52 protein-coding genes and 2 tRNA genes (2 of these 54 cut by a window edge) are annotated in these 57,671 nt (G+C 55.5%); 21 read left to right on the forward strand and 33 right to left on the reverse strand.

Annotation, left to right across the window (positions count from 1 at the left end; translation table 11 throughout):
- The 8 genes from J4D97_RS13795 to J4D97_RS13830 all read right to left on the reverse strand — a co-directional run.
- A protein-coding gene (locus J4D97_RS13795; RefSeq protein WP_208308057.1) for a S8 family peptidase crosses the window boundary here: on the reverse strand, positions 1–158 show its 5' end (the start). The gene continues 2,665 nt to the left of window position 1, outside the view; only the first 158 of its 2,823 coding nucleotides appear in the window; its start codon is at positions 156–158; its stop codon lies off the left edge, out of view.
- Between the two features lie 141 nt (positions 159–299).
- Positions 300–608, reverse strand: coding sequence for an outer membrane protein assembly factor BamE (gene bamE, locus J4D97_RS13800; RefSeq protein ID WP_185282864.1), 309 nt, complete (start codon positions 606–608; stop codon positions 300–302).
- A 12-nt stretch (positions 609–620) separates the two neighbouring features.
- Positions 621–944: a hypothetical protein gene (locus tag J4D97_RS13805; RefSeq protein ID WP_185282865.1), complete on the reverse strand. Its 324-nt coding sequence runs from the start codon at positions 942–944 to the stop codon at positions 621–623.
- Between the two features lie 264 nt (positions 945–1,208).
- Complete coding sequence (locus J4D97_RS13810) at positions 1,209–1,757, reverse strand: hypothetical protein (protein ID WP_185282866.1); 549 nt, start codon at positions 1,755–1,757, stop codon at positions 1,209–1,211.
- 70 nt (positions 1,758–1,827) lie between these two features.
- Positions 1,828–3,114, reverse strand: coding sequence for a dicarboxylate/amino acid:cation symporter (locus J4D97_RS13815; protein WP_208308058.1), 1,287 nt, complete (start codon positions 3,112–3,114; stop codon positions 1,828–1,830).
- 202 nt (positions 3,115–3,316) lie between these two features.
- The gene (locus J4D97_RS13820; protein WP_208308059.1) at positions 3,317–4,513 is read right to left on the reverse strand and encodes a PQQ-dependent sugar dehydrogenase; all 1,197 of its coding nucleotides are present in this window, start codon (positions 4,511–4,513) and stop codon (positions 3,317–3,319) included.
- 69 nt (positions 4,514–4,582) lie between these two features.
- Positions 4,583–5,125, reverse strand: a complete 543-nt coding sequence (locus J4D97_RS13825; protein WP_208308060.1) for a hypothetical protein — start codon at positions 5,123–5,125, stop codon at positions 4,583–4,585.
- Between the two features lie 60 nt (positions 5,126–5,185).
- Positions 5,186–5,467, reverse strand: coding sequence for a hypothetical protein (locus J4D97_RS13830; RefSeq protein WP_185282870.1), 282 nt, complete (start codon positions 5,465–5,467; stop codon positions 5,186–5,188).
- Positions 5,468–5,577: 110 nt separating this feature from the next.
- Between J4D97_RS13830 and J4D97_RS13835 the strand changes: the two genes are divergently transcribed.
- Complete coding sequence (locus J4D97_RS13835; RefSeq protein WP_208308061.1) at positions 5,578–6,444, forward strand: alpha/beta fold hydrolase; 867 nt, start codon at positions 5,578–5,580, stop codon at positions 6,442–6,444.
- A 118-nt stretch (positions 6,445–6,562) separates the two neighbouring features.
- On the opposite strand, the gene J4D97_RS13840 is transcribed toward J4D97_RS13835, so the two are convergent.
- The gene (locus J4D97_RS13840) at positions 6,563–7,651 is read right to left on the reverse strand and encodes an acyltransferase family protein (protein WP_208308062.1); all 1,089 of its coding nucleotides are present in this window, start codon (positions 7,649–7,651) and stop codon (positions 6,563–6,565) included.
- 167 nt (positions 7,652–7,818) lie between these two features.
- On the opposite strand from J4D97_RS13840, the gene J4D97_RS13845 reads away from it, so the two are divergent.
- Positions 7,819–9,915, forward strand: coding sequence for a TonB-dependent receptor family protein (locus J4D97_RS13845; RefSeq protein ID WP_208308063.1), 2,097 nt, complete (start codon positions 7,819–7,821; stop codon positions 9,913–9,915).
- Positions 9,916–9,939: 24 nt separating this feature from the next.
- Here J4D97_RS13845 and J4D97_RS13850 read toward each other — a convergent pair whose 3' ends face one another.
- From J4D97_RS13850 to J4D97_RS13860, 3 genes are all read right to left on the reverse strand, one after another.
- Entirely contained in the window at positions 9,940–10,755 is an 816-nt protein-coding gene (locus J4D97_RS13850; RefSeq protein WP_208308064.1) for a universal stress protein, read from the reverse strand.
- 125 nt (positions 10,756–10,880) lie between these two features.
- Positions 10,881–11,129, reverse strand: coding sequence for a hypothetical protein (locus J4D97_RS13855; protein WP_185282874.1), 249 nt, complete (start codon positions 11,127–11,129; stop codon positions 10,881–10,883).
- 10 nt (positions 11,130–11,139) lie between these two features.
- Positions 11,140–11,616 carry a hypothetical protein gene (locus tag J4D97_RS13860; protein WP_208308065.1) on the reverse strand — a complete coding sequence of 159 codons (477 nt, stop codon included), beginning with the start codon at positions 11,614–11,616 and terminating at the stop codon, positions 11,140–11,142.
- 163 nt (positions 11,617–11,779) lie between these two features.
- On the opposite strand from J4D97_RS13860, the gene J4D97_RS13865 reads away from it, so the two are divergent.
- The 3 genes from J4D97_RS13865 to J4D97_RS13875 all read left to right on the forward strand — a co-directional run bounded on the left by J4D97_RS13865 (position 11,780) and on the right by J4D97_RS13875 (position 15,391).
- Complete coding sequence (locus J4D97_RS13865) at positions 11,780–12,061, forward strand: GNAT family N-acetyltransferase (protein ID WP_208308066.1); 282 nt, start codon at positions 11,780–11,782, stop codon at positions 12,059–12,061.
- Positions 12,062–12,207: 146 nt separating this feature from the next.
- Positions 12,208–14,520, forward strand: coding sequence for a heavy metal translocating P-type ATPase (locus J4D97_RS13870; protein ID WP_208308067.1), 2,313 nt, complete (start codon positions 12,208–12,210; stop codon positions 14,518–14,520).
- Between the two features lie 547 nt (positions 14,521–15,067).
- Complete coding sequence (locus J4D97_RS13875; protein ID WP_185282878.1) at positions 15,068–15,391, forward strand: hypothetical protein; 324 nt, start codon at positions 15,068–15,070, stop codon at positions 15,389–15,391.
- A gap of 16 nt (positions 15,392–15,407) precedes the next feature.
- Here J4D97_RS13875 and J4D97_RS13880 read toward each other — a convergent pair whose 3' ends face one another.
- The 3 genes from J4D97_RS13880 to J4D97_RS13890 all read right to left on the reverse strand — a co-directional run bounded on the left by J4D97_RS13880 (position 15,408) and on the right by J4D97_RS13890 (position 17,611).
- Positions 15,408–15,833, reverse strand: a complete 426-nt coding sequence (locus J4D97_RS13880; RefSeq protein ID WP_185282879.1) for an STAS/SEC14 domain-containing protein — start codon at positions 15,831–15,833, stop codon at positions 15,408–15,410.
- Between the two features lie 1,139 nt (positions 15,834–16,972).
- A complete protein-coding gene (locus J4D97_RS13885) occupies positions 16,973–17,341 on the reverse strand; it encodes a hypothetical protein (RefSeq protein WP_208308068.1) in 369 nt (122 codons plus the stop codon).
- Between the two features lie 66 nt (positions 17,342–17,407).
- On the reverse strand, positions 17,408–17,611 hold the full coding sequence (locus J4D97_RS13890) for a hypothetical protein (RefSeq protein ID WP_208308069.1): 204 nt from the start codon (positions 17,609–17,611) through the stop codon (positions 17,408–17,410).
- On the opposite strand from J4D97_RS13890, the gene J4D97_RS13895 reads away from it, so the two are divergent.
- The gene (locus tag J4D97_RS13895; protein WP_208308070.1) at positions 17,591–17,782 is read left to right on the forward strand and encodes a hypothetical protein; all 192 of its coding nucleotides are present in this window, start codon (positions 17,591–17,593) and stop codon (positions 17,780–17,782) included. The genes J4D97_RS13890 and J4D97_RS13895 overlap by 21 nt on opposite strands.
- 176 nt (positions 17,783–17,958) lie before the next feature.
- Here the strand turns inward: J4D97_RS13895 and J4D97_RS13900 are convergent.
- Positions 17,959–18,030 (reverse strand) — tRNA-Arg (locus J4D97_RS13900).
- 149 nt (positions 18,031–18,179) lie between these two features.
- Here J4D97_RS13900 and J4D97_RS13905 point away from each other — a divergent pair.
- Positions 18,180–18,671: an Ohr family peroxiredoxin gene (locus tag J4D97_RS13905; protein ID WP_208308071.1), complete on the forward strand. Its 492-nt coding sequence runs from the start codon at positions 18,180–18,182 to the stop codon at positions 18,669–18,671.
- Between the two features lie 73 nt (positions 18,672–18,744).
- Here the strand turns inward: J4D97_RS13905 and sucC are convergent, their stop codons facing one another.
- The gene (gene sucC, locus J4D97_RS13910) at positions 18,745–19,947 is read right to left on the reverse strand and encodes an ADP-forming succinate--CoA ligase subunit beta (RefSeq protein ID WP_208308072.1); all 1,203 of its coding nucleotides are present in this window, start codon (positions 19,945–19,947) and stop codon (positions 18,745–18,747) included.
- 197 nt (positions 19,948–20,144) lie between these two features.
- Here sucC and J4D97_RS13915 point away from each other — a divergent pair, with 197 nt between their 5' ends.
- On the forward strand, positions 20,145–20,798 hold the full coding sequence (locus J4D97_RS13915) for an ABC transporter ATP-binding protein (protein WP_185282911.1): 654 nt from the start codon (positions 20,145–20,147) through the stop codon (positions 20,796–20,798).
- Positions 20,799–21,289: 491 nt separating this feature from the next.
- A complete protein-coding gene (locus J4D97_RS13920) occupies positions 21,290–22,096 on the forward strand; it encodes a hypothetical protein (RefSeq protein ID WP_208308073.1) in 807 nt (268 codons plus the stop codon).
- A gap of 206 nt (positions 22,097–22,302) precedes the next feature.
- Here the strand turns inward: J4D97_RS13920 and J4D97_RS13925 are convergent, their stop codons facing one another.
- Positions 22,303–22,794, reverse strand: a complete 492-nt coding sequence (locus J4D97_RS13925; protein ID WP_208308074.1) for a hypothetical protein — start codon at positions 22,792–22,794, stop codon at positions 22,303–22,305.
- 481 nt (positions 22,795–23,275) lie between these two features.
- Here J4D97_RS13925 and J4D97_RS13930 point away from each other — a divergent pair, with 481 nt between their 5' ends.
- Positions 23,276–25,213 (forward strand): RecQ family ATP-dependent DNA helicase, encoded by a 1,938-nt coding sequence (locus J4D97_RS13930; protein WP_208308075.1) that lies wholly within the window; start codon positions 23,276–23,278, stop codon positions 25,211–25,213.
- 163 nt (positions 25,214–25,376) lie between these two features.
- Here the strand turns inward: J4D97_RS13930 and J4D97_RS13935 are convergent, their stop codons facing one another.
- The 7 genes from J4D97_RS13935 to J4D97_RS13965 all read right to left on the reverse strand — a co-directional run bounded on the left by J4D97_RS13935 (position 25,377) and on the right by J4D97_RS13965 (position 33,585).
- Positions 25,377–26,390, reverse strand: a complete 1,014-nt coding sequence (locus J4D97_RS13935) for an NADP-dependent oxidoreductase (protein WP_208308076.1) — start codon at positions 26,388–26,390, stop codon at positions 25,377–25,379.
- Positions 26,391–26,476: 86 nt separating this feature from the next.
- The gene (locus J4D97_RS13940; protein WP_185282916.1) at positions 26,477–26,908 is read right to left on the reverse strand and encodes an organic hydroperoxide resistance protein; all 432 of its coding nucleotides are present in this window, start codon (positions 26,906–26,908) and stop codon (positions 26,477–26,479) included.
- A 51-nt stretch (positions 26,909–26,959) separates the two neighbouring features.
- Positions 26,960–27,427, reverse strand: a complete 468-nt coding sequence (locus J4D97_RS13945; RefSeq protein WP_208308077.1) for a MarR family winged helix-turn-helix transcriptional regulator — start codon at positions 27,425–27,427, stop codon at positions 26,960–26,962.
- A 165-nt stretch (positions 27,428–27,592) separates the two neighbouring features.
- Positions 27,593–27,892, reverse strand: a complete 300-nt coding sequence (locus tag J4D97_RS13950; RefSeq protein ID WP_185282918.1) for a rhodanese-like domain-containing protein — start codon at positions 27,890–27,892, stop codon at positions 27,593–27,595.
- A 25-nt stretch (positions 27,893–27,917) separates the two neighbouring features.
- Positions 27,918–29,789 (reverse strand): T9SS type A sorting domain-containing protein, encoded by a 1,872-nt coding sequence (locus J4D97_RS13955; RefSeq protein ID WP_208308078.1) that lies wholly within the window; start codon positions 29,787–29,789, stop codon positions 27,918–27,920.
- Positions 29,790–29,901: 112 nt separating this feature from the next.
- The gene (locus tag J4D97_RS13960; protein ID WP_208308079.1) at positions 29,902–30,693 is read right to left on the reverse strand and encodes a PASTA domain-containing protein; all 792 of its coding nucleotides are present in this window, start codon (positions 30,691–30,693) and stop codon (positions 29,902–29,904) included.
- A 165-nt stretch (positions 30,694–30,858) separates the two neighbouring features.
- On the reverse strand, positions 30,859–33,585 hold the full coding sequence (locus tag J4D97_RS13965; protein WP_208308080.1) for a D-alanine--D-alanine ligase family protein: 2,727 nt from the start codon (positions 33,583–33,585) through the stop codon (positions 30,859–30,861).
- 269 nt (positions 33,586–33,854) lie between these two features.
- On the opposite strand from J4D97_RS13965, the gene J4D97_RS13970 reads away from it, so the two are divergent.
- Entirely contained in the window at positions 33,855–35,045 is a 1,191-nt protein-coding gene (locus tag J4D97_RS13970; protein WP_208308081.1) for a phosphoglycerate kinase, read from the forward strand.
- 197 nt (positions 35,046–35,242) lie between these two features.
- Here J4D97_RS13970 and J4D97_RS13975 read toward each other — a convergent pair whose 3' ends face one another.
- From J4D97_RS13975 to J4D97_RS13985, 3 genes are all read right to left on the reverse strand, one after another.
- Positions 35,243–35,875, reverse strand: a complete 633-nt coding sequence (locus tag J4D97_RS13975; protein WP_208308082.1) for a hypothetical protein — start codon at positions 35,873–35,875, stop codon at positions 35,243–35,245.
- 210 nt (positions 35,876–36,085) lie between these two features.
- Positions 36,086–37,318, reverse strand: coding sequence for a site-2 protease family protein (locus tag J4D97_RS13980; RefSeq protein WP_347879346.1), 1,233 nt, complete (start codon positions 37,316–37,318; stop codon positions 36,086–36,088).
- On the reverse strand, positions 37,293–37,946 hold the full coding sequence (locus J4D97_RS13985; protein ID WP_208308083.1) for an HAD family hydrolase: 654 nt from the start codon (positions 37,944–37,946) through the stop codon (positions 37,293–37,295). Before J4D97_RS13985 ends, J4D97_RS13980 begins: the two co-directional genes overlap by 26 nt.
- A 150-nt stretch (positions 37,947–38,096) precedes the next feature.
- Between J4D97_RS13985 and J4D97_RS13990 the strand changes: the two genes are divergently transcribed.
- The 4 genes from J4D97_RS13990 to J4D97_RS14005 all read left to right on the forward strand — a co-directional run bounded on the left by J4D97_RS13990 (position 38,097) and on the right by J4D97_RS14005 (position 40,412).
- Positions 38,097–38,170: transfer RNA gene (locus J4D97_RS13990), tRNA-Ile, on the forward strand.
- 211 nt (positions 38,171–38,381) lie between these two features.
- Positions 38,382–38,738: a hypothetical protein gene (locus J4D97_RS13995; RefSeq protein WP_208308084.1), complete on the forward strand. Its 357-nt coding sequence runs from the start codon at positions 38,382–38,384 to the stop codon at positions 38,736–38,738.
- Positions 38,739–39,024: 286 nt separating this feature from the next.
- On the forward strand, positions 39,025–39,705 hold the full coding sequence (locus J4D97_RS14000) for a hypothetical protein (protein ID WP_208308085.1): 681 nt from the start codon (positions 39,025–39,027) through the stop codon (positions 39,703–39,705).
- 98 nt (positions 39,706–39,803) lie between these two features.
- A complete protein-coding gene (locus J4D97_RS14005; RefSeq protein WP_208308086.1) occupies positions 39,804–40,412 on the forward strand; it encodes a MarC family protein in 609 nt (202 codons plus the stop codon).
- A gap of 15 nt (positions 40,413–40,427) precedes the next feature.
- Here J4D97_RS14005 and J4D97_RS14010 read toward each other — a convergent pair whose 3' ends face one another.
- The 3 genes from J4D97_RS14010 to J4D97_RS14020 are packed head-to-tail and all read right to left on the reverse strand — an operon-like array spanning position 40,428 to position 44,131.
- Complete coding sequence (locus J4D97_RS14010) at positions 40,428–41,303, reverse strand: universal stress protein (RefSeq protein WP_208308087.1); 876 nt, start codon at positions 41,301–41,303, stop codon at positions 40,428–40,430.
- On the reverse strand, positions 41,300–42,964 hold the full coding sequence (locus J4D97_RS14015) for a BCCT family transporter (protein WP_208308088.1): 1,665 nt from the start codon (positions 42,962–42,964) through the stop codon (positions 41,300–41,302). Before J4D97_RS14015 ends, J4D97_RS14010 begins: the two co-directional genes overlap by 4 nt.
- Before the next feature lie 18 nt (positions 42,965–42,982).
- Positions 42,983–44,131 carry a hypothetical protein gene (locus tag J4D97_RS14020; RefSeq protein WP_243900312.1) on the reverse strand — a complete coding sequence of 383 codons (1,149 nt, stop codon included), beginning with the start codon at positions 44,129–44,131 and terminating at the stop codon, positions 42,983–42,985.
- 182 nt (positions 44,132–44,313) lie between these two features.
- On the opposite strand from J4D97_RS14020, the gene J4D97_RS14025 reads away from it, so the two are divergent.
- The gene (locus J4D97_RS14025; RefSeq protein ID WP_208308089.1) at positions 44,314–45,663 is read left to right on the forward strand and encodes a hypothetical protein; all 1,350 of its coding nucleotides are present in this window, start codon (positions 44,314–44,316) and stop codon (positions 45,661–45,663) included.
- 72 nt (positions 45,664–45,735) lie between these two features.
- Here the strand turns inward: J4D97_RS14025 and J4D97_RS14030 are convergent, their stop codons facing one another.
- The gene (locus J4D97_RS14030; protein WP_243900313.1) at positions 45,736–47,637 is read right to left on the reverse strand and encodes a DUF294 nucleotidyltransferase-like domain-containing protein; all 1,902 of its coding nucleotides are present in this window, start codon (positions 47,635–47,637) and stop codon (positions 45,736–45,738) included.
- Positions 47,630–48,328 (reverse strand): 3'-5' exonuclease, encoded by a 699-nt coding sequence (locus tag J4D97_RS14035; protein ID WP_208308090.1) that lies wholly within the window; start codon positions 48,326–48,328, stop codon positions 47,630–47,632. Before J4D97_RS14035 ends, J4D97_RS14030 begins: the two co-directional genes overlap by 8 nt.
- 418 nt (positions 48,329–48,746) lie before the next feature.
- On the opposite strand from J4D97_RS14035, the gene J4D97_RS14040 reads away from it, so the two are divergent.
- The 5 genes from J4D97_RS14040 to J4D97_RS14060 all read left to right on the forward strand — a co-directional run.
- Positions 48,747–51,902 (forward strand): SusC/RagA family TonB-linked outer membrane protein, encoded by a 3,156-nt coding sequence (locus J4D97_RS14040; protein WP_208308091.1) that lies wholly within the window; start codon positions 48,747–48,749, stop codon positions 51,900–51,902.
- Positions 51,903–51,970: 68 nt separating this feature from the next.
- Positions 51,971–53,485 carry a RagB/SusD family nutrient uptake outer membrane protein gene (locus J4D97_RS14045; protein WP_208308092.1) on the forward strand — a complete coding sequence of 505 codons (1,515 nt, stop codon included), beginning with the start codon at positions 51,971–51,973 and terminating at the stop codon, positions 53,483–53,485.
- Positions 53,486–53,593: 108 nt separating this feature from the next.
- Positions 53,594–55,081, forward strand: a complete 1,488-nt coding sequence (locus tag J4D97_RS14050) for an arabinan endo-1,5-alpha-L-arabinosidase (RefSeq protein ID WP_208308093.1) — start codon at positions 53,594–53,596, stop codon at positions 55,079–55,081.
- Positions 55,082–55,564: 483 nt separating this feature from the next.
- A complete protein-coding gene (locus tag J4D97_RS14055) occupies positions 55,565–56,764 on the forward strand; it encodes an aldose epimerase family protein (protein ID WP_243900314.1) in 1,200 nt (399 codons plus the stop codon).
- Between the two features lie 192 nt (positions 56,765–56,956).
- Positions 56,957–57,671, forward strand: the 5' end (the start) of a protein-coding gene (locus tag J4D97_RS14060; RefSeq protein WP_208308094.1) for a ribulokinase. It continues 992 nt past the right edge of the window; only the first 715 of its 1,707 coding nucleotides appear in the window; it begins with the start codon at positions 56,957–56,959; the stop codon falls past the right edge of the window.

Consider the following 57,671-nt stretch of genomic DNA (forward strand, 5'->3'; position numbering starts at 1 on the left):
TGACGCAATTCCGGCTTCAGACGGAAAACCAGCCGTCCCGGCTGTACGGTTGGGGCTGAAGGTGTAGCCGAATCAGACGGTTGAGCTGCTACCCCCAGAACAGGTAGTAGCCAGCAAATCAGCAAGAAATAACGAACAACACGTAACGGTAGCTGCATCGGGGGTAGGTAAGGAAATGGTAGAAATCCGCACGCATTGGCAAGTTCATACGAACTTGCCAATGCGTGCGGATTTCTACGTTTTGTTTACCTCCGATTACTGCAAGAACCCCGCCTTTTTACGCGTTTTTTGTTAGCCGCTTAGTTGCCCGTGGGCCGCTCTGCACCCGAAGCTTCGGGTGCGCATTCTTTGCCTGTTACCTGGCCATCGGCACCAAACATAATCTTGATCGGCTGTGTATCGGTGGCGCTGCCGAAGAGGTAGGACCAAGTGTGGCCATTGCCGGTAGCGTCGTCGCCGGTGGGTTCGCCCATTAGGTGGCGCACTTGCTCCTGTGTCATCCCTACCGTTACTTCAGCGCAGCTAACCGCGTTTTTATAACTTTCCTGGGCCGTACAGGCACTCAGTAGCAAGGCCGCAGCAGCGGCTAGCGTAGCGTATATTTTCATGGTTAGGTGCTTCTAAACGATGTCGCGCAGGTCCTTGCGCAGGTTTTCAATACCCCGCGCTATTTCTTCCCACAGGCTTTTATTTTGTTCCGATGGGGTAGCGCCAGCCGCGTGTTCGGTGGGAGTAGGGCCGAGTTGTGCAACCAGCTTTGCCCGCTTGGCTTCCAGTGCCGCCGCGTGCTCATGGTAGGTGGCGTGCGAGCCGGCGGTGGTAGCGTGGGCGCGGTTGTGCAGTGTTTTTATTTTGGCGTCCAATTCCTCCAACGCCTGCCGTAAGTCGGCATCGGAAAGGTGTTGGGGTACGCGCACATTTTCGGGAGTGGGAACAGACGACATAGTGTAGAGGTGATAGAGCCGACCGATTATCGGCGGCCGTTCTTGCTTCTACTGGTTTTAGGTCGGAAGAGTTAGGAAGTGGTGCGTTTGTGCGTTTGTGAAATGGTGAATGCGAGAGCGTCTGTCATCCTGAGCAGCGCGAAGGACCTTTTCACGGTAGAACAAGTCGTTAGTACAATAGTCGTTCAACTGGCATAAGGTCCTTCGCAAGCGCAGGATGACAGGTGCTACTCTACCATCTCGTAAATTCACAAGCTCACCATTTCACCACTGCAACGGCACACCCAATTCTCGCGCCAGTGGCGCAGCGGCCGATTGATACAGCCGTGTCAGTAGCTCATTAAGGCTATCGGCCAGCTCCACGTGGTAGTCTTCGTGAAGTTTCTGGGCTTGTTTGAGGGCTTCTTGGGTGCGGCGGGCTAAGTGTTGGAGAAGGGGCTGGGTAGGGCCGTGCAGGCGCGCCACGCTTTCGGGTTGGTGGGCAAACACGTTCAGCAGCAGGCGGATACTCAGCTCTACCTCGCCGTATGTATCGCCTGTGATTTTAGTGTGATAGGCCAGCCGCGCCTGGAGCTGCCGCAGAATCACGAGCAGGTCGTTGGGGGTTTGGTGGTAGCCGCGCACGGGGTCGTCTACTTGCTGGCGCAGGCGGTGGCGGCGTTCCTCCAGGGCATCTGGGCCTTCGAGTAAACGGTAGCTGAGCTGCTCCATGAGCACGCTATCCTGGGCTACAAGGCGGGCCAGCAACTGGTCTTTTTCTTTCTGGGGTAGGTTGAAAAGAGCTTTGCGTAGGTCGGGGGGTAGGGCAGGCATTGGGGTAGCCGATTATTTTATCGAATGTCATTTAACAACATCAGCAACGACGGTCGCGTGCAACGCGCCCCTACTCCTCTGCCACTTCCTGTGCCTCGGGCTTGATACGACCAGCCAAAGCCAGGCGGTTCTTTTCCTCATCAAACTCGTTCTCGCTCTTGGCTATAACCACCGTGGCCACAGCGTTACCGATGATATTGGTAATGGCCCTGGATTCCGACATAAACCGATCCACGCCCAATAGCAAGGCCATGCCCTCCACGGGTATCACCTTGGTGGCGGCCAAAGTAGAGGCCAGCACAATAAACCCCGAGCCGGTGACGCCCGCCGCGCCCTTGCTGGTCAGCATCAGAATGCCGATGATGGTGAGCTGTTGGGTCAGGGAAAGGTCGATGCCGAAAGCTTGAGCCAGGAAAATGGCCGAGATGGAAAGATAGATAGTGGTGCCATCGAGGTTGAACGAATAGCCCGTTGGAATTACCAAACCTGCCACTGATCGCGAGCAGCCGAAGGTTTCGAGCTTATCGATGAGTAAGGGTAGGGCCGACTCCGACGACGACGTGCCCAGCACAATCAGCAGTTCTTCTTTGATGAAAGCGAGCAGCGTCAGAATACTGAATTTGTAGCGCCACGCCACTAAACCCAACACCCCGAAGATGAACAGGGCCATGGTGCCGTACACGGTCAGCATCAACTTGGCCAAGGGTAGGAGGGTGCTAATGCCGTACTTGCCAATCGTAAAAGCCATGCCGCCGAAGGCACCCAGCGGCGCCAGTTTCATCACCAAGCCCAGCACCGCAAAAAAGATCTGACTCAGCTTCTCGAACATGCTGATAACAGGCGCGCTGATGTCCACTTTTACCTTGCTCAGGGCTAGCCCAAATAGCACTGCTATCAGCAGCACTTGCAGCACGTCGCTCTCGGCAAAAGCCCCCACAAAGCTGTCGGGCACGATGTGGGTGAAGAATTTCACCCAGTCCATGTTGGCGCCTTTTTCGGCGTACTCGGCCGTTTCGCTGGCCTGGGCAGCTACAGTGGTGGTATCAATACCGCGGCCAAGCTGGGTTAGGTTGGCTGCGCCTACCCCAATCACCAGCGCAAACGTGGTAATGATTTCAAAATATAGAATAGCCTTGCCGCCCACACGCCCTACCTTCTTCAGGTCGCCGATGTTGCCAATGCCCAGTACCACCGTCAGGAAGATGATGGGGGCAATCAGCATCTTGATCAGGTTAATGAACGTGTCGCCGATGGGCTTCATTGCCGCGCCTACCTCGGGAAAGAACGTGCCAACTAGAATGCCCAGCACAATGGCCGTAAGAACCTGAAACGTGAGGTTGCGGGAGAGTTTTTTCATGCCCCGCGAAGCTACGAAAGCAGACGGTAGGGTAGGGTATAAACCAAAACCACCTGTCATCCTGAGCGGAGCGAAGGACCTTCTCACGCTAGCACGACTTGCATTAGATAGTTGCTATCTGACGCAGGTCGTGCTAGCGTGAGAAGGTCCTTCGCTCCGCTCAGGATGACAGGTGAGAGTTGGAAGGGTAGGCAGGTGATACCTACTTCTTCGCGTAAGCCACGCGGTAAATCACTCCATTGGCATCATCCGACACTAAAATAGAGCCATCGGCGTGCTGGGCGATGCCGCATACACGGCCAAACTGCGCCTTATCTCCATCTACGAGCCAGCCGGTCACAAAATCCTCAAATTTCTCGGGCTGGCCCTGTTGGTTGAAGTGCACACGCACCAGCTTATAGCCCGAGGGCTCGGCGCGATTCCAGGAGCCGTGCATGGTCACGATGGCGTCGTTTTGGTATTCCTGCGGAAACTGCTTGCCGTTGTAGAACACCATACCCAGCGGAGCTGAGTGGGCCTTATACAGTAGCTTGGGTTTCACGGTTTTGGCCGCATACTGTTCGTAAGTCTGGCCGCCGGGTGGTTCATCGGCGGGGTTGGCTTTGCCATCTTCGAACACAAACGGCCAGCCGTAGTTGCCGCCTTTCTTGATTTCGTTCAGCTCCTCATGCTGCTGCTCGTCGCCCAACCAGTCGATGCCGTGGTCGAAGCCGAAGAGCTGCCCCGTGCGCGGGTGCCAGCCAAAGCCGATGGTGTTGCGCAAGCCTTCGGCGTACACCGTGCGGCCCGAGCCGTCGGTCTTCACTTGCAGTAGAGTCGCGTTTTCCTTGTTGTTCTCGTCGCAAGCGTTGCAGGTGCTGCCTACTGAGAGGTAGAGCGTACCGTCGGGGGCGAAGTTGAGGGTGCGGTTGGGGTGCTGGCCGGCGTCGGGAAGGTCGTTGTATAGGCGCTTCAACTGGCTCAGCGAGCCGTCTTTCTGAATATCGGCCACATACAAGTCCCGGATGGCCGCCACGTAGAGCTTACCGTCTTTAATGGCTAGGCCGTGCAGATTATCAGCCTGGGCTACCTGCTTGGTTTGGTCGGCCTTGCCGTCCTTGTTGGTGTCGCGCAGCAACGTAACGGTGCCTTTGTCGCGGTTCGATACGTACACGTCGCCGTTGGGGGCTACGGCCAACATCCGGGGCTTTTCTAGCTTATCCGCAAACTTGGTGATTTTGAAACCGGGCGGCGCTTTCAGCTGCGCTACGCGGGCATCGGTGGGGTCTACTTGCTCAGGCTTGAAGATGTGGCCGTCGTAAGACGCCTTCACCGACTTTTGGTAATCGTTCTGGGCAGCCGCCGTGAGCGTAGTAGCCAGCGCAGCAGCAGTTAAGGTATGACGAAGTAAGTGCATCATTGAATAAGAAAGGTTGTGTCCTATTCAACTGCGGATCATAGGGTAGGGTTACGAAACCCTATAAGGAGGCTACCCTTTCGTGAGACGGACCCCAACTGTAAAGCCGGCCCGTATCCAGAGAAAACTCTTTTTATCTGAGTAAGAGGACTGATTGAAGCTGCCTGAAGTGATCTGCCAGCGATAGGCTGGGCCCGCGTACACTTCCGCAGTCAACCGCGAAAACAACGCCTGATGGCCCAATAGCGCACCTGTTTCCACTTCGGTGCGCCGCCGCTGGGTAGCGCCGGGCGGCGGCAGGTCGCCCAGGCCTAGCCGTAAGTGTCCCACTCCCACAAACGGACTCAGAAACAGACCTACATTCGGCTGCGGAGGGTGTAGGTACCGGCGGTAGTCGAGGTAAACTTTTGGGCCGCTGCTTGGCTCGGCATCCTGCGCCGGAAAGTGCCGGTAGCTTCCCAACAGTTGAATAGATGACCGACTGTTCCATCCCACTTCCAGGCCCAGCGTGGCAGACAGCGGAATAAGCTCTCCCACATGCAACAGCGGGTTAATGCTGATTTTGGGCGTGATAGTCTGCCCCGTTGCCGCACCAACCAAGAGCAGCCACAACACGCAAATACTCCCTGCCAACCGCCACATAACAAATAACAAATAAGATATATGCGGAGAGTTTTATCCCAATAATTCCTGATTCACATATACATACGTATACCGATGTGCTACCCCTTCGGGCACTTGCGGCAGCTGTTGCTGCGTCCAGGTATCATCGTCATAAATACCGGCGAGCTGGGCTTCAATGGCGTCTAATGTCAGCTCAGTCAGGGTAGGATCGAGCTGGGTGGCGCGCTGGTGCAGCTCCTCAGGCGTGGTGGCCAGCGTGGTAGGGGTAGGCGCTTCGGAGGTGGGCAGGCTTTGCAGCGCAGCCAGCACTTTGGGCGTGAGATATTGTTTCATATCGAAGGTAGGATAGAGCCTAAGCTACGCAAAAACCACCGAAGCCTACGAAACGGCTACCCGCGTTGGGCCGTACGCACAAGCTCAACATCACCTTCCGCTCTGCCCGCATGAACTTCCTGACCGTCGGCCACGACCCTCAACACCATCCTATCCGCCTGCATTACGTCGATTTGGGCGAGGGCGAGCCCATTGTGCTGCTGCACGGCTACCCCGCCAGCCTCGAAATGTGGGAGCAACAGCTGTTGGAGCTGCCCCGCCACGGCGCGCGGGTGGTAGCCTACTCCCGGCGCGGCTTCGGCCATTCCGACAAGCCCTGGGACGGCTACGACTACGACACGTTCGCCGACGATCTGAAGGCCGTACTCGATGCGCTGGACCTGCACAACGTGACGCTGGTAGGCTTTTCGATGGGCGGGGGCGAAGTGGCGCGCTACATGCACCGCCACCAGGGCGCCAGGGTAGGGAAAGTGGTGTTTGTGTCGTCTGTGACGCCCTACCTGTTTCAGGATGATACCAACCCCGCGGGCCTGAGCGAGGAAGACCGCGCGGAAGAAATTGCCCACGTCCGCGCCGACCGTTTCGCGTTTCTGCGCGACTACAACCGGCAGTTCTACAGCAGCGGTTTGCTGCACGCCTCCGTCGGTAGCGCCTCGCTGCATTGGATGCAGCAGCTCTGCCAACGCGCCGCGCCCTGGGCCACCGAGGCCTGCATTGCGGCCTTCGGCACTACCGATTTCCGCGCCGATTTAGCGTTCCTAAGCCTGGCCGTGCCCATTCCTACCCTGGTTATCCACGGCAGCCACGATGAGCTATCGGCGGCCAAAGCGGGTGGGCGCCGGATGTGGCAATATGTGCCCCAAGCCGCCTACTTGGAGTACGATGGTGCCCCGCACGGCCTGTTTCTGACGGACAAAGACCGGTTCAACCAAGATGTGCTGGCGTTTGCAAAATACGGGCTGAAGGGTCTGGAATGAGCGGTATAGAGACACAACATATGGTGTCGCTATATCGCTGATGTTGGTCGTTCAATTCGGAGACGCAACATGTGGTGTTGCTACACCGGCTGGTTTTCTAAACGGTCTCAGGTACTCACTACGCTTTTTTCAATCGGCGTTTCAAATACCGTCGGATGGGAATATCCAGCCAAATTAAAGTTAGGTAAGCTAGTACAATTAGCGCTATAGTAGCCAGCGGAACGAGAATACTTAACTGGCCTGCGCTGGGTTTTTGAGCTGCCATATAGCTGAAAAATAACCATATAAAAGGGTAGTGAATGATATAAAGCGGATAAGAAATATCGCCCGAAAACTTGCACACCGCCGCAAGTCGGTCTGATAACTGTGCGCCGGCCCCCAGGGAAATTAAAAACGGAAAATAAAAAATAATGATAAGTGGCTCTGTTATCCAATTCAATTGATTCGAAAAAGGGGAGAGAAGAGCAAGCAACAACAGCAAACTGACGCTACCCAGCCCAAGGCGCGACGATAGTATCCACTGCGAGCGATAGACGAGCATGCCTACTAGAAACGAAAAAAATACCCTGGCGCCGCCGCCCCAAAAAGTTTCGCCGCTCCAGCCAGCAGCTAGGTTTTTAAAATGATATGCCGTGTAGAATAGCACAACGGCCGCAAAAATTGTTAAAACCCACAACGCCTTATTGCGTAGCCTGAAAAGTAGCGTTGCGTAAATAATGCTGGCGATATATTCCCATAAAAGAGACCAGGTAGGCGGATTTAAATGATAAATATTTGCATATCGATCTTTTACAAGCGGGTAGGGAATAAGGAAGGCAGATGATATGCTTAATAACAGGGTTTTGCCAGCTCCATAAATAGCATATAGGCTGACGAAGGGATCAAAAAAATATTCGACTAACCCTATAACGGTTCCAATAAGTATTAAAGGGTGCAGACGAATAAGGCGTAGCATGAAGAATTTCGCAAAGCTCATTTCTTCAATTCTTTTGTCATAGGCATACGCAATAACAAAACCTGATAAACAGAAAAAGAAATCAACGGCTAAATAACCGTGTCCAATAAAGTTTTTCGTGGAATCAGGGATAATGATTTCCATGAAGTGAAATACCACAACGGCCACGGCCGCTACCCCTCGAAGGCCATCTAGTATTTCCAAATGGGGCCTGCTGGCAAGAGGGGTAGGGGAGGATGTTGCTGATTGCATAATCGGTAGAAGAACGGGCTTAGCTGGGCAGTAAAGCTAGCGCTGGGTGTGGTCGACCAAGCTACTATAAATCTGCTGCATCGGCCGGCTGCGTGCGCAACGCATAAAATTGCCCAAACAAACACTTGATACTTCCCGTTGGGCACAACACACTTTGTTGCTTTCTGATGTATCATCGCTACTCGTTACCGCTGCTATTGCTGCTGCCTGCTACTCTGCACGCCCAAACCACGCCCTCTGATACGGTGCGCGTGCTACCCGAAGCCACGGTGGTAGGCTATGGCCAGAACCTGCCGTTGCGCCGCACGGCTGCTGCTGTCGGCGTGGTAAATGCCCGTGTTATTGGCCGTTTCAATGAGGCCAGTCTGGCCGAGGCGGTGAACACCCTACCCGGTGTGCGGCTGGAGGAGCGCGCCACGGCCAGCTACCGCCTCAACATCCGCGGCAGCTCGCTCCGCTCGCCCTACGGCGTGCGCAACGTGAAGGTGTACTACAACGATATTCCGTTTACGGATGCCACTGGTAGCACGGCCCTCAACTTGCTTGATGCCGCTACTATTGGGCGCATTGAGGTATTGAAAGGTCCGGCCGGTAGCGTATATGGTGCGGGTACCGGTGGTGTGGCCCTCCTCAGCAGCCGCCAGCCCGAAATAGGCACCACGCGGGCGCAGGTGGGTTTCACTACGGGTAGTTATGGGTTGCGGCGCTACGCGGCCGTAGCAGAGAGCGGTACGGCCACCAGTTCCATTCGGGCCCAGTACGTGCGCCAAACGCTCGATGGCTACCGCCAGCAAAGTGACCTGCGCCGCGACGTAGTGGCGCTGGATGGCGAGTTTCGGCCATCGGCCAAGCAAACCATTGGCATGCACGTGCTCTACACGGATATCGACTATGAACTGCCTGGCGGCCTCACGCGGGCGCAGTTTGCGCAAGACCCACGGCAGGCGCGGCCCAGCACGGCTACCGCAGCGGGCTCGGTAGCGCAGAATACCTTTTATGCTTCGCGCACGGCATTGTTGGGTGTTTCGCACGAGTATCGCTTCACGGAGCGCTTTTCCAATAAAACCACGCTCTACACCACTGGTAGCGCCATTCGCACGGCTGCTATCACCGACTATGAGCGCAATACTCAGTTAGGCGGCGGCGGACGCACTACGTTCAACTACCGCACGGCGCTGGCCGGCCGCACGCTCCGCCTCACGGCGGGCGGTGAGCTGCAAACGGGTTTCCTGGATGGGCGCAGCTTCCAGAACCTGCGGGGTAGGGTAGGGGCGTTGCGCTACAACGACGAGGTGCGCACGCTTACGGGCTTCGGCTTCGCGCAGGCTGATTACGAGCTGCCCGCCGATTTCCTGCTGACCGTAGCCGCCAGCTACAACCGCTTGCGCTACCGCATTGCGCGGGTATCGGACGCCACCACCAACCCCGACGGCTACGAGCTGACGCGCACCTTCCGGCCGGAAGTGTCGCCGCGGGTGGCCCTGCTGAAGCAGCTGACGCCGCAGTGGTCGGTGTACGGTAGCGTGAGCACCGGCTACGCCCCGCCCACCACCGACGACATCCGCACCTCCGATGGCTCCTTGAACCAGGAGTTGCAGGCCGAGCGCGGCACCAGCTACGAGGTAGGTACCCGCGGCTCCTTTCTGCAAGATCGGCTCACCTTCGACATAGCCGCCTACGATTTCCACCTGGACCAAACCATCGTGACGCGCACCACCGACCAGGGCGTGAGCGTGTTCTACAATGCCGGCACCACCCGGCAGCGCGGGGTAGAAGCCACCGTAAGTGGGTGGCTGTGGCGTAGCGCGGTAGTAGGCACCCAGCTTATTGCCCTACCTACTGGCGTGCGGGCGTGGGCCAGCTATGCCTACCAGCGCTACCGCTTCGGTACGTACGAGTCGGGTGGCAACGATTTCAGCGGCAACCGCCTCACGGGTACCGCGCCGCACACGCTCACCGCTGGCTTGGATGCTACTTCGGAGTTGGGTTTTTATCTCTACCCCACCGTTAATCACCAGGCCCGCTCACCTCTCAACGATGCTAATACGGAGTATGCTGCCGGCTACTGGACCTTCGGTAGCCGCGCCGGCTGGCGCCGCACCTTACTGGACCGCCTGGAAATGGATGTGTTTGCGGGCGTCAACAACCTCACCGACCGCAATTACAGCCTCGGCAACGACCTGAATGCGTTTGGCAACCGCTACTTTCAACCTGCCAATGGCAGCAACTGGTACGGCGGCGCCACGGTAGGCTGGCGCTGGTAAGATTGAAACAGACAAGTAGTGAAACTAGTCGTTGATGGGTAGTAGTAGTACTGGCAGGGTAGCCCGCTGCACCAGCCTGGCCGTGACGCTGTGGTGGAACAAGTCGCCCAGCCACGTGTGCCGATGCACCTGCGCAACCAGTAGGTCCGCTTCGATTTCCTTCGCACCCTGCGCAATGCCATCGGCTATGGATAGGTGGCGCACGCCGTGGTGGTGCGGCTGCGAATCGGTGGGCAACAAGCCGCTGTCCAGCACGTGCTGGCATGCTACAGCAGTGCTGTCGTTATCCTCCGGCTCGGCTACGTGTAGGATCGTAAAGCGAGAAGGCAGCTGGTGTAGCCAGGCTACCATATCGTTCGCCTGCGGGAGCAAGGAAAACGGCTGATTGTCGGCGGCAATGGCAACGCACTGCGGCGGTATAGGGATAGGAGCGCTTTCGGGCACTACCAGCAAGGGGCAAGGCAAATGCCCCAGCAGTTTGAGGGCTGTAGTCTGCGCTACCACTTCCGGCGAGCCTTTGGTGGCAGCGGGCCTGCCCAGCAGCAGCAAGGCCGGCTGATAGCGCCGCACGCCGGCGTCTGCAGCCTCGGCTACACGGGCCACCGTAGCCTCCGTAATAACTGGCACCGACAGCTTATCGCGCCGCTGTAACAGGGCTGTGGCAATTTCACCCTCACTCAGCGGCGACAAGCTACCCGTAAGGGCCTCTGGGTCGAAAAGCGACGTGCGCTGCACGTGCAGCAATACCAGGGTAGCGCGTAGTTGCACAGCCAACGCGTCGGCATAGGCTAGCGCGTGGTCGGCGGCGGGCGAGAAATCAATTAGAACAAGCAGATGCATTGGGCACTGAAGTTAAGTTCTGTAAAACAACACAAACCCAAGCGGCGAGCGGCCATTGGGTAGCAATGCAAAAGCCCGCTCTCCAACGAAACGGAAGAGCGGGCTTACGCCATACGAACTGCCGCTTAGCGGTTGTTGTCGTCAATGGGGTTGTTGAAGCCAGGGTTCATCAGCTCGTCGGTTTGGCTGCTGGTATCGGAGTCGGGGCCGGCTGTGGGCGTATCAGGTAGGCCATTGGAGGCTTCGTCCAACATGTCGGAGGTGTCAAGCGTACCTTCTTCGTCCTTTTTATAGGAATACAGTTCTTCGTGGTGCTTGCGCTGCTCCTCAGACATAGGTTGGTTGTCGGAGATGTTGTTTGCTGAATCAGCCATAAAGTCAGAATTACAGGTTATCCTCGTTTGGGTCGGGGCCTACCGTGGTGGGGTTACCAGGCTCGTTGGTAGGCCAGTTGCGGGTGCCGCTGCCGTAGCGTGGGTCGTCGTCGGCCCAGGAGGTACGGCTCTCATCTTCTTGGGCATCGTCGCCCATTGCTTTTGCTACCCCGCTCGGGTCCTGGTTTTGGGCCACGCCGCCGCGCTGAAGCGGGTCAACGGTATCGGGTGCAGCCGCGCCTCCAGGATTGGTGCCGGCAGGCTTATGCTTAGTACCACTGGTAGTTGTATGGGGCTGCTTGCCAAAGTCGCCGTAGCCGGGCGTGCCGGCGTTGGGCTGCGCTGCTTGTGGGTTGGGCTGCAAGGGTTGTTCGGCTACCTCTTCGCCTTCTTTTAGGTTGAAGACGTCTTGGTTTTCGTGCGGCTTGCGGAACTCGCTGAACTCGTCCGGGTTATCGTTGCTGCCGTCGTTGGGATGCTTTTGCATGGGAGAGAGACTTAGGGTGAAATGGCGGAAAAACGGTGTAAATGACCGCCCCCGCTTCCTGAACTACGTAAAGTGGGCGGAGCGTGGCTACCTCTGGCAGCAAAAAATGCCCATGTGGTCTTCGCACATCTTCCTTGTTTTTCTCTTTCAACATCTTCTGCGTATGTCTTTCCCTATTGAGCACCACACCCAGGATCAGGAATTTACCGTCGAAATCGACGGCCACCAAGGCGAACTGGCGTATAGTTTCCCCACCGAAGGTGTCGTCGACTTCACCCACACCTTCGTTGATAAAGCCTTGCGCGGCCAGGGCGTAGCCGATGCCATGGCCCGCCGCGCTCTGGATTTTGCCCGCGAGCAAAAGCTACAGGTGCGCACCAGCTGCGAGTTCATGCAGAAATTTGTGCAAGAGCACCACACCGAATATCAGGACTTGTTGGGGTAGGGGACAGCAGCGTGCTAGGGTAAGCCAAAATTCTGTACAGTTGCCCGGCGAATGTCGCACATCCAAGGGGTATCCTTTGTTGGTTTATTAGATAGCAAAGTCCTAGAAAGTCGGGACCTCGCTATCAATCTGAACTTCCTATTCCTATGGATACGCAACCTACCGCCGCACCCCAACCCGCTGCCCCGCCCGCTTCTGTTGGTCCTACCGCGTCTGCTACCCTCGACATCGAGGGGATGACCTGCGCGGCGTGTGCGTCCGCCGTCGAACGGTCGTTGCGCCGCACGCCGGGCGTCACGCAGGCGCTAGTCAACTACGCTACCGAAAAGGCCACCGTGGAGTACGAGCCCGGCGCGGCCTCGCCGGGTGTGCTGCGCGAGGCGGTGCGCCGCGCCGGCTACGACGTAGCCGCACGTCGGCCCGATACCAGCGCCACCGACCGCCAGGCCGCGCTGGACCAGCAAAAGGCCCAGGCCTATCATCACCTCAAGCGCCGTTTGTGGGTAGCTGCTGCTCTCACGGCTGTTATCATGCCCTTGTCGATGCTGATGTTGTGGCCCGCGCTGTCGGCTCGCATCAACATGCAGTGGCTCAACTACCTGCTGCTGGTCCTCACGCTGCCAGTAGTGCTGTACAGCGGCCGCGAGTTCTACGCCTCGGCCTGGAAGGGCCTGCGCCACCGCACGGCCAACATGGACACGCTGATTGCGGTAGGCACCGGCGCGGCGTTTCTGTACAGCCTAGCCGTAACGCTGGCGCCCAGCTTTTTCCAGGCGCATGGCCTGATGCCCGAGCCCTACTACGACACTACGGCTACCGTTATAGCCCTTATTCTGGTAGGCAAAGTGCTGGAAGCCCGCGCCAAAAATCGCACTTCCGATGCCATGCGCGCGCTGTTGCAGCTACAGCCCAAAACGGCCCGCGTACTCCGCGGTGGCAAGGAGGTTGACCTCCCCGTAGAGCAACTCGATGTGGACGATGTGGTAGCAGTGCGCCCCGGCGAGCAAGTGGCCACCGATGGCGTCATCACCGACGGCCGCTCTGCCCTCGACGAAAGCTTACTCACCGGCGAAAGCCTACCCGTAGAAAAGGCAGCCGGCGACGCCGTATTCGGCGCAACGCTCAACAAAACCGGTGCCTTCCGCTTCCGCGTGACGCAGGTAGGAGAAGAAACCATGCTGGCGCGCATTGTGCAACTCGTAGAAGACGCGCAAGGCTCGCGGGCGCCCATTCAGCGCCTCGCCGACCGCATCAGCGCCATCTTTGTGCCCACGGTTATTGGCATTGCGGTGCTCACGTTCATTGCGTGGTTTCTGCTGGCTCCCGCCGGAATGCGCCTGCCGCTAGCGCTCATCAACTTCGTGGCCGTGCTGATTATCGCCTGTCCGTGCGCGCTGGGGCAGGCCACGCCCACGGCCATTATGGTCAGTACCGGTAAAGGCGCTGAGCATGGGGTGCTCATCCGTAGCGCCGAAGCCTTGGAAAAAGCCCACGCCGTCACCACTATCCTGCTCGACAAAACCGGGACTATCACCAACGGCCAGCCAGCCGTAACCGACGTCGTAACCGCACCCGACTACCCCGAAGCGCATCTGCTGGCGCTGGTAGCCGCCGTGGAGCGGCATTCGGAGCACCCATTAGCGGCCGCGGTGGTGCAACACGCCACCAAGCAGTCAGTGGATTTTGCGTTGGAAGTAGCTGATTTTGAAGCCGTAGCCGGACATGGCGCCCGCGCAGTAGTAGCAGGGCAACACGTGCTCATTGGTAATCAACGCCTATTGGCCGACGCCAACATTACCCTACCCCCCACCCTATCCCAGGCCGCCGACACGCTCTTGCAACAGGCCAAAACCGTACTTTACGTAGCCCTTGATGGGCAGGCTGCCGGCCTGCTAGCCGTGGCCGACACCGTGCGACCTACCTCTGCCGCGGCCATTGCTGAGCTACAGGCGCTGGGCCTGAAAGTGGTGATGATGACCGGCGACAACCCCCAAACGGCTCAGGCCGTGGCGGCGCAGGTAGGCATCCGGCGATACGTTGCCGAGGTGCTACCCCAAGATAAAGCGGCCCAGGTGCAAGCCCTACAACAAGAGGGTAGGGTAGTGGCCATGGTGGGCGACGGCATCAACGATGCTCCCGCGCTGGCGCAGGCCGATGTGGGCCTAGCCATGGGCACCGGCACCGATGTGGCCCTGGAAGCCGCCGGCATCACCCTCATGCGCGCCGACCTGCGAAGCGTGGTAACTGCCATTGCCTTATCGCGGCAAACAATGCGCATTGTACGCCAAAATCTATTTTTCGCTTTTGTTTACAATGCACTGGGCATTCCTGTTGCGGCGGGCGTGTTATATCCCTTTTTTGGGGTGTTGCTCTCGCCCATGCTGGCAGCAGCTGCCATGGCACTTAGTTCCGTTTCGGTGCTCACCAACTCGCTGCGCTTGCGTGGTTTTCGCGGGTAGGGAGTTTAGAAATTGCTACTCCAGCGCATCATATTATAGTGTGCTGGATAGGAGAAAATGGACAAAACAGCGTTTATAGGCGGCGGATGCCCCCTTTTTTTCCATTTTACTGGTTAAACTATATAATTAGTTGCATTCATTCTATCCTCCATAATGGTATAAATATAGATATATGAGTAACATGAGTGTATTCTTGAGGTGTTATCTGGTAGTCATTATCTTGATTATAAATAACTTATGGTTATTGTCAGATTATATATTCATATAATTTATATAAATAGTTATTGTCACAATTACTGCAGAATGTTCTTTGATTTTGGAAGAGGAAGTAGCAACCTTAGCATCACATTACGATTGTATGCACTCCTTTCTCCGCCCTCTTGCTCCCTCGCCAGTGCTGACTTTTAAACCTCATATGGGTATGATGTCGGCTAGCCCTTTTGGCTCTTCCTCATCCGAGCCTAGTGCATTATGCTTTCATAATAGCCAAGCCCAAGTAGAGTGGCTGGCCGACAGCTACATTCACGTACGCTGGACCGGGCAACCAATGAACAGCGCTGAATTTCGGGCAGTGTTCCGGTACATACAGGCGTTGCTAATCATCACGCAAGCTTCACTGGTACTAACTGACCATCGCGAAATGCTACCCCCATCGCCCGCTGATGTAAACTGGCTCATGCACGAATGGACTCCTACGGTAGTGCGTGAAACCAACTATTCTCACCGGGCTATCATACCGGCCCGCAACAGCCAGACCAGGGCAGCAATAGCCAAAGTAACTACCTGTGATGCATCGGCCGCTCTTACGGCCCAGTTTTTCACGGAAGTGGAGCCGGCAGTGCGCTGGCTACGCAGCATTTACGTGGTGTAAGTAGGGGGCGTGTTCATTAGGCTTTGCGGCTGGCCCGCTGGGCCAGCCGTAGCCACTCCTGGGCCGCGTCGCCATCATCGAACATCCGCATCTGTAGCTTTCCATTGACACCAATGTGCATGGCCTCGGCAGAAAGTGCTGCCAATGACTCCGAGCTGACAATATGCGCAAAATGGGTAAGGCCCTGACTGATGGCTCGGGGCGCCCAGTTGGTAACCAGCCACTCTACGGCGTGGTCCCAAGGACCAATAACCCGCCGATTATCATTGAGTAGGTAGGAGCAGGCGTGGTCTCGCAAGGGATGCAAGCAGGCATCAGCCCCGGCTATGATACCCACATAGGTTTGATAGCCAATCCAATTGTTATATACCCAGTTATTCGCTGTGTCGAACTCAATGGTAAGGTAGACCTTACCAAATCCGTTGATTAACTCTGTTGGCATACGGACAGTGCAACTAGCGCCTTATAATAATGATGGAACACAGTGAGTGTATAGTCTGATCAGTTATAGGGTAGCATTATGCTGGCTCACCTTCTGGCTTAACAATACAGAGGCGCAAAGAACGGGAAGGAAAAAGAAAAACGCTGAAAACTCGGTGAGTGAAGTGCTCGGCAAGTTCAATAGCGCTTCCTACTGGTTATCAAGGTATTGGGCAATGCGGACTGCTGGGAGCAGAAACGTAGAAGAAACTTCTTAGTTGTGAGTAGGTGGACGTAATCGTCGATCCAACGGTCCATCAATGCCAGAAAGTCCACCGAGGTAAGGGCTGCGGCCTGCTCCGAGTGCAGTACGGGGGCAGAGCAGCTTCCAACTGCTCTGGGGAAAGGCGTTGCTGCTGCTCCTGTGCATCGTGTTGGACCTGCTCAGCGGTGTTGCGCAACTTGTCGAACTTGGGGCTGATGCGCGTGCCGTAGGTGCCAGGCACCACGCGCACCCGCTCGCCGGTGGCTACGCGCAGTCGGTGCCCTTCCCATCAGATCGTGACCTAAATAGGAGCAAAGCCTTTTTTATTGGGCTTATCCTTACGTAGTTGGCAGGTGATTTCCATTGGACAAATATAAGGCAAAGCACTGGCTACCGCGCAAATACGCGTTCTACTCCGCTATTCTCGCGGTTGGAGTTTCTGCGGATACACTATTCGCAATGCTAAAGCCACGGATGATAATAACGCTGGTCCAGGTAGTAAAGAAAAGTTCTAAGAATAATAAGCCTGCTTTGAGTGGGGTATTGTAGTGGCTTACTTGAATCCTCATATGCGGCGAGGTGGGATTAAAGAGGCTCGCCCCATAGAGAGGCAATAAAAGGCCAGTGTATCCTAAAAACAGTACCTTGACCCACGTATATCCTTTACGCAGGCCCCAGCCAAACGCGAACAGGATGGCGCTATATCCTCCTAGCACAAGTAGGGCACCTAATACCATTGGTATTATGCTTCGCGGTACCTCAGTAAACTTTGGGTAGGTACTTAGACTTATTCTGACAAGAGAAACTGCGCAGCCGATGAGGTAAATCTTGGAAGCTACTACGTTGTTTTGGCGTATAGCTGGGTGCATAAAGCCACTAGCGTTATATATGAAGGGTTACGGCTGGTAATCAGACCGCCGTTTGAGCAGATAATGGTAATGCACGCCAATTACATCCTTGCCCGTAGTAACGCTCACGGATACTGGCTCCCAGCCTTTGATATAGAGGAAATTAAGTATAGCAGCCTCATCGGCAAATTTGCGGATTTTGCCGTCTTCGCGGTAGCGTTTCTGGTAAGGATTAGGCGTAGTGCCGTCGCTGAGGGCCAAAAACCAAGAACCAGTACTGTCAAAGTCTACATCGGCTGTACCGTAGCGAGATTGGGTAGCGGCTGAAGAGCCACCAGTCACGACGATTGCTTGCTGAGCAACGGCAGCTGATAGCGTACCAGCTGAAAACAGAAGAAAAAGGAATAGCTGCTTCATTTGAGATAAGAACTTGGTATAAGGTATTGGTTAGTCACCAGCTAGGCCCCTATAGAGTCTAACGTTCTACGTAGCCGCAATAACGGCCGTAGCCGACATTATGGTGATGTAGTAGTTGGCCAAGTGTACCGTGAGTAGCAATAACACATCTTTGAACGGCAACGCCTCGAAAGTCTCCGCCGTGGCGATGTCGTACTCGTAGGTAACCTTCTTCCACTTAAAGTCGGGCTGGAGCACCAGCAGCTCCTGGTGCTTGGCGTCGGTGAGCACGTACTGATTTTTGAAGAAGCCTTTCAGCTGGAAGACGAAGTCCTGTTCCTCGCCACCAAAGGCCGCGTGCAGGATGATATTGCCGTTCCAGCCCCAAAACGCCGCGTGCCCATTGCATGGCCTAAGCGAAACGCATTTGCTGCCGATTATCGAGTAGGGGTAGATGAGTAGTCAAGGATAGATAGAATCTAATTAGTATTCCGAGTAATGCTCAATGGATTATTAAACCACCAGAGTCTAAATGTGTAAAAACATAGGGGTATTTCAAAAGGATACGATCTATGACTTAATAGATAGCAAAAAGCCCTTGTAGCGAAGAGCGTTACAAGGGCTTTTGTTTTTGTTAGTGGTCGCGCCAGGAATCGAACCTGGATCAAGAGCTTCGGAGACTCCTATACTATCCGTTGTACTACGCGACCCGGTTTGTGAGGCGCAAAACTAGACAGAAAATGCGCCGTTGCCAAACCACGAATGGCTTTTTCTGTAAAATCATACACTCGGTTATAGTAACCTTCCGCGGCTCAGTCCAGTTAGCATACATAACTGTTTACTTTGACCCATTCCTTTTATGGCAAGCACCGAAAAAAAGACTCTCTATACGGCCGATGCAACGGCTATTGGTGGCCGCAGCGGCCACGTACGCTCCGCTACCGGTATCATTGACTTGGATATGTCGGTGCCAGAAGGCCTGGGCGGCAAGAAAGGCGCTACCAATCCCGAGGAACTGTTCGCAGCTGGCTATTCATCCTGCTTTCAGCAGGCGCTGCTGGTAATTGCCCAACGCGCCGGCGACAAACTCGACCCACAAACGGAAGTGAAATGCTCCGTAGAGCTATTTCAAGAAGGTGAAGCCTATGGCCTCTCGGCTATTCTGGATGTAGACCTCAAGGCTTTCGACAAAGACAAAACCATTGACATGGTGCGGCAGGCACACAAAATCTGCCCTTACTCGGTAGGAACCCGCGGCAACATGGAGGTAGAATTGCGTGTGCAAGGCGAAGCCATTCCGGTAGAAGCCAACGAAAACGCTGGCGTTGCCGAAAAAGGCGGCATTCAGTAGCCGTTTTCTAGCTTACTGCAAAAGAAAAGCCCGCTGGAATACTCCAGCGGGCTTTTCTTTGTGTAGATAAGGCTTAAGCGTTTTGCATTGCTAATACCTCTTTTACCTTCTCGGCAGCATCCTTCAGGAGCACGGCCGAGTACACTTTCAGGCCCGACTCATCGATGATGCGGGCGCCTTCTTCAGCGTTGGTGCCTTGCAGACGCACGATAATCGGCACTTTAATGTCGCCAATGTTTTTGTAGGCTTCCACTACACCGTTCGCTACCCGGTCGCAACGCACAATACCCCCGAAGATGTTGATCAGGATGGCCTTCACGTTCGGGTCTTTCAGGATGATGCGGAAACCGGCTTCTACGGTTTGTGCGTTGGCTCCACCCCCTACATCGAGGAAGTTGGCAGGCTCACCGCCCGAGAGCTTGATGATGTCCATGGTAGCCATAGCCAGACCGGCGCCGTTCACCATGCAGCCCACGTTGCCGTCGAGCTTCACATAGTTCAGGTTCGATTCGGAGGCTTCCACTTCCAGCGGGTCTTCCTCGTTGGTGTCGCGTAGGGCGGCAAAATCCTTGTGGCGGTAGAGGGCGTTTTCGTCCAACGTCACTTTGGCATCAACGGCCAGAATCTTGTTGTCCGAAGTTTTCAACACGGGGTTGATTTCGAACATAGCCGAATCCGTTTCGTCGTAAGCCTTGTACAGAGCCGTCACGAACTTTACCATCTCCTTCTGAGCCGGGCCGGTGAGGCCCAGGTTGAAGGCAATTTTGCTGGCCTGGAAGGGGCGCAGGCCCACAGCGGGGTCTACGTACTCCTTGTTGATTTTGTCGGGATGCTCTTCGGCTACCTCCTCAATGTCCATCCCGCCTTCAGTGGTGTAGATGATGACGTTTTTGCCGGTGGCGCGGTCCAGCAACACGCTCATATAATACTCCTTGGTCTCCGACTCGCCGGGGTAGTACACGTCCTGGGCAACCAGTACCTTGTGCACTTTGCGGCCTTCGGCGCCCGTTTGCTTGGTTACGAGCTGCATGCCAATGATCTGGCCAGCAATGTCTTTTACCTGCTCCAGGTTCTTGGCGAGTTTCACCCCGCCCCCTTTGCCGCGCCCGCCAGCGTGAATCTGGGCTTTGATAACGTACCAGCTGGTGCCGGTTTCCGCGTTCAGCTTTTGGGCGGCTTCTACAGCTTCCTCAGCCGTATCGGCCGTGATGCCTTCCTGCACGCGCACGCCGTAGCGCTTGAGTATTTCTTTACCCTGATACTCGTGAATGTTCATAGAGGTCAGTTGAAAATGGGATTCGGGTCGTATTAGTAAGCGCGAAAGTAGACAATAATCGGGGGAAACGGAACCTGGGCTTTCGGCCGGATTTTGGCACGTGCTAGGGCTTTCGCAGAAACAGCCCATCTGCGCGACCACAAACTCCGGCTTTCCTCCGTAGATTTGTTTTCCTACCCCGACTATATCCATCTGCTGTGCTGCAAGCCATCAACGTCCGCAAGACATACGGTTCCCTGGAAGTTCTGAAAGGTATTGACCTGACGATTGAGAAATCCGAAATCGTCAGCATCGTCGGCTCGTCGGGGGCGGGTAAGAGCACGCTGCTGCACATCCTGGGCACGCTGGACAACCCCGATACGGGCGAAGTACTGTTTGATGGCGAATCAGTGAGTGCCTTGAAGCGCTCCGACCTGGCGCGGTTCCGCAATCGGCACATCGGCTTCATCTTCCAGTTTCACAATCTATTGCCCGAGTTTACGGCCCTCGAAAACGTGTGCCTGCCCGCCTACCTAGCTGGGCGCTCGGAGAAGGAAGTGCGCGTGCGTGCCCGCGAGTTGCTGGGGATGCTGAACTTGGAGCGCCGCGCCGACCACAAACCTTCGGAGATGAGCGGCGGCGAGCAGCAGCGCACCGCAGTGGCCCGTGCCCTGATCAACTCCCCGGAAATCATCTTTGCCGATGAACCCAGCGGTAACCTCGATTCGCAGAATGCGCAGGAGCTGCATCAGATTTTCTTTCTGCTACGCAAAGAGCTGGGCCAGACGTTTGTGATTGTAACGCACAACGACCAGTTGGCCGAAATGGCCGACCGTACCATCACGATGAAGGATGGATATATCTCGGAGTAAACCCGTCAGTAATAGGAGCGTATACTACACATAGGTAGGAACTTTCCTTTCTAGTATACCCTTTCTTATATACCTGGCAACGCGTCCGACATGCCCCGGGCCGTTTGTGTAACCCGTCTTGCTGTTTCTAGAACAGTGAGACGGGTTTTTTGTGTGTGGTAGGGGCGTTATGTTGAAGGCAGCACAGAGAATTAGGGGAACCCAGAGAAAAGGCCGTTACGGTGCAGTAGGCTAATCAATTGCTACCCTACTTGCTATGTAGACTAGCCAACATAGTGGGGTAAGGTATCTGCCTCAATTTTTTAGCAAAATGTTTTTGCAAATGAATTTTGGTGTTGCTAATTTTGTTAGGATATACAAAACGATATGTAGTTTTTAAGTTGCTGATAATCAAAGGAAAAATTTGCTAAAAAATCCTTGATTTGTTGCACATATTTCACGCTGCATTCGTTAGTAATATGAACATCATAACGTATTAAAGGGAAGACGCCATGAGCGAAGTAACCAAGACCACCAACAACACGAAAGAACCAGCCCGCAAAGCCAAAGTAGAAAGCTACGACATTGCGCGCTCTGATGAAACGTTGCACTTGGCCACCGACTTGGCGAAGTTCATCAAGGACAACAAACTCTCCACTACCGTGCAGGGCAAGGAGTTTGTGAACGTGGAAGGCTGGCAGTATGCCGGCTCGCGCTTGGGTATTGTGCCCATCGTTGACCACGTGATTAATGTCAGCACCGAAACCGAGCTGAAGTATCAGGCTAAAGTGACGCTGTTTGACCTGCGTTCGGGCCATACGGTAGGCGCTGGCTTTGCGGTGTGCTCCAACAAGGAGAACGGCAAGAAGTTCTACCAAGAGTTTGCGATTATGAGCATGGCTCAGACTCGTGCCATTGGCAAGGCTTACCGCAACATCCTGGCTTGGATCATCCGTGCTGCTGGCTACGAGCCTACCCCTGCCGAAGAGATGGACTATGGCAACAATACGCCCGAGGTGAAAGCTCCGGTAGTAGCTCAGCCTGCCGCTGATGCTCCGGCACCAGCTGTAGCGGCCGAAGCCCCAGCCATGAAGGCCGTACCCGCCGAGCAACCAACTGCGCCTGCTGTTACCTATGCTTCGGCTGCGCAGAAGGAGGAAATTATTCGCCTACTCAACCACCCGGTGATTACGCGTCAGGAGAAAACCAAAATGCTCTTGAACATCAACCGTCTTGACGAAGAGCGTGCTACCCAGGCTATTGCCAAACTAAAGAAAGCCATCGACGACCGCGAGAATGGCGAGTCGGCCGCCGCTTAAACAACAAAACCAACGACTACATATACGGAAAACCCGGTACCGCATGGTGCCGGGTTTTTTAATGCGATGACAGGTAGGTAGCGTATGCTATAAATGAAGCGATGAACTGCGGAAGCCTTTTATGGTATAATCAGGTATACTGCACCAGTTATGTAGCACGAATGGAAGGGTATAGAGCTGCGCTGTTCCACCATAGGGAATAGTAGCTAGGCAGTCCCTCCTAAAGAGGATATCCGTTCTTTCAAAGCTGTCATAATCTGCGTGAAGCTTTGGGGCGAATTCAACATAACTGGCGACTGAAACTTAGCAATACTCAGCCATTCGTATGCTGTAGCCATATCATCGAAAAGTGCTACCACCGGAGACGTAAGCTTTTCCAGGGCTATTTCGGTGTCGTTTTGGATGTGCATGTCAGACGAACATATCCAGGCTACGTATTCAATGCCCAGCAACCGTAGATGAGGTAAGAATTCATTGGCTAGCCACGGTGCTACCTCCGGCGTAACTTTCGCAACGTTGGTATTGTCGTTCAGGATACGCTTGTATCGTCTGATGAGGAAACAGCGCGCTAATTGTAGGCAGTTAGAGCGCACAGAGTTCAGTGTTATCTCACCGTGCCAATCCAAATAAAGCCAATTATTAGCATGATCATAGTAAGCCTTTACATTGGAGGTAGCTAGGAGTAACTCTTGTTCCATAGAAGCGATGTAGGGCAGTAATGTGCTAAAAAAGGAAATGGTTTAAGTGCAAATGTACTACTATTTATACTGATATAATACAATAAAAAAATATCTCTATCTAACTAATGCAACTTTTAAGAAGTTGATATATGCATGTCTGATAGATCTAGTGAGAAATGTGTGTATTAGCAAAGTATAAATTGTATAGGCTTATTTAGACTACGTATTCGTTGAACGATAGGAACCAGAGTGAAATGCTTGCATCGTATTCATTCTTATGAAGCTTAATCGGACAGTATACATGAGTCTAAAGAAGGAAGAAGGAATGGGAATAAATGATTTTCTGCTCTTTAATCGTGATTTTCATATGTGACATTTCGTTATTTATCTAATAACGAAATGCTATACATTGAGAAATAAACCGGAGACGTGAGTGCATAGCAGGCTCAGCAAGCCAAAGGCAGTAGAAAAGGCACCGGCCATAGTACCTTTGCCCCCTATGTTACCCGCCACCGACGACATTTTGCATGTACTCCGCCAAACCTGGGGTCACCACCAGTTTCGGCCCATGCAGGAGGATATCATCCGTTCGGTGCTGGCGGGACAGGATACGCTGGCCCTGCTACCCACGGGGGGCGGCAAGAGCATCTGCTTTCAGGTTCCGGCGCTGGCGCGAGACGGGCTGTGCTTGGTGGTGTCGCCGCTGATTGCCTTAATGAAAGATCAGGTGGAAAACCTGCGCAAGCGCGGCATCAAGGCCGAGGCCGTGTACGCGGGCATGAGTCACCAAGAAATCGACCAAACGCTGGACAACTGCGTGTATGGCCCGGTGAAGTTCCTGTATGTGTCGCCCGAGCGGTTGCTCACGGATATGTTTCGGGCTAGGGTAGGGAAGATGCGTGTGCGCCTGCTGGCCGTAGATGAGGCGCACTGCCTCTCGCAGTGGGGCTACGATTTCCGGCCGCCCTACCTCCAGATTGCAGCCCTGCGCGAGCTGGTACCCGATGCGCCGGTTATTGCCCTCACGGCCACCGCCACGGCGCAAGTGCAGCAGGATATTGTGGAGAAGCTGCACTTCCGGCCGGGCTACCAGGTGTTTCAGCAGAGCTTTGCCCGGCCCAATCTGTCGTACTCGGTGCTGGCTACGGAGGACAAGCTGCGCCGGATGCTGGAAGTGGTGCGCGGGGTAGGGGCCGATAAAACGGCCATTGTGTATGCCCGCACGCGCCGCCAGACCGAAGACGCCGCCGCCTACCTCCAACACTACCAAGTGAAGGCGGCGCCCTACCACGCCGGCCTGGGCGCCGAGGTGCGCCACCGCACCCAGCTGGATTGGATGCAGGACCGCACCCGCGTCATTGTGGCCACCAACGCCTTCGGCATGGGCATCGATAAGCCCGACGTGCGCCTCGTAGTACATCTCGATGCGCCCGATAACCTGGAGGCCTACTACCAGGAAGCGGGTAGGGCCGGCCGCGACGAGAAATACGCCTTTGCCGTGCTGCTGCAAGGCCCCAACGATGCCGACGAGTTGCGCCGCCGCACCCAGCAGGCCCACCCGCCGCTGGATACGGTGCGGCGCGTGTATCAGGCGCTGGCCAACTTCTCGCGCACGGCAGTGGGCGGCAGCGAGCTGGTGGCGTTTGACTTCGACTTGCAGCAGTTTGCCGAAACCTACCGCATTAAGGCGCTGGATGCCCACAACGCCCTGCGTACGCTGGGGCGCGAGGGGTTTGTACAGTTAAACGAGGCCGTGCACAACCCCGCCCGCGTGCACATCCCCATCGACCACTCTGACCTGTACCGCTTTCAGGTAGCCAACGCCCAGCACGACGCGCTGATTAAGTCCCTGTTGCGCTTCAACGGCGGCGAAATATTTGTGGGCTTTCAGCGGATTTCGGAAAATAGCCTTGCCCAGCACTTGCGGGTGAGCGTGGTGGATGTGCGCAAAATGCTGCTGTTCCTGCATCGCTCCAACATCATCCACTACCAACCCCGCCACGATGCGCCCCAGGCCCTGTTCACTACCCCGCGCTTCGATGCTGACAAGCTGCCCCTCAACCAGAAATACCTGAACCAAGCCCGCGCACTTGCGCAGGAAAAAACCGAGGCCGTGCTGCGCTATGCCGATGGCGGCCGTTGCCGGCAGCAACTGCTGCTGGAATACTTTGGCGAGCTAGACGCGTCGCCGTGCCGCGTGTGCGACTACTGTCTGGCCCAGAAGAAAAAGGGTCAGGCCCCAGCACCCACCCCGGCCCTGCGCGAGCAAATGCTACGCCTGCTATCAGCTGCCCCCCAAACACCCCGTGAACTTGTAGCGCAGTTTTCCCCCGCCCAAGCCAACGAAGTAACCCTCTTACTGCGGGAACTGGTGGAGCTGGGGCAGCTTCGCTATGCCTCTGATGGCCGGTTAATGCGCCAAGGTGCTGCCGAATAGTCCTATACGCAAACAGCCCCGGCTACCATAAAGGCGCCGGGGCTGTGCTCATCCATTCGGCAGAAGGGCTAATTCTGCTAAAAGGTACTTGGAGGGGTACTGCAATTTCCTCGCCAGCCTTGCTAGATGTATCGTGCTTTTTAGGGTAGGATTACCATCCGCTCTACGCGGCATCGCGGTCGGCTACTTTCACAAGGGCTTTGCCGGTGTTTTCGCCGGTAAATAAGCCCAAGAAAGCCGTTGGAATCTGGTCGAATCCTTCCGTAATGGTTTCTTCGAAAGTGAGTTTGCCCTGCTCTACCCACTGCGTTAGCTCGCGCACGCCTTCGGGGAAGCGTTCGGCGTAGTTACTCACAATAAAGCCTTGTAGCATAGAGCTGGTTTTGAGCAGCTTGCCTTCGGGACGCGGACCCACTGGCGTTTCCTCGGCATTGTAAGTCGATATCTGGCCGCAGAGCGCGATGCGGGCGTGGGTATTCAGCAGATTGTACACGGCATCGGTGATTTCACCGCCTACGTTGTCGAAATAGCAGTCTACCCCATCGGGGCAGGCGTCGGCTAGGGCCTGGGCAATGTCGGGCGTGGTTTTGTAGTTGATGGCTTCATCGAAACCTAACTCTTTGAGGTAGGCCACTTTCTCATCGGAGCCGGCGGTGCCTACCACGCGGGCACCTTTGATCTTGGCCAGCTGGCCCACCACCGAGCCCACGGCGCCGGCTGCACCGGATACCACCACGGTTTCGCCTTCCTTGGGTCGGCAGATATCAAGCAGACCGAAATAGGCCGTGAGGCCCGGCATGCCTAGTATGCCCAGATAGTAGCTGATAGGCGGCCCGTCGGTAGGCACCGGCGTCAGGCCCTTGCCATCCGACAGGCTATACTCCTGCCAAGGCAGGTTGCCGGTCACCACCGTACCTACCGACAGCTCCGGGTGCTGGCTTTCCACTACCTCGGCCACTACGCCGCCACTAATTGGCTGACCTACTTCGAAGGGCGGTATGTAGGATTTGGCGTCGCTCATGCGGCCGCGCATGTACGGGTCAACGGAAACGTAGAGAGTTTTCAGCACTACCTGACCCTTGGAGGGGGTAGGCCGCTCGCGGTCTTCAAATTGGAACGTCTCGAGGGTAGGCTTGCCCTGGGGGCGGCTAGCCAGCAGAATGGTGCGGTTGCTCATGGTGTGGTATGAAAAGGGTGGAAAACAGAAACGCGTTGCTTTCCCAACGAAGCGGGAAAGCAACGCGTTGCGCAACGACAGGGCCGTTAGGCGTTGGTGGAAGTCGACAGGTTGACTTCGATGTTATTGCGGGTGGCACGCGAGTAGGGGCATACCTGGTGCGCTTTGGCTACCAAGGCTTCGGCCTGCTCCTGCTCCATACCGGGGATGTTCACGTGCAGATCTACGGCTAGGCCGTAGTTGTCGCCGTCTTTGCCGAAGCTCACGCTGGCTTCTACGGTGCTACCCGAAATAGGCGTTTTCTCCAGGCGGGCTACCAGGTTCAGGGCGCCGTCGAAGCAGGCGGCGTAACCGGCGGCAAATAGCTGCTCGGGGTTGGTAGCGCCTTCTTTTCCAGGGCCACCCATCTCCTTGGGTGTGCTGAGGGGAAGGTCAATAACGTTGTCGCTGGAGAGGGCGCGGCCGTCGCGGCCACCGGTAGCTTTGGCTTTCGCCGTGTACAAGCGTTGAATGCTCATATAACTAAGGGAGGGAAATGAAAAAAAGTAAAAGTGCGACGCGCAACGGCGTCAGGTAAGCTTCTTGATAACATGATTGAGCAGGCGGCGCAACGTTGCCAACTCTTTCGTAGAGATTTCGAGGCTGGCCAGCAGACCTTTGGGAATAGAGCAGGCTGGCTTTTGCAACACCTCGCCCGCGGGCAGCAGTCCAATAATCACGGAACGCTCGTCGCGCGGGTCGCGGCGGCGGCTCACCCATTGCTTCTGCTCCATGCGCTTAAGCAGGGGCGTAAGCGTGCCCGAGTCCAGCAGCAGGTTTTCGCCCAGCTCCTTCACCGTCATTTCCTGGTGTTCCCACAGCAGTAGCAACACCAAGTACTGCGGATACGTCAGATCGGGATCCAACTCACGCAAATAGGGCTGGTAGGCCTTGGTGAGTTGCCGCGACGCCGAGTAGAGTGGAAAACACAGTTGATTTTCCAGCTTCAGCAGCGAGAAATCTTCTTCGGACGTGGTATGTTCGGGAGCTTGTGCCATGAGAAAGTGCAATAATAACTGGTACGCGGACGTAATGTTTAATTGTGTAAAATTAAATTTATATGCAACCTATATGCAAAGGATACGCCAAGCCGCCTACCCTGGGTAGGATACAACCCCGGCCCAGGGTAGGTGGATCAGCATACACTACTGAAAAATAATAAATTAACTCTGTTGGTAGCTCTGCATCCCGCCCAGCAGGTTGCGCACATTCGTGAAACCCTGCTGGGTCAAGAAGGCCTTAGCTGAGGCTGACCGCCCACCGCTCTTGCAATGCACAATAATTTCTTGATCCTTCAACTCCTCCAGATCATCGAGCTTGTCGGGTAGGGTGCCCAGCGGAATGTTCTGGCTGCCGTCGATGCGGGATTCTTCGTTTTCCCAGGTTTCCCGCACGTCAATAATGGTGGGTGTTTCGCCGGCTTGCAGGCGTTGCTTGAGTTCGGGGGCGGTGATGTCGGCCATGGATAAAAAAAGGAGGGAATGAAAATTACGATTTGCTGATAACCAAGCGCTTGGTAACGATGGTACTGCCGTCGGGGAGGGTAAGGCGTATCAAGTAGAGACCCGCTGGCAGAGCCTGCAAGTCTAGGGTGGCCTGTCCGGCTTGCGCCACGGGCTGCTGCCAGACCACCCGGCCCAACGCATCGAGCACTGTAGCCGACTGGTAGCGCCCCTCTACCCGCACCCGGCCAGCACTAGGATTGGGATACAGCGTGAGAGCAGCCGCTACTCCGGCCGGCGTAGTGGCCGTAGTAATGCCATTGGTAAGCAGCGGGCGCATCATGGGTGCGTAGGCGGGTATAGCCGTTGCAACATTCCAAGTGCCCTGGGAGGTGCTGGTACCATTGAAGCCCGATAGCAGATAGCCAGTTGGAACGCTGCTATTCAGATCAGCCCCAAAATTCAGGAAGTCGCTGGTGGGTGCAAAGCCCACGTAAAAAGTGCCACTAACGGGGACTGGGGCGGCAAAATTGACATCTACATACTGCTGCCCAGCCGGGAGGGTAGTGGGCACGGCATAGGCACGCGTGGCTATTGCCTCTCGGTCAGGCTTGCCTTGATTATCATTCCATACAGCTATTACAATGCCTTGGCTGGTAGCGGTAGGGGAAGGAAGAGGATACAGGCGCAGGCCCTGAAGTTGGTCGGACTTATTCAGGTCGATGCGATACACAAAGTAGCCGGCTGGGCCAGTGCTGCCGCGCGGTACGTTGAAGGTTGCCTCTGCCGAACCGTCGTCATAGGCGTAATAGTTATTCAGCTCCGTCACCCGGTAAATCGTATCGTTGGGGAGGGTGCGTGGGGTTGCTTCACTGGTGTTCAGCACCACTTCGTAGCGCACGCGTTTAGACTCAGCGGTGAGAGGTAGGGGCGTGCTACGCAGACTACCCGTGATGGGGAACTGTCGCGCACTGGCATCCAATGACCGAGTCTCATTCAGAAAAACTGCCTGTGCCCCGTTGGGCAATACCTGAACGGTACCGATGTAGGGCACGGGCGTGGGCACAATGGCGTCGAAGTTGTTTGCTGTGGTCGTTACCTGGTCGTTCAACTCATCCGTTGGGTTTGCCGCTGCATTATACTGCCACACTGGCATGGCTGCGTAGCGCTTCAACAGGCTATTGAGAGGAACACTAGTAGCAATATCCTGAATGGAGTTATCGGTGGCAGAGCGGTTGCGGTCGAGCCGCACGTAGTCGATGCTCCAGGCATCGCGGGTAGTAGCCAAGTTACCTACTGCTCGAAAGCGAAACTGAAAGCTGCCGTGCAAGTAGGCAGGAGTATTGATAGCAAAAAACTGCTCCTGAAACGTAGTTCGCACTCCTGTGCTGAGCTGTTGCCACACTACCTGCCACGCTTGGTTGCGGTCCAAAAACTCCAGTTGTAGGTACACAGGGCGCGCTCCACTGTTGGCTTGCGGGGCGCCCACTATGCTGCCGGCCTGCCAATAAAAGCTCAAGTACACATTGTCGGCTGCCGTAAGGCCGGCAAGGTCAATGGGTTGGGACGTAAGCGTATCCGTGTCGTTGTAGGCGGTGGAAGGACCGTAGGGCTGGCCGTTGGCGCTCAGGCCATCGAGGGTAGCCACGCCCCGGCTGGGCGGCGCCACCGGGAAACGGTTGTTGACAAGTGCGCCGCCCGGTAGCCAGCGTGTTAGGCTGGGGGCACCTTCCACCGGAAGCGTGAAATCATCGAAGAAGGGTAGGGAAACCAGGGCCGGGCGTTGCGCCACGCGGGGCCGGACGTTGGTAGTTCGCGCTGGGTCGGCTTCGAGGGGGCGCACCGTTTGCGCGCGGCTGGGTACAGCCAACGCCGTCAGCAATAGCAAGAAGCAAAAGACGCGTAGCAGATAGTTCATCGGCAGGCAAGTTACGGACGCTAAACGTTAGGGCCGGCGGTTTGGTACGAAAGCAGTAGCGCGGAGCCAGCCAGCTCCGCGCTACCCTACTTCAATACCACCCGGCGCCGCTTTAGTTTACCGGCGTGAGCGAGGTAGGCTCGCTGCCCGCAATCCACAGATCTACCAGCTGCCCCATACGGATGGTGGCATTGCCAGTAGCCGCCGGGCGCTGCTTCACCACGGTGCCCTCGGGCTGGTCGGCGGTGGCGGGTTGGTAGAACTTCTCACCCAGCTGCAAGCCCTGGCCTGCCAGCAGTGTCAGAGCCTCGTCGGCAGGCATACCTACCACGTTGGGCACCGGGAACTCCTGGTTGCCCAGGCCGTCGCCTACCTCCAGATCAATCTTGGTGCCTTTGGGTAGGGCTGCACCGGGCGCTATTTCCTGACCGGCTACCAATTGCTTCAGCACGGCGTTCTGCTCCAGATTGGGCACCAGCGTGATTTTGCCCACTAGCAGGCCGTAGCTTTTCAAGATCATCTGGGCGTTTTTCACCGAGCCGCCCTTCAGGTTCGGCATCTTGATCTGCGGCGGGTTCTTGCTCACCACCGATACGTAAATCTTGCGGTCTTCCTTTACAAACTCGCCGGGAGCGGGGTCCTGCATCAGCACGGTGCCGGGGCGCACGCCGGGCTCATACGTGCTGTCGTCCACGAAATAGCGCAGGTTGCGCTCGTCGAGGTAGTCCTCTAGCGCGTCCATCTGCATCCCCGTTATCTTGGGCACCATAATGGTTTCGCCGTGGTTGGTCGAAATCGGCAGGTACACGAAGAAAAAGGCAAATAGCAGCGCCGCGCCCAGCACGCCAATCACCACCAGGTGCTTCACCACGTCGAAAGGCGTATCGGATTTCAGGAAAGCCATTTATTCAATTAAAAATTAAGAATTCGAAATTAAGAATTGAGGGTGGGAATAAACCGTTTGTCATCCTGAGCGGAGCGAAGGACCTTTTCACGTGCGAACGAGTCGTTGTTGCGCCTGTTGTGCAGATGTGAGAGGGTCTTTTGCTGTACTCAGGATGACAGTTCTTTATTCTCCGGCATTTAAAGCTGCCTTCTCCTGCCGCGCTTTGCCAAACTCCAGAATCTGGTCGATGAACTGGTAGGGCGTGTAGCCGTTGAGGGCCGTTTGGTGGAAGATGCAGGTGGCGGGCGTCATGCCGGGTAGGGAGTTCACCTCGATGATGATGACCTCCACGGCGCCGGTCTGGCGCACGCGCACAAACGCGTCGATGCGGGCGTATCCCTGGATGTCCAGGATTTCGGCCACGCGGCGCAGCTCCTGCTTCACCTCATCGGAAATACGCTGACGCTCGGCAGGGTCGGGGGCGTAGCGGGCGGGGGTGATGTTCTGGCCTTCGCCGGCCAGGAATTTCTCCTCCAAACTCAGCACCTCGCCCGTAGCCAGCGCCTCCGACGCTTCGAACACTTCAATTTCCAGCGCCCCGTTTTCGCTCCAATGCGTGAGCAGGCCGCCAGTCACTTCTAGGAAGTGAGCCGCGCCGTCGCGGTCAATCAGCGTTTCCACTAGGAAGGCGTCCTTCTGCGGAAACTCCTCCTTGAAGCCTAGGTGCAGGGTAGTGGCCGCGTCGGGCATCAGGTCTTGCTGATTGCGGAAGATGAGGCGGCAGAACGCCACCAGCTCCTCCCGCGTCTTGATTTTCTTCACGGCCGAGGAGCAGCCGTCGTCGGCGGGCTTGGCAATGAAGGGGTAGGGGAACTGTGTTTCCAGCTCGTGGTAGAAGTTTTCCGGGTCGGCCTCCCATTGCAGGCGGGTAGCCATGCGGTGCTCGGCCACGCGCAGACCCGCTTCGCGCAGGCGCTTATTGGTTTCGAACTTGTTGATGGTAATGCTGCTGCTGGCCGTGCCCGAGCCGTTGTAGGGTAGACCATGCTTTTCCAGCTCGGTTTGCAGGGCGCCGTCCTCGCCGGGGCGGCCGTGCAGGGCAATAAATACCTCGTCTACCTCCTGGGCCAGCTCCTCGAAGGAGATGTGGCGGGGCTGGGCCGTGGGCTGCCCGGCATAGGTGCTGGTGATGCTCTCGGCTTCGCGGCGGATGCGCTGCAAGATCGGGTGCAGATCGTGACCGGCCTCGTGCTGCTCAATCTTCTCCCGAATGTCGTCGGCGTTGTCCTTCAGCATTACGTTGATAGGCAGCACATACAGCCGGAAATCCTCGCTGCTACCCGTCAGAAACACCGGCACCGGCTGGTACTTAGCCGACGACGACAGCTTCTCATAAATGTTGCGCCCGCTTTCCACCGAAATATGCCGCTCCGAGGAGTAGCCGCCCATTATCACGGCTACCTTGGTGCGCGGACGGTCTTCCTGCTGGCGCTGGGCCACGGCCTCGTCTAACTGTGACAAGAGGCCAGCCAGTTGCAGCGGCTTCATGCCCGCCCGCCGCCGCGCGGCCAGGGAGGTGCGCACGAGGTAGGTGAGGAACTGGCTGGGATTCAACCCAATCTCCGCAGCTTGGTGGAAGAAGAACGACGCCGGCAACATGCCCGAGGTGGTGTTCGGGTCATTCAAAAACAGCTCACCATCGGCCGTCATAAAGCCATCTAGGCGCGCATACACTTGAAAGCCAAATGTGCGGAACATCTCCTCGCACTGCTCCCGAATGCGCTGAATATCGGCTTCCGGCAGGTCGATGGGCGTGATTTTGCGCGAGAGGCCGGGCAGGTACTTCGAGCGGTAGTCGAACATCTCTTCGCCCTTCACAATCTCGGTAGGAGGTAGGGCCAAGGGGTTTCCGGTGGGGTCCTCCACCACGATGCACGAAAACTCGCGCCCGTGCACAAACTGCTCCACCAGCACCTGCGTTTCGCCGTCGGCGTTGGTTAGGCGCACTTCGTCGGCGGTCAAGAAAGCCTCGTTTAGAACGCGTAGCAGCTCTTCCGGATGGTAGAGTAATTGGCTGCTGGCTTCTTGTTCAGAGCTATCAGCTTCAAGTGATACTGGCAGGCCGATGCCTTCGCGGATGTCGGTGAGCTGTTGCACCCACACGAGCTTGTCGCGCTCCGTGAACTGCGCCCATTCCGAGCGGTACACGGTTTTGCGGAACAGGCTGCGTTCCACGGCGGCGCGGAACTTGGCCACGTCGTTGTCGCGCAGGATACTCACGCCAATGCTGCTACCCTGACGCGGGGCCTTGAATACGAGGGGTAGGCCCAGCTCCCGCGTGAGGTAGGCAAGAGTAGCCTCCGGGTCGGCGGCATCCCAATCTTCCTGCGTTATCACCCGAAAATCTGGGGTAGGGCGGCCCAATGCTTTCAGCAACTTCTTCTGGGCAATCTTATCGATGCCGAATGCTGAGGGGAAAATGCCCGAGCCGGAATACGGAATGCCGTACCACTCCAGCAGGCCTTGTATGGCGCCATCTTCGCCGCTGGGGCCGTGCAAGGCTAGGAAGGCAAAGTCCAGCAGCTCGTGCAGCTCGTGCGGGGCCACGCGGCGGCCTACCTCGCTGATGATCTGGTCTTGCTCCTGCTGCGTCAAATCACCCAGGCTTTCGAGGTACACTTGCAGCTTGTGCTCGGAGGCGGGTAGGGCCGACACGGGCGGGTAGAAGTCCCGGATGGTGCCTTTGTAGATGTACTGCCAATCCAGCAACACAAAGTTGCCGCGGCTGTCCACGAAGATGGGCACGGCCTCAAACAGGGCCTTGTCCAGATTATCATATACCGTGCGGCCGCCCGCAAACGAAATTTCCCGCTCGCGCGAAGTGCCGCCGAAGAAGATGCCTATTTTCATACGTAGTGCAAAGGTAGGAGGAGTAGCGCGGAAAAGCAGCGCGTAGGAGGGTAGCGTTATTGTGCGTCTGTCATCCTGAGGGGAGCGAAGGACCTTCTCACGGCAGAACGGCAGGCGTCACAACGACTCGTTCTACCGTGAGAAGGTCCTTCGCTCCCCTCAGGATGATGGGTAAATTAACACGCATCAACACGCAACATTTCCAAAATTCTCCCGAACTACGCGGCGCCGTCGCGTATAAGACGGTACCTAACCCAACCGTTTCACCCATGAAAACGCTCGATCAATACAACTTTGCCGGCCACCGCGCGGTGGTGCGCGTCGATTTCAACGTGCCTCTCGACGACGAGCTGCGCATCACCGACGACACCCGCATCCGGGCTGCTACGCCTACCATCAAGAAAATTCTGGCCGACGGCGGCTCCGTGGTGCTGCTCTCGCACATGGGTCGGCCCAAAGGTGGCCCCGATAAGAAAAACTCGCTCTACAACCTGGGGCTGCGCCTGCAACAAGAGTATGGCCAGCAAGTGAAATTTGGCGGCGACGTGCTCGGCCAGGAAGCCACCGACATGGCGAATAACCTGCAACCCGGCGAAATCCTGCTGCTCGACAACGTGCGCTTCTATGCCGAAGAAGAGAAAGGCGACCCTGCATTTGCCCAGCAGCTCGCCCGCCTCGGCGACGTGTACGTGAACGACGCCTTCGGTGCGGCCCACCGCCGCCACGCCTCTACGGCCGTGATGGCCCAATACTTCGCCCCCGAAGACCGGGTAGGCGGCTACCTGCTGCAAAGCGAGCTGGATAACGCCAAGAAAGTGCTCGACCACCCCGAGCATCCCTTCACCGCCATCATGGGGGGTGCCAAGATTTCGGATAAAATAGAAATAATTGAGCGTCTGCTAGATAAGGTAGATAACCTGATCATTGGCGGGGCCATGGCCTACACGTTCTCGGTAGCCGAGGGCGGCAGCATCGGCAACTCGCTGCTGGAAGCCGACAAGGTCGACCTGGCCGCCAGCCTCATTCAGAAAGCTAAAGACAAAGGCGTGAACCTGGTACTGCCCGGCGACAGCCTCATCGCCAACAAATTTGCCAACGACGCCGACGTTGAAGTGGCCGGCAACCACAGCATTCCGGTTGGCTGGATGGGCCTGGACATCGGTCCCGAGTCGCGCGAAATCTTCGCCGACATCATTCGCAACTCCAAAACCATTCTGTGGAATGGTCCAATGGGCGTGTTCGAAATGTCGAACTTCTCGTTGGGCACCGAGTACGTAGCCCGCGCTGTGGCCGAAGCCACCGAAAACGGCGCTTACTCCCTCATCGGCGGCGGCGACTCGGCCGCAGCTGTGAACCAGTTGGGCTTTGCTAACCGGGTTTCCTACATCAGTACTGGCGGCGGTGCCCTCCTGGAGTACATGGAAGGCAAAGAGCTACCCGGCGTAGCCGCGTTGGGGTAGAAGGTGAAGTTGTGAGTTTGTGAAGTTGAGAATTTGAAATAAAAAAGTGTCTGTCATCCTGAGCGGAGCGAAGGACCTTCTTACGGTAGAACGAGTCGTTGGTACGATAGTCGTTCATCTGTGATAAGGTCCTTCGCTCCGCTCAGGATGACAGACACTTTTTTTACCTCTTACTCACTCTATTCTCAACTTCACCCTTAGTTCACATACGGCGCTTCCAGTTCCTGGCCCATGCTTTGGATGGTGTCGGAGTGGCGGCCGGTGAGGCGCACAGTGCCGATGCGGGCTTCGGCTTCGGTGATGACTTCTAGCTCGCGGAGCCAATGCAGGCGGCGTAATTGAGGTTCAATTAGGCCCAGGGGGTTGATGTCGGCGTAGTGGTGGCGAAGGTAGGCCTTGGTGGTTTGTTCCAGCTTGTCGGCGAAGCGGTGCAGCTCCCGGCGCTGCCGCCACCTATCGGACAGCACCACGTGGGCGCGGGCCGTAACGAGCACAAAATAGCGCCGCCAGGTGTTCCAGCCGTACAGCATCAAGCCCAGCACCAATACGCCGCCCGTAGCGGCCAGCCAGACGTTATGACTCAGCCGGTCGCGCACGTAGGAGCTGCCTAACGCATTCACCACTAGCCAGCCTAATACAAACAGCCACGTGCGCCAGCGGTGCGGCAGGGTAGGGCGGCGCTTCTCCACGCGCACGGGCAATACCTCTTCGTACGGCATTTCAAATTCCAGCAGCACGTCGCCAGTGACAGAGCGCTTGCTGACGTGTACGCCGTGCGCACGCAACGTAAGTTGGGTAGTAGAGAAAAGAGAGCGTTGTTCTAAAACCATTCAGTGGGTGCAAGTTGGGAGTGGTGAGCGGTGAGTTTGTGAAATTGTGGATAGAAAACACGGCTGTCATCCTGAGCTTGCGAAGAACCTTCTTAAAGGTAGAACGACCATCGCAAAAACGACTAGTTCAACTGGCAAAAGATTCTTCGCAAGCGCAGGATGACAGGCTTTCTTCACTCACAACTGCACAAACTCATCACTCACTATTCATCAATGAAACGGTGCCGGGGTGAAGCACAGTGCAAATATCGCCAGCATCAGCCAGCCCAGCACCTTGCGACCCGGCGACAGCGGACTTTCGTCGGGGGCGGGTGGGTGGTGCACACCAGTTAACCTACCCAATAGCAGACCGAAGACCAGCCAGCCAGGGTTGCCCAGCACACCAGGCAGGGCCACCGTAAGTGCCAGCTGCCCAAACCACACGGCTGCCGCCAGCAACACCGTGCGGGCGGGAGTAGGCAGCAGCTTCCGAAATACCACAAATAGGTACAGCGCGTAAGGCACGCCGCCGTAGAGCCACGTGTCGCGGTCAGAGTGCAGGGAGAAAATTCCTAATCCGGCATAGAAAATAAAGCCGATGAACAGCACCGTAGACAGCCGGTTGAAGCGCCGGTAACCCAACAAACCGTATAGGATGTGCCCCCCATCGAGCTGCCCAATGGGTAGGAGATTGAGCGCCGTGAAGAACAACGACAGCACCCCCGCTAGGAGCACAGGATAATGCAGCAACTCATACGGGTGCGGCAAACGCGTCGGATCGGCCAGCCAGCTTTCCAGCCATTGGTAAATAAGCGGCTTGCCAAAGGTGATGCCCTGGGCGCCGGGTGGGTACACGTGGCGCGCATAATCGGCCCCAAACTGCTGGTATTCCGGATGAATCTGGAATAAATAATCGGCCAGCGGCGGCAAATGCGTGAAGCCATACATCAGCAGCGGAACCGCCACCACGAAGCCCGCTAACGGCCCGGCCAGGCCAATGTCGAAATACTCCCGGCGCGAGAAAATCCGGTCTTTGATGCGAATAACCGCCCCAAACGTGCCAATGCCCAGCACAAACGGAATGAAGTAGGGTAGGGTAGTGCGCACCCGATTATATCGCGCCGTGAAGTAGTGCCCAAATTCGTGCACCGTGAGCACGCCCAGAAACGGCACCGAAAACCATAGTCCCCGGCTCAGCTCTGTGCGCAAGGCCTCGCCCCGCAGCCCGAACACGTCGAGGGGTAGGAAATCCAACCCGCCGCGCGTGAGCATGATGCCCGCCAGCGTGGTAGTCACCAGCGTAAGCAGAAACAGCAGCAGGTGCAGGCCGTACACACGCCAGCGCGGCGGCTCGGGCTGCTCGTAGCGCACGAACGCCTCGTGGGCATCGGCTAGGGTATAGGAAGCGGAATCGTCGCCAGCCGTGGGGGCTTCGGCGTCAGGCAGAGGTAGGGGAGAAGGCACGAATGGCGTCGGGCAAAGCGTCGGTGAGCGTCAGCGGCGGCGCCAGGAACAGGGTCTGTATTCCCAGGCGGCGGGCTGTTTCAATGTGTTGGATACTGTCTTCAATGAAAAGAGTTTCCTCGGCTTTCCAGTTCATTTCGCGCAGCACGTGCCGGAAAATCTCCTCGCCGGGCTTGCGCAGCCCTACCTCCTGGGAATAAAACACGCGGTCCAGCGCATCGGCAATGCCATGCGCGAAACCGTACTGCTCCTGTAGCTGCTGGTTGATAACGTTGATGTGCATGTGGTTGGTATTGCTGAGCAGGGCCGTTTCGTGGCCTTGCTCGCGCAGCTCAGAAATGAGAGCCAGACGCTCAGCGGGCACATCCAGCAGCATGGCGTTCCAGGCGGCGTCCAGCTCGTCGTCGGTGGCCGTGAGCTGGTAGCCCGTGCGCAGCCCCTCCCGAAATGCTTCGCTCGTGAGGCGGCCGGTTTCTAGCTGGTCGAACAGCTCGGCCTGTGCTTGTTGGTTGAAGGCAATGGTGCTGCCCGCCGGGCTAAAACGGCGCATCTCATCCAGCGTGCGCTGGTAGTCGATGTTGATAATAACGCCGCCAAAGTCGAACAGCAGATTGGGTTTCTTCGTCATACGGGTTAGATAGGGGCGGCTCGCAGCCGCCCGAAGGTAAGTTTCGGCCGCTCGGAACCACTCCGACGCGGATTAAAATTGGAAATTCGCCCGCAAACTTCGAAGTTTGCAGCAGCGAAACCAACCTGCTCTGTCAGATTAGTACGCATCGGGCCTATAGCTCAATCGGTTAGAGCAACTGACTCATAATCAGTAGGTCCTTGGTTCGATTCCAAGTGGGCCCACAATGTGCCGACGAAAACAGCCTCTACGATACGTGGAGGCTGTTTTTGTTTGTATCTGATAAAAAATTACTGTATATGGCTGCTCTCACCCTTCGAACACCCCTCTGTTTAATCGAAGTAAGGCACAGCAAAATAGCCATTGCAAAAACATAGTGACTACTGCATGCAACCATATACCATAGTGATGCCTATACCCACTATACCCAACCTTATGAAGGTTACACACATTATTTTCTGTGCGCTGAGTTGCTGGGGTGGCCTTGCTTTATCAGGATGCCAAGACAAAGACACCGATCCGGCCGCCGACGAACTCGTACAAGTAAGCTACGCACAAACCGCATGTTCTGACCCGTGGATTGCTGACTCAACTGGCGTAACGGCCTTTGAGACAGCGGCAACAGCCTACCTCCAAAAGCAAGGTGTGCAAACTGATCAGTTGCAGGCAGCCCAGACAGGGGAATATGAGCCTTGTAATGCCTGCCATTGCAAAACAGGAATCATATTAGAGGGCGGTGTCCGACGCAAGGATTTAGCCACGGTCGAGAAACTGGGTTTTCGAAAATTGTAAGCTTCTATATAGAAACAAGCAAAACGCCCCGGCCGGTTGATCGGGGCGTTTGTGTTGCAATAGAGTAGGGCGTGTACTTTCTGATAGTCGAAGAAGATGCCTGCTACCCTGGCCGATAACGGTTCTTTTTTTGGAATATCCTTCCTGCGTACTCAGAACGATGTTCTGCCCGCCCGAATATATTGGAAGGTAAGGCATCCTACGGTGCTCCTTTTAAGGAAGCGCTTCTATTTTTTGCTTCAAGGAATTAGCCACGGATAACCCCTTTCTCCGTACACGTAGTCATATGTTTGGAGTAAGTGACATCCCGAAGTTCTTTCTGGCCTTCTTTCTGGTGCTGCCAGTTATTTCTTTTCTGCACGAGGCTGGACATGTGTTTTTTGCCTGGCTGATGGGGGGCAAAAACATCAAGGTGACTGTGGGTTCCGGTGACGTGGTGTTTCGGTTGGGCATGCTGGAAGTGCGCCAATACTACTTCTGGTACGGCCAGTGCACCTTCGACAATCTGAGGCATAACCACCGCTTGGCCAACGTCCTTATTTTTGTGGGCGGCTCGCTTTTCAATGCCATAAGTACGGTGGTAGTGGTTTACCTTATTGAAAGCGGCCGGCTGGAGTCGGGCATGCTTACCTACCAGTTCACCTATTTCTCCCTGTACTACATCTTTTTTGCGCTGTTGCCCATGCCCTACCCCGACGGCAACCACAGCGACGGGAAGATTATTCTGGATTGGGTCCGCAACAAAGGGCAGGCCGCGGAAAAGACCTACCGCGTGCAGTGGAACGAGAAGAACGCGCAATGGCAGGTGCTAGACCACAACCACGACCTCGTTGAGGGGTGTGCAGATGAAACACAGGCGCTCGAAAAAGCGCACGAGGTAGCACGGCGCAATCGGCCCAGCCGCTTACTAAGCAGCGAAAGCGGCCAGGAGAAAGAGGTAGCCAATTACCCCAGAGTACCCCTGTAGTCGCCATTTCGCGGTGCTCCTGCGCGCATCACTGCCCTACACAATAGAAAAGTCACCTTTCGGTGGCCCACACCAAACCCGTTAAGTAGCTTGATTTGATGATAGCAGCTATAGTTAGTTTCCTGGTGATGCTGAACCCCTTTGCCTTGTTTTTGTACCTGAAGCCGATTATGCAAGACCTTTCGGAAGCCGACTTTCGGTCGGTATTTCTGAAAGCCAGCACGATTTCTTTCTGCATCTACCTGGTTTTCCTGCTATTCGGCGATCTGGTTTTCCAGAAGGTATTTAGCATCAATTTCGAGTCGTTCCGGATATTCGGCGGCATTGTGCTGTTTTCCTTTGCCTACATTTTTATTGTGCAGGGAAAGAAGGCGTTCATTCAGATTAAAGGTGACCTGCACGACCTGGCTTCCGAAATTGCGCTGCCCTTCATGGTAGGGGCCGGCACTATCTCGCTCACCGTCTTGATGTCGGAGCAGCTGCAACTGTGGCAGGGGGTAGTAGCGCTGGTCCTGATTATGCTAATCAATTACCTGATCATCATGGGGTTGAAGCAAATGCGCCGCGCCATGCGCAGCAAAAGCTTTCAGATTGCCTTCGACAAAATCATGGAGCTTTTGCTGCGCATCAACGGCTTTTTCCTGGGCGCTATCGGCGTTGATATGATTACTACCGGTATCACTAACCTAATGCGGGCCGCTGGGTAGGCTTGGCCGTAGCGCCTACCGTATCACCTCCTCGGAATAAACCAGCCACAGCGGAATGGGCAGGTCCATGTTGTAGATTTCCTTCGGTACGCTGCCAAAACGCAGGGAGGGTAGGGGGTTACTACCCTTCAGGCCGAGCACGAGCAGGTCGTATTTGCCTTTGCCCAAGTGTAGGCGAATGCGCTCTGCCACGCTTTTGTTGGCGGCCCGCACCAGGGTGTAGGGCACGCCGGCGGTTTCCTGGTGTTTTCGCTGCAAGGTGGCAAACCGCTCCTTCACGATTTCTTCGGCCTTCTTCACGGCTTTTTCTTCCGAGATAAGCGGGAAGTACTGGGTCGGCAGCCGGTAGACGTGCAGTATCTCCAGTTGCAGCCCCAACTGGGTGGACAGGTTCTGGCTGAGCCGCAGGGCGTGCACCGAGGTGGCCGAAAAATCCAGCGGCAGCAGAACTTTATGAATACTTGCTACCGCCGTTTCGGGGAAGACGAGCACGCTGCACGGTAGCACCTGGAGTAGCTTGGTGCCGAGGGCTCCGGTACTCTTGTCGCTCATCTTCTTGCCCAGCAGGGCTAGCTTTATCCGGTAGCGCTTCACCAATTCGGCCAGCATCACTTCCGTATTCGGCTCCTCGCCAACAAGGACCTCATATGCAGTGGCGTTGCCGAAGTGCTCGGTCACGATGTCGTTGATGTTGCCTTCCACTTCGCTGGCCAGGTCCATGTTGCCAAAGTATTCCCGGAAGTCGTCGCTCAGCTCGGCTACCTTCACGTTGTGCACAAAGTACACTTTGCCTACTTGCAGCCGCTCGCAGATGGAGCGGGTGAAGGCCACCAGTTTTTCGTCTATATCACTCAGGTCCAAGCAGACCATCATCGCGTCAATGGCAATCATAGTTTCGCGGCGTTTGGGGGTAAGGAGGTAGGAATAGCTGTTTGCGGTGCTTTGACTTCTTGTTTCTGCGCCCGCTTGGTCAGCATTTCGCCTACCAGTTGCTGATAATCTTTGCGTTGCTGGGCGCTGCCCAGTTTCATTTCTTCTTCCAGTTCTTCACTCAGCCCTTTATACAAGCTGTAGCACATCAGCAGCAGAATGATAGCAAAGGGAAGGCCTGTGATAATAACAGCCGTTTGCAAGGCTTGCAACCCGCCACCCAGTAGCAGCACCGCCGCAATGGCTCCGCCCGACACGGCCCAGAATATGCGGGTGCCGACCGAGGGGTCTGGCCGGCCGCCAGAAGTAAGACTTACCACTACCAGCGACCCGGAGTCGGAGGACGTGACGAAGAACCCGGTGATGAGCACAATGCCGATAACCGACAGGATGTTGGAGAACGGAAGCTGCTCGAAGAAGACAAATAGGGCCGTTGATACGTCTGCGGCTACGGCATCGGCTACGGCCGTATTGCCGCCCAGTACTTCGCGCAGGGCGGTGCTGCCGAATACCGTCATCCACAGAAACGAGAGTAGGGAAGGCACAATCAGTACCCCGAGCACAAATTCCTTGATGGTGCGGCCTTTGGAGACGCGCGCAATGAAGATGCCCACAAACGGCGCCCACGAAATCCACCAGGCCCAATAAAATACCGTCCAGGTACCCTGCCAGTTGGTATTGCTGTAAGCTTCATTCCAAAAAGAAAGCTGCATAAAGCTCCCAATGTAGTAGCCGGTGTTCTGCACATAAGAGCCCAGGATAAACACCGTAGGCCCCAGAAACAGCACCGCCACCAGTACCAGCAAGGCAATTCGGACGTTCCACTCGCTGAGGATACGCACGCCTTTGTCTACCCCCGTTACCACCGATATGGTAGCAATGCCCGTGATAATGGCTATCAGGCTAATCTGGGTAGTGACGTTGTTGACGATAACTGGAAATACGTGGTGTAGCCCCGCCGCCACCTGCTTCACCCCCAGGCCCAGCGAGGTAGCCAAGCCGAAGAGGGTAGCAATAACCGCCAGAATATCAATAACATCACCAATAATACCGTGAATACGCTCACCCAGAAACGGGTAGAACGCCGAGCGTACCGTAAGAGGTAATTGGCGATTATAGGTGAAAAAGGCCAAGGCCAGCGCTACCAGCGCATAAATGGCCCAAGCGTGGAAGCCCCAGTGCAGAAACGTGAAGTTCATGGCCTGGCGGGCAGCGGCGGGCGTGCCCGGCTCCCCAAGCGGGGGCGTCTGGAAGTGGTTGATGGGCTCGGCCACGCTCCAAAAAAGCAGGCCAATACCCATGCCGGCACTGAACAGCATGGCAAACCAGGAACCAGTGCTGAACTCGGGCCGGGCATCCCGACCACCCAACCGGATATTGCCAAACCGACCAAAAGCCAGAAACAGGCAGTACGCCACAAAAATGTTCACGCTCAGAATGAACAGCCACCCCATGTTGGACGTGACAGCAGTCTGTATTTCCGCGAAAAACGTTTCGGCGCTTTCCCGAAAGACCAAAACGAGCACGATACTGAGGACAAGTATCACGATGGATGGCCAGAACACGGGCCCGTTTACATCCAACCCAAACGATTTTTTCGCCTCATTCCTAACTTTGCTCATATGCAGTGCTGTTGATTTCTAGAAGTAGTAGCCCATGTTGATGTTGAATCGCATGTGCCAGCGGGTGTTGCCGGAAGTGCCACTGGTAAAGGCATTTTCCCACTCAGGTCCCAACCAGGGGTGGTTGTAGCCAAAGGCGGCGTCGGTGTAGATGGCCATGGGCCCGGCGGCAAACAAGGCCCCCAGCACGTTCATGTGCGAGTTCTCAAAGCCACGGACGTCTTTCGAATAGTAGCCGTAGTTGTCGTAAAACGTGATGCTTTGCAGCAAGCGGGTCTCGATGGGGAGACGGTAGGCGACGTTGGCCGTGTACAGGTTGCCCCTGGTGGCTACCCGATAGTTGGCGCCGTACGCACCCATCTGAACGAAATTTAAGGCCGCACCGTTGGCATATTTTGGCTGAAAGCGGTAGCGCATGGCCTGTAGCTTGATAGTCCAGGGGCTGTGGGCAGGCTTAAATTCATAGTGCACCGCCCCGGCATAGCGGGTGCCGTTGCGCCTGGTATCCAGGTTGTAGAGGAGGCCGCCCTGTAGGGAAACGCCCAACTCGTGGGCCAGGCTGTCGTCGAGGCGCCGGACCAGTTTAAAATTTAGCTGGTTGTTCTCCTTGTTGCGTCCGGTTACGTCGTAGGAGTAGCGGTTGGGGCTGGCTTCGGCCGAGCTGAACACAAAATCCTCCGCGCTTTTGTAGTAGGCTGCCTGCCACTGCCAGCGGCCTTTGTCGTGGATGTACTTCACGCCCATGTCGTGGTCATCCTCAAACCCCAGGTAGTAGGTCATGTTGAAAAACCAGTTGTTGGAGTTGTACTGCTGAATGCCGAAGGGCACTTGATTCAGCCCTACCTGTAGTTGGGCGGCATCCGAGAAATCGTACTGAAACCAGCCCTGCTTCAGAAAGCTCCCCCCAAATGCCTGCGAGTAGTGCCGGAACTCGGCGTTCAGCTTGATGCCTTTATAGGCGGCCTCCGCATTGATGCGAAACATATCAAAGCCAAAATCACCGCCTCGTTCCACTTGGTCCTGTTTCCAGGTAGAGAGGTTGTAGTTGAGGCGCAGCGCACCGCCCAGCTTCAGGGCAGGCTTTTCATTGTCTTTGTCCTCTAGGTCTTGTGCGTGGCACAGCGTGCCGAATAAGCAGAGAAATAAAAGTAAAACTGTTTTATGCATAGAGGGGCGTTAGGTGAACTCCTGGCTAGGTTGGACGAAGTCAAGCGAAAAACGTTTCGCAAAAAGTGTATTTGCTTTACCGCGGCGCTAAGCTTCCAGAGGCTCTTTCGCAAATCCCTTTTGGAAATTCGGAATGTGGATTCTGCGTATAGCAGCGTTATTCCACTTCACCATCCTTCTTCGTGATGCTACTCTGCTTCCGTTGGCTTTTCCTGTTTTTCTGCTTCCTCAATAGTTACAGCTACGCCCAAACCTACCGCTTTCAGGGTACGATGAGCCAGAACGTGCTCAACAACTACCTCGACCGCGCCATTACCATGCAGGGGCAGTCAGAAATAGAGGGTGTCAACAAATTGAGCGAAGCCGAACGCCGGCGCAACATAGCCATGCTGCACAACGTGGGCGCCAAGTTTGTGAGCCGCATTGGGGGCTGGTGGGAAAATGCCTACGACCAAGCCGCACATGATGCTCTATTTGCACAGGTCCGCTGGAATGTACGCCGCATCCAGGCCCACGACCAGGAAGTGATTTGCCAAGCGGCGGTATTCGAGTATGTATCAGAGAGTGTGAACAACATAGCCGTGCCAGCGCGAGTATTCCGGGCGTTTGGGCTGCCTGTGGTGCGCCGCAATTTTCGTTGTCAGGAGATGCTGTACCCGGCACCCGCCGCGCAGTACCGCGTCTACGATGGTCCGATGGCTGAAAGTATGCGTCGGTTCACGCCCGATGTCACCACTCAGGAAGCCCAATTGTGGTTTTACTACATGGCCACGCGTTACCTCGCGGCGGGTTGCGAGGCCATTCATTTCGGACAAGTAGAAGTAATGAACCGTCGCGACGTGGGCAACGCGCAGTGGTGGGCGCTGCTCCAGAAAATCAGGACCTATGCGGCTACCCGGAACCGCGGCGTGGTGCTCTGCGACGGCCACGTGCCTTCTGGTGGCATATACTACGAGCCGCAGTTGGTGCAAACTATGCCGTTGGCCGAGTGGCAGTCGTATCGCCCTACCTCCGATAGCACAAAGCAACTGGTACTCGATTTTCACTCCATTTGGGTGAACTACCAGGAGGCGCCAGGCTGCACGCCCGAGCGGCAGCCAATTACAATACAGGTTGATCCGAACGTAGGATTGCACCAGCGCAGCCTAGGGGGCCTCAGTCCGCTGGGCTGGACGTCCGTGCGCAATCCCTACCTGGTAGAGCTGGACAATAGTGGGCCGAGCGCCGAAGCCGCCGTAGGGTGCAACTACGACCGAAACCGCGACTGGTTTCTGTGGGGCTGGGACGAAATCAGCTGGTTTGCGCAGCAGCCCCCCGCCTACCGCGACTCCGTGCTGGTATATTCCTACTACCGCATAAAACAGCTGGACCCCAGTGGCCACCTGGCCATGCCCGGTATGCGGGGCGTAGAGCCGGGAATGGGCCGGCCTAGCTACCTATACCGTTGTAATACGGGCCTGGGCAATCAGCAAGCCACCATTCGTAGTATCTGGCGCGGGAGGTATGCCGATTCGGTGCTGCAATTGGAGTAAGCTGTGTTATAGAACAAAGTAGAGACGGAAGGATGCGTCTCTATTTTGTTCTTGACCTGCGTAGGGCGATACTTAAAACGACTTCGTGAAGCCTACCTTGATCTTGAGCTGAAAGTCCTGAATCACCTTGAAAATCTCTTTCAGCGTGACTTGTTCCACCTGCGTAAGGGTGGTCGGGTCGACGTAATTGGTGGGAGAGGTGCGGTCTTTCAGGAGCTGGGTGGCCTGCTTGTGCAGGCGCATGCCCATCAGGTAGTAGTACGCCTGTAGCAGCTCCTGGTACTCTTTTTCGCGGAAGACTCCACGCTCGCGCAACAGGGCCAGCCGCTCGCCGGTGTTGGTCCGGAAAATCTGGTGTTGCAGCGCGTATACCCGTACTAGGTCCACAATGGGGGTCATGGTGCGCTTGAGGTCGAACACCTTTTGGGTGCCCTGCACAAACGTGCGGATGTTGCGCAGGAAGGTAAGCGGCGGCTCGTATTGCAGGGCATTCTGAGCCATAAACCGGAAAAAGCGCTCCGAGGGCTTTTGGAGCTCCTGATGCAGAAAGGCTTGCAATTCGTCCATAATGGACTCGTCGCCGTAGAGGTAGCGGCAGTCGAAAAAGGTAGCGAAGCGCATCACGTTTTCGGGGTTCGACTCGCGCAGCCACTCCTGGTAATTGCGTTTCCAGTGCGAGAGCGAGTGCGTCCACTTCGGGTTTTTGGCCATGAAGCCGCCCGTACAGTAATGCAGCCCAATGTGGTTGAGCTGGTCGGACACGGCCTCCGCGAAGCGCAGGAAATACGCCCGCACCAATTCGCGCTGCTCATTGGCTTTGTCTTCGTAGATGATGGCGTTGTCTTGGTCCGTGACGAGGGTTTGCTCCTGCCTACCCTCGCTGCCCAGTACCATAAACACGAAGCGCGCCGGGGCCGGGCCGTGCTCGGCCAGCACATTGTCAATCACCTTGAGGGCAATGGCATCGGCCACGGCCGTAATCACCTGGTTCACGATTTCCGACTTCACGCCCCTACCTAGCAGCTGCTGCACAATCTCGGGTACCTGGTCCCAGCGGCGCTTCAGCTCGTGGGTGCTCTGGGCCAGCTTCACAGCCTGAATGAACATAAACGGCGACTGGGCCAAGTCGCTGAGCAGTTTGTTGCGGCTCAGGAAGCCCAGAAACTCGCCCTCGCGCTCTACCAGCAGGTAGCGCGTTTTGGTCTGAAACATCTTCAGAATAGCCTCATACACAAAAGCTCCGCTGTTGACTGTGACCAACGGCGTTGCCAGCACGTCTGCCACGGGGCGGTTGGCGTCGAGGCGCTGCGCAATCACGGAGTCGCGTAGGGTGATGTCGGTGCAGTAGCCCACAATGGTACCCTCGGCATCGGTCACAAACAGGCAGCTCACCTTAGCAGCGGCCATGCGTTGTGCCGCTTCAAAGATGGGCGTATCCAGCGTGCAGGCCGTGATGGGGCGCATTTCCAGCGTTTCCACCCGGCGCGAAAACAGCTGGTCGGCCACCAGGAAATTCTGCTCAGGCGTGTCGCGGGGCTTCACGAAGTGGGCAAACTCCTCGTTCAGCATCTGCTCGCCGTAGCGCGCCGTGAAAAAGTGGAAGAAGGCAGGGTAGGACACGCACAGCGCCCGGAAGTCGCGGCGGGGGAGGGTGAGCACCCGCGTACGGGCGCGCACTAGCACCGTCCGGATAGAACGTTTTTTGTGCAGCAGGATGGAAATGCCTCCGTAGCAGGTGCCAGCGGGGTAGGTGAGGGGTAGGCGCTTGTGCTGCTCACTATCGTAGAAAAAGGTATCGTAGGCGCCTTCCACGATAATGTCCAGCGCCTTTAGCTTGCTGGTGCCCTGCTGGTAGAGCAGCGTTTCGCGGGGGTAGTGGACTTCCTCTACCAAATCGGCCACACCCGCTAGTACGTCGTCGGGCAGGAGCTGGAAGGGTTCCACGGTGCGCAAAAAAGCCAAGACGTTATCCATAGATCAACCAATAGAGAAGGAGAAAAAACAGCGCTACGCCCAAGGTAATCGGTAGTTGGTGTTGTGCCCAGAAGGAGCGGGGCGCCGGGGGCACCAGCCGCGGTAGGGTAGGGGCGGTGGCAGCAAACAGCCTCCGGCGGCGCATTTCAAAAAAGCAGCGAGCCGTAGCAGCGGCGTCGCCCACGGCATCGTGTAGGCGGGGCGGCGGTTCCTGGAAAAGATATTCGTGCAGGTCGGCTAGCTTCAGGTAATGTCCGCGCAGGCTTAGCGGCCGACTGCTGAACATGGTGCAGAACTGCGGCAAGGCCGGCAGCGGATTCGACAAGCCTACCCGCTGAAATGCTGCGCCCAGCACGTGAAAATCGAGTTGCAAAAAATGCCCAATTACCTGCGGACGGTAGTGGAGTAGGTCGTGGTGCAAGCGCTCCAGTACGGGGCGCGGCGCGGCACCGTGGGTGTGCAAAAAGTCTTCAGTAAGGCCGTGAATGGCAACAGCTTCGGCGGGCATGGTACCGGCGGGTACGCGCAGATACGCTTCATCGGCGCGCACCAGCTCGCCGGCCGCTGTGTATACCTGCCAAGCCAGTTGCGCAATGTGGGGCCAGTGGCCTTCCTCTGCGTATGGCTGGTCCCAGCGAGTGGGCAAGCCTGTGGTTTCCGTATCAACAAACAAGAAAAAATCGGCAGCCACAGAGCGGTAGTATTAGGCGCAACGAGGGCACCACAGAAGAAAATAGCAGGTAGGGCACGCCGCCTCAGCCTGCTGCTGGCAAAGCATAACTATTTCTGACAGCCAAAGTACTGCTTTGGTGTAACAGTAGGTTGAGGTGAGGGCGCAGAGTGCAAACGTTGTAATACTGCTGATTACTTGAAAGAGAAAAATTTGTTTATGCTATTACACAAACGATAAAGTTTAGATAACATTCTTATATTTCGGAACAAGTGCAATAAGAAAGGCCAAATTATGCGATTCAGGCCACTTCAAAGCAACTGCCCCCATTTTTAGAAGGCCTTGGCCTGTTTTTTTACCCTGCCTACACAAACGATTGCGATATTTTTTTACACAATCGTTTGTGAGTATTGAAATTTCAATTCCCATTTTCTTCTTTATGAGAAAGACAATACCCAAACTACGCCGGCTGGCTATTCCGGCGCTATTGTGTGGTTTGCCCTTGCTACCCTTGGCAGCGCAGGCAGCTACCTCCGCAACAGGCTTTCTAACGGGTACTCTGCTGCCTGTTGCCGATGCGCCCGTAACAGGGCGTGTAGTAGATGAGAAAGGAACCGGCCTACCCGGCGTAAACGTAGTAGTGAAAGGCACCACTAACGGCACCCAAACCGATGCCGACGGTCGCTACACCCTAACCGTACCCGATGGCGCTACCCTGGTGTTTTCGTTTGTGGGGTATACAGCGAAAGAGGTAGCCGTAAGTGGTCAGACAACTATCAATACCGCGTTGGCGCCAGACAACCAGGCTCTGTCGGAAGTAGTGGTAGTGGGCTACGTGACGCAGGACCGCCAGAATATAACCAGTGCAGTAAGCAGCCTTGACGTAAGAGAAGCAAATAAGGTACCTGTACCTACCCTGGCCCAGAGTATTCAGGGACGTGTAGCGGGTGTGCAAGTAGAAAGTGCGGGTAATCCTGGTGCAGTACCCAACATTCTCATTCGCGGTGTTGGCACGGTAGGCTCAGGTAGTAATCCGCTCTACGTGATTGACGGATTATGGACGGATAACATCCGCGACTTGAATCCGAATGACGTTGAGTCGACGACGGTGCTGAAGGATGCGTCCTCTACGGCAGTATATGGTTCGCGTGGGGCCAACGGGGTAATTCTTATTACTACCAAGCGGGGACAAAGCGGCGAGCCAAAAATCAGCTTTAACGGCTATGCTGGGGTGGAAAGCATCTACCGTAAGTATGATCTAACCAATCACAGCCAGTGGGCCGATTGGGCCAATCAGGCAGCTATCAACGCTGGTATTCCCTCCCCTTCGCCCGGTGCCGTGAAAGGTACTCCGGCCTATTCCGATGCCGTTGATACTGATTGGCAGAAAGAGTTCTTCCGCACAGGCAAAATACAAGACTATAACGTCTCTTTTTCGGGAGGTAGCAATTCTGGTAAGAACGCCACCAACTTCCTCATTTCAGGCGGTTACTTCAACCAAGATGGGATTGTGAAAGGGCCCAAATTTGAGCGCTACAGTGTGCGCCTGAATTCTGGTTTAACCCGCGGCAGACTGAAATTAGGGCAGAGCGCTCTGCTAACGCACATCAATACTACCCTGCTCAATGAAGTACCCTTCGTTGACGTACTGACTGAACTGCCTGGTATTCCGGTATACAACCCCGCCAACTTTGGCGGATATGGCTACGGTAGTGCCAACCTGTTTAACTACTCGGTGAACCCAATTGGTGCGCAGCAAATCCTAAACCGCACGCAAAAAAACAACCGTCTTCAGGGAAGCGCCAATGCAGACTTCGCTATCTTCGATTTCCTGTCGTATCGTCTGAATCTAGGCTTGGAAATACACGATTACAACGACCGGAATGCCCGCAAAGAAGGCTATATCCGGTTGGGTGAATCCAACCCGAATACAACCTACCTGTTCGAAAATCGTGGTACGCAACGATTTACCCTAGTTGAAAATACTCTGAATTTCAACAAGCGCTTTGGTGACCACAACGTGACTGCGCTGTTGGGCTACTCCGAGCAGACGTATCATGCGGATAACGCAACTGCGAATGCAACGGGTTTCCCATCGGCTCCCCAATACTTTTTCGTACTAGGTGCAGGCACCAACACAGCCACTGCGCCTATTGTAGGCGGCGGAATTGATGAGTATGCAAAACGCTCTTACTTCAGCCAACTCAATTATGATTACAAGGGTCGCTACTTGCTAACCGGTAGCTTCCGCCGCGATGGCTCATCACGCTTTGACCCTGATCGGCGGTATGCCAATTTCGGGGCTGGCTCGCTAGGCTGGCGCATCAGCGAGGAGGAGTTCTTCAAAACGGCTCTACCCGTAGTGAACAATTTGAAACTACGGGCCAGCTACGGAGTGAATGGCAATGACCAGTTAGGCAATGCCGGCAACTACGCTTACCAAGCAGTAGTAAATCAGACTATATACTACCCCTTAGGCACAGGCCAAACGCTGATTAACGGCGCTATTCAGCCTGCACTGGAAAGCCGTGGTATTCGTTGGGAGTCACGCTATACTACCGACTTCGGCTTGGATATGGCGCTGCTGGATAACCGGTTGACCCTATCAACCGACTATTATATCTCAACTACCAAAAACGCGCTGGTAAATCCACCGTTGCCAGGCTACCTGGGAGTAGCGGGTGCTGGTGCCTACCCATTTGCTAACCTTGGTGAGATTGAGAACCGTGGTTTCGAATTTGCATTAGGCTACCACGAAAACCGTAAGGCTTTTACGTATGGGGCTGATCTTACGCTGACTACCATCAAAAATGAAGTATTAGCTCTATCTGATTTACAGCCGAACGTTCCTGGCTTTATCGGTACTACCCCCATCACGCGTACTTCAGTAGGCCAACCCATTAGTCGGCTGTATTTGCTGAAGATGATAGGTGTCTTCCAAAGCGAGGAAGAAATTTTGAACTATCGGAGTGCTAACGGTACGGTTATTCAACCACTGGCCAAGCCCGGCGATGTGAAGTTTGAGGATACAAACGGCGACGGTTCTATCAATTTCGATACAGACCGGCAGTTCGTGGGTAATCCCTTCCCTAAACTGCAATACGGCTTGAACCTGACAGCTGCTTACAAAGGCTTTGACTTGAGCGTTTTCTTCCAGGGTGTAACCGGAAACGATGTCTTCAACTCCACGCGCGCTTCGCTGGATATCCTGGATGGAGCAGGCAACTTTCGCAGCGACATACAGCCCTGGACCCCAGAAAATGGTTCTAACACTACTCCACGCTTAGTATATGGCGGTGGTGCCGGTAACGTGAAAAACTACGAGCGGGCAAGCACCCGCTGGGTGGAAGATGGCAGCTATCTGCGCCTGAAAAACGTGCAGCTGGGTTACACCCTACCCCAATCGGTAAATAGCTTGATACCTGGTTTGGGAAGCGTGCGTGTGTATGTGACGGGTCGCAACATCGTCACCTTCACTAAATACACTGGCTTTGACCCCGAGACGCCGGGCCTTGGCATCTTTGGCCGTGGTCTTGACGATGGCACCTACCCGAACGTACGGACGTTTACGGGCGGTTTGCAAGTGAATTTCTAATGCGATAAGCGATTCAAGCTAAGCTGATTCCATCCTTCGCATTCCCTACCCTCTCGATTTCAGTTTCCATGAAAATACATAAAATTACTACGCTGGCATTGCTGGGCACACTGCTGGTTAACTCTGGGTGCGATAAGGATTTGCTCGAGAAAGTAAATCCTAACACGCCAAGCACTGAGCAGTTTTGGCAAACCCAAGATGATGCGTTACGGGCAATGGTGGCTGCCTACTCTCGTCAGCAAATCTTTTCTAACTATAGCCTGTACTGGCATTTTGCCACGACTGGCCGCTCCGATGAGTCGTTTACAAACACCCCGGATACTGGGCTGAATCAATACCTGGTGTTCCGGCAAGTGAATACTTCAGATCAACGGTCGCAGTTCATGTGGAACGACATGTACAGCATCATTTTCCGCTGTAACCAAGTGCTGGCAAATGTGCCGAACATTCAGATGGATGCGGACCTGAAGAAGCGCACACTAGCCGAAGCTCTATATCTGCGGTCCATGGTGTATTACGACATGGGCTTGCTGTTCGGCAATATTCCGTTGGTGCTCACAGTCGCGGATGCTAACACGCGTGTGCCTCAAGTAACGCAGGAAGAAGTGTATGCGCAGATTATCAAAGACCTGACAGCTGCCAAGGCAGACTTGCCTTTGACTTATGATGCGGCCAACAAAGGTCGGGCTACCCGAGGGGCGGCCACGGCTCTCATGGGCAAGGTATATATGCAAATGAAGCAACCCCAATGGGCATTGGCTTCGGAGCAATTTGCGGAGGTAATCAATTCAAATCAGTATTCGTTGGTAGCCAATTATGCTGATAACTTCACTGAAGCAAACGAGAATAATTCCGAATCTATCTACGAGGTGCAGTTTTCGGGAGTGAATCAAAACTTTGATCAGGACCGACCAGGTGGAACAGAAGGCAATGAACGGGCGCAATTCTTTGGCCCTCCCGGTGTTGGTTTCACAGACGTTGAGGTGCGGCCTTGGTTGTTCAACGAGTTTTCTGACAAAACCACAACTGGTGGAGTAGATCCACGCCGCGACGCAACCATGTTTAGTGCGGTAGGCACTCCGACACTGTATGGTAGGCCTTTCGGTGCCGGAGGACTTGACATCAACCCTAACCGCATCTTGTGGCGCAAGTATCAAAACGACCGCACCCGAAACTTCGAAAATTTCTTTTCGGGTATCAATATCCGGTTGATTCGGTATGCAGATGTACTACTAATGCAAGCCGAAGCATTGAATGAGCAAAATAAAGTGGCGGATGCTGTTGCCCTTATCAACCAGGTGCGAAGCCGGGTTAACTTAGTGCCGCTGGTAGCAGGTGGTTTCAATCAAACGACTCTGCGTGCACAACTTCGCCATGAGCGTATAACAGAGCTAGCCGGGGAAGGCATGCGGTGGGGTGACCTAATACGCTATAAGCTATTTGAAACACCAGCAGGATTGAATGAATTGAAAGCCCGCGATGCGGATTTCAATAACTTCATTTATCCTAGAAACACGTTGTTGCCGATTCCACAAACTGATATTGATGTGGACCGCACACTCCAACAGAATCCTGGTTTTTAAGATAATTTAAGTAGTGAAGGAGCAGTTGTATGAAGCGATAAGGCTTTGTGCAACTGCTCCTTCTGCACTACTAAATACTCCGCGACTAGTCAACGTATTGCTTGAGCCATGAAGAATAAAAAAGCTTATTTGGGTAGCCTGCTGCTGTTACTATTAAGTGTAAGCGCATGCCAGAAGGACGAAGCGGACCCAGTGGCCCCTACGCCTACCCCTGCGCCGCCCACAGTGCCTGCGTTTGATATCAACTCTATTACGGATACTTATGCAGGAGTAGCGCCGCTGACTAGTGCCCCCTTCTGGGGACCTTACAACGTGCACGACCCCGCTATTATCAAAGCAGATGATTATTACTACTGTTACAGTACCGACGTAGGCTACGGCATTTCTGACGCTGCACTGATACCTGGTATTCAGGTGCGTCGTTCTAAAGACCTTATCAAGTGGGAGTTCGTAGGATGGGCTTTCAAGGAAGCGCCAGCCATGGGCACTACCTTTATCCGGCAGAATGGTGGTACGCCCAACCGCTTGCTATGGGCACCCTACGTGCTGAAGGTGAATAATGAGTATCGCCTCTACTACTCGCTGGCTTCTAATGTGTTCAAGCTGAGCGTGATTGGCTTGGCTACGTCCACTTCACCACAAGGTCCTTGGACAGAGAAGGGAATAGTTGTAAGCTCCAGCAATACGACTACTCCTATGACGAATGCCATTGACCCAACAGTCTTGGTAGACCAGCAGGGGCAGCACCGCATGTACTATGGCTCGGCATTTGACGGTATTCACATGCTCAAGCTAGATGCAACGACTGGCCTGGCACAGACTGCCAACGACAAAGGCGTGCGCGTGGCTGAGCGCGGGTATACCGGTGGTCAAATCAACGGCAACATTGAGGCGCCGGAAATCATCTATAATAAGGAGCAGAAGAAATACTACCTCTTCATCTCCTACGATTGGCTGCTGACAAAATACAACGTGCGCGTGGGTAGGGCCGACTCGCCCGATGGCCCGTTCCTGGATTTCAATGGGCAAGACATCAATCTGGCGCAGGACAATGGGCCTATGATTCTGGCTCCCTACCAGTTTTCTGGTCATGGCGGCTGGCAGGGCACTGCACACTGTGGTGTATTTGAAGACAATGGGCAGTACTACATGGCGCATCAAGGCCGGCCCGGAGTAGACCCTTACTTTATGGATCTGCATGTGCGCAAAATATTCTGGACACCGTCGGGTTGGCCGGTGGTGTCGCCTGAGCGCTATGCCGGTGAGGACAACAGCACTGTAGCGCAAGCCGACATACTGGGAGAGTGGGAGCAGATTACGCTCAACTACCGGGTAGTACCGGGGTATGAGCGGGAGCAGACCTCTCCTGATTTTCAGACGTCCGTACCGTTGCAGTTAGCTGCTGATGGCTCGTTCAACGGCGCAGCCGCCAACACCTGGACGTATTCTGCCCCTTGGCTGGATTTGAAATGGAGTAATGGAAACACTGCTAAAGTATATGTGCAAAAGGGTAGAGATTGGGAAAATAAGAAAGCAACGATAGTCTTCTCAGGGCTAACCACTACTGGCGTAGCTGTTTGGGGGAAAAAGAAATAGTGAGAAGGCTGGATTCTCTAGCAATAGTTCGTGCGCTTATCACCTACACTGAATCAAGGCTACTGGCAACACAGGTTATAGGATAGCCTTGATTCAGTGTAGGATTAAGACAATTTTCTGTTACAGTTATAGCTGTTACAGTTATAGCATGATGTGCTATTATGGCGTGGAGTAGCCCTGTTCGCACACTTATTAGACTCTATATCATCCTTGTTTCGGATATTCAGAAACACAAACGATTGTGTGGATGCATAATAATTTCTACTTTACACCCGAAAACAGCCCTTAGAATTTAATACTGGTTTGTAATCCAAGCATTACGTGATTATTGCCTTCATACAGAGCATAGCAGGATGGTTAATAAAATAGGGTGAGCTACTTTGCGAAAAGTAAACAGTGTATTTCGCCTGTTCGCTTGGTTTTCTCTGTGCAAACGTTTTCATTCATCTCTGTCCGTTCACCTTATCACACCGTTTCCAACTAATGATACACCCTTGCCGTGCTGGCTACCTCGCCAGCGGCCTGTTCGCAACTTTGCTGCTGGCTGCCTGTAATCAAAACCCTACTACCACCGAAACCGGCGCCACCACGGCTGCCGCTGCCGACTCCACCCAAACCGCTGCCACTGCCATGCCCGCCTCCACTTCCTTCGGCAAAACCACCGAGGGCACCGAAGCCCAGCTCTACACCCTCACCAACGCCCACGGCCTGAAGGTAGACATCAGCAACTACGGTGGTACCATCACCAGCCTGATGGTACCCGACAAAGACGGCAAGATGGGCGACATTGTGCTGGGTTTCGACAACGTGAGCGGGTACCAGAGCCCAGAGTTTTTGAAATCGGGGCCCTACTTTGGAGCGCTGATAGGACGCTACGGCAACCGCATTAAAGGCGGCAAGTTCACGCTGGACGGCCAGACGTATTCCCTACCCCAGAACAATGGGCAGAACACGCTGCATGGCGGCAAGAAAGGGTTTGATAAGGTGCTATGGGAAGCTAAGCCGGGCTCCTCGGCCGATGGCCAGACGCTCACGCTGACGTACCTAAGCAAGGACGGTGAAGAAGGTTTCCCCGGCAACTTGCAGGTCACGGTAGTGTACACGCTCACCGACAACGACGAGCTGAAAATTGACTATTCTGCTACCACCGACAAGGCTACCCCTGTGAACCTCACCAACCACAGCTACTTCAACCTGGCGCTGGGGCAGAGCAAGGACGTACTGGCTCACCAGGTAATGATTCCGGCCGACCGCTACACCGTAGTGAACGACCAGTTGATTCCCACGGGCGAGCTGCGCCCGGTGAAGGGTACGCCCTTCGACTTTACTACCCCTCACGCCATTGGGGAGCGTATTGCGCAGGTGCCCGGCGGCTACGACCACAACTGGGCGTTGAACAACCCCAGTGGCATGCACCAGGCCGCCTCAGTATACGAGCCCACCACAGGCCGCACGCTGGAAGTAACCACCACCGAGCCGGGTGTGCAATTCTACACCGGCAACTTCCTCGACGGCACCCTTACCGGCAAAAGCAACACGGTGTACGGCAAAAATGCTGGTTTCTGCCTCGAAACTCAGCACTTCCCCGATTCGCCTAACCAGTCGGCTTTCCCCAGCACCACGCTGAAGCCCGGCGACACACTACAATCAACTACCATCTTCAAGTTCGGGGTGCGCAAGTAGACGCCAGTAGGGTCGGCTTGCCGCCGCCCGCCAGAACGTCGCATCCAGCACGTCATTTCGACCGACGGGAGAAATCTCGCGTGCAGCGCTAATTATACGTCAGGAAATTACCGGGAGCACGCGAGATTTCTCCTGCTGGTCGAAATGACGTGCTGGTTTTCTCTAGTCTAGTACGCAATCAACAATTACCTCATGACTGACCATCCTGCCTACGTCATCGGTCTTGACTATGGCACCGACTCGGTTCGCGCCCTCCTCGTGAATGCCCATACCGGCGACGAGGTAGCTCAGGCCGTGCATTACTATCCCCGCTGGAAGCAGGGTGCCTACTGCAACCCCCAGAAAAACCAGTTCCGCCAGCATCCCCTCGATTATATTGAGGGCTTGGAAGCCACCGTGCGCCAGGTAGCCCAGCAGGTGCCGGCCGAGCAAATCAAAGGCATTGCCATTGATACCACCGGCTCTACCCCTGGTGCCGTGAATGAGCAGGGGGTAGCGCTGGCCCTCACGCCCGGCTTCGAGGAGAACCCCAACGCCATGTTTGTGCTCTGGAAAGACCACACGGCCCTGGCCGAAGCCGCCGAAGTCAACGAGAAAGCCCGCACCTGGGGTGGCCCCGACTACACGCAGTTTGAGGGTGGCATCTATTCCTCGGAATGGTTTTGGGCCAAGATTGCCCACGTAGTGCGCGAAGACGAAGCCGTGGCCCAGGCCGCCTACTCCTGGATGGAGCATTGCGACTGGATGACATTGCTACTCACCGGACAGGACCTAGCCACGTTCAAGCGCAGCCGCTGCGCCGCCGGCCATAAGGCCATGTGGCACGAGAGCTGGGGCGGCCTACCTTCCGAGGAGTTTCTAACGCTACTGGAACCTAAGTTGGCTGGTTTACGCAACCGATTGTTTG

This window comes from Hymenobacter defluvii (assembly GCF_017589435.1).
Classification (GTDB): Bacteria; Bacteroidota; Bacteroidia; order Cytophagales; family Hymenobacteraceae; genus Hymenobacter; species Hymenobacter profundi.

Coding starts and splice junctions, on each gene's coding strand:
- J4D97_RS13920 (WP_208308073.1), top strand. CDS start 21,290: ATGAGCGAAGTAACCAAGACCACCAACAACACGAAAGAACCAGCCCGC.
- J4D97_RS13935 (WP_208308076.1), bottom strand. CDS start 26,390: ATGAGCAACCGCACCATTCTGCTGGCTAGCCGCCCCCAGGGCAAGCCT.
- J4D97_RS14015 (WP_208308088.1), bottom strand. CDS start 42,964: ATGAGCAAAGTTAGGAATGAGGCGAAAAAATCGTTTGGGTTGGATGTA.
- J4D97_RS13940 (WP_185282916.1), bottom strand. CDS start 26,908: ATGAGCATTCAACGCTTGTACACGGCGAAAGCCAAAGCTACCGGTGGC.
- J4D97_RS13810 (WP_185282866.1), bottom strand. CDS start 1,757: ATGCCTGCCCTACCCCCCGACCTACGCAAAGCTCTTTTCAACCTACCC.
- J4D97_RS13930 (WP_208308075.1), top strand. CDS start 23,276: ATGTTACCCGCCACCGACGACATTTTGCATGTACTCCGCCAAACCTGG.
- J4D97_RS13855 (WP_185282874.1), bottom strand. CDS start 11,129: ATGGCTGATTCAGCAAACAACATCTCCGACAACCAACCTATGTCTGAG.
- J4D97_RS13805 (WP_185282865.1), bottom strand. CDS start 944: ATGTCGTCTGTTCCCACTCCCGAAAATGTGCGCGTACCCCAACACCTT.
- J4D97_RS14055 (WP_243900314.1), top strand. CDS start 55,565: ATGATACACCCTTGCCGTGCTGGCTACCTCGCCAGCGGCCTGTTCGCA.
- J4D97_RS14030 (WP_243900313.1), bottom strand. CDS start 47,637: ATGGATAACGTCTTGGCTTTTTTGCGCACCGTGGAACCCTTCCAGCTC.
- J4D97_RS13815 (WP_208308058.1), bottom strand. CDS start 3,114: ATGAAAAAACTCTCCCGCAACCTCACGTTTCAGGTTCTTACGGCCATT.
- J4D97_RS13875 (WP_185282878.1), top strand. CDS start 15,068: ATGAACAGCGCTGAATTTCGGGCAGTGTTCCGGTACATACAGGCGTTG.
- J4D97_RS14045 (WP_208308092.1), top strand. CDS start 51,971: ATGAAAATACATAAAATTACTACGCTGGCATTGCTGGGCACACTGCTG.
- J4D97_RS14040 (WP_208308091.1), top strand. CDS start 48,747: ATGAGAAAGACAATACCCAAACTACGCCGGCTGGCTATTCCGGCGCTA.
- J4D97_RS13860 (WP_208308065.1), bottom strand. CDS start 11,616: ATGCAAAAGCATCCCAACGACGGCAGCAACGATAACCCGGACGAGTTC.
- J4D97_RS13925 (WP_208308074.1), bottom strand. CDS start 22,794: ATGGAACAAGAGTTACTCCTAGCTACCTCCAATGTAAAGGCTTACTAT.
- J4D97_RS13970 (WP_208308081.1), top strand. CDS start 33,855: ATGAAAACGCTCGATCAATACAACTTTGCCGGCCACCGCGCGGTGGTG.
- J4D97_RS13965 (WP_208308080.1), bottom strand. CDS start 33,585: ATGAAAATAGGCATCTTCTTCGGCGGCACTTCGCGCGAGCGGGAAATT.
- J4D97_RS13840 (WP_208308062.1), bottom strand. CDS start 7,651: ATGCAATCAGCAACATCCTCCCCTACCCCTCTTGCCAGCAGGCCCCAT.
- J4D97_RS14020 (WP_243900312.1), bottom strand. CDS start 44,131: ATGCATAAAACAGTTTTACTTTTATTTCTCTGCTTATTCGGCACGCTG.
- sucC (WP_208308072.1), bottom strand. CDS start 19,947: ATGAACATTCACGAGTATCAGGGTAAAGAAATACTCAAGCGCTACGGC.
- J4D97_RS13985 (WP_208308083.1), bottom strand. CDS start 37,946: ATGACGAAGAAACCCAATCTGCTGTTCGACTTTGGCGGCGTTATTATC.
- J4D97_RS13960 (WP_208308079.1), bottom strand. CDS start 30,693: ATGGCTTTCCTGAAATCCGATACGCCTTTCGACGTGGTGAAGCACCTG.
- J4D97_RS13880 (WP_185282879.1), bottom strand. CDS start 15,833: ATGCCAACAGAGTTAATCAACGGATTTGGTAAGGTCTACCTTACCATT.
- J4D97_RS13950 (WP_185282918.1), bottom strand. CDS start 27,892: ATGGCCGACATCACCGCCCCCGAACTCAAGCAACGCCTGCAAGCCGGC.
- J4D97_RS13865 (WP_208308066.1), top strand. CDS start 11,780: ATGTCTTTCCCTATTGAGCACCACACCCAGGATCAGGAATTTACCGTC.
- J4D97_RS13850 (WP_208308064.1), bottom strand. CDS start 10,755: ATGCATCTGCTTGTTCTAATTGATTTCTCGCCCGCCGCCGACCACGCG.
- J4D97_RS14050 (WP_208308093.1), top strand. CDS start 53,594: ATGAAGAATAAAAAAGCTTATTTGGGTAGCCTGCTGCTGTTACTATTA.
- J4D97_RS13835 (WP_208308061.1), top strand. CDS start 5,578: ATGAACTTCCTGACCGTCGGCCACGACCCTCAACACCATCCTATCCGC.
- J4D97_RS13820 (WP_208308059.1), bottom strand. CDS start 4,513: ATGATGCACTTACTTCGTCATACCTTAACTGCTGCTGCGCTGGCTACT.
- J4D97_RS14000 (WP_208308085.1), top strand. CDS start 39,025: ATGTTTGGAGTAAGTGACATCCCGAAGTTCTTTCTGGCCTTCTTTCTG.
- J4D97_RS14005 (WP_208308086.1), top strand. CDS start 39,804: ATGATAGCAGCTATAGTTAGTTTCCTGGTGATGCTGAACCCCTTTGCC.
- J4D97_RS13845 (WP_208308063.1), top strand. CDS start 7,819: ATGTATCATCGCTACTCGTTACCGCTGCTATTGCTGCTGCCTGCTACT.
- bamE (WP_185282864.1), bottom strand. CDS start 608: ATGAAAATATACGCTACGCTAGCCGCTGCTGCGGCCTTGCTACTGAGT.
- J4D97_RS14010 (WP_208308087.1), bottom strand. CDS start 41,303: ATGATTGCCATTGACGCGATGATGGTCTGCTTGGACCTGAGTGATATA.
- J4D97_RS13995 (WP_208308084.1), top strand. CDS start 38,382: ATGAAGGTTACACACATTATTTTCTGTGCGCTGAGTTGCTGGGGTGGC.
- J4D97_RS13830 (WP_185282870.1), bottom strand. CDS start 5,467: ATGAAACAATATCTCACGCCCAAAGTGCTGGCTGCGCTGCAAAGCCTG.
- J4D97_RS13905 (WP_208308071.1), top strand. CDS start 18,180: ATGGCAAGCACCGAAAAAAAGACTCTCTATACGGCCGATGCAACGGCT.
- J4D97_RS13870 (WP_208308067.1), top strand. CDS start 12,208: ATGGATACGCAACCTACCGCCGCACCCCAACCCGCTGCCCCGCCCGCT.
- J4D97_RS13885 (WP_208308068.1), bottom strand. CDS start 17,341: ATGAAGCAGCTATTCCTTTTTCTTCTGTTTTCAGCTGGTACGCTATCA.
- J4D97_RS13975 (WP_208308082.1), bottom strand. CDS start 35,875: ATGGTTTTAGAACAACGCTCTCTTTTCTCTACTACCCAACTTACGTTG.
- J4D97_RS13955 (WP_208308078.1), bottom strand. CDS start 29,789: ATGAACTATCTGCTACGCGTCTTTTGCTTCTTGCTATTGCTGACGGCG.
- J4D97_RS13945 (WP_208308077.1), bottom strand. CDS start 27,427: ATGGCACAAGCTCCCGAACATACCACGTCCGAAGAAGATTTCTCGCTG.